39 protein-coding genes, 1 tRNA gene and 2 pseudogenes are annotated in these 44,230 nt (G+C 42.6%); 16 read left to right on the plus strand and 26 right to left on the minus strand.

Translation table 11 applies throughout. The annotated features are described in order from the left end of the window. A partial coding sequence (locus HWQ43_RS13500; protein WP_292734212.1) for a hypothetical protein occupies nucleotides 1–195 on the plus strand: 195 nt, incomplete at its 5' end. A 127-nt stretch (nucleotides 196–322) separates the two neighbouring features. Further along, nucleotides 323–760, plus strand: a complete 438-nt coding sequence (locus HWQ43_RS13505; protein ID WP_292734215.1) for a hypothetical protein — start codon at nucleotides 323–325, stop codon at nucleotides 758–760. Between the two features lie 280 nt (nucleotides 761–1,040). Here the strand turns inward: HWQ43_RS13505 and HWQ43_RS13510 are convergent. Continuing rightward, nucleotides 1,041–1,112 (minus strand) — tRNA-Thr (locus HWQ43_RS13510). A gap of 33 nt (nucleotides 1,113–1,145) precedes the next feature. Between HWQ43_RS13510 and HWQ43_RS13515 the strand changes: the two genes are divergently transcribed. Continuing rightward, the gene (locus HWQ43_RS13515; RefSeq protein ID WP_292734218.1) at nucleotides 1,146–1,439 is read left to right on the plus strand and encodes a DUF3493 domain-containing protein; all 294 of its coding nucleotides are present in this window, start codon (nucleotides 1,146–1,148) and stop codon (nucleotides 1,437–1,439) included. A gap of 353 nt (nucleotides 1,440–1,792) precedes the next feature. Here the strand turns inward: HWQ43_RS13515 and HWQ43_RS13520 are convergent, their stop codons facing one another. Continuing rightward, complete coding sequence (locus tag HWQ43_RS13520) at nucleotides 1,793–3,487, minus strand: DUF1565 domain-containing protein (protein WP_292734221.1); 1,695 nt, start codon at nucleotides 3,485–3,487, stop codon at nucleotides 1,793–1,795. Between the two features lie 385 nt (nucleotides 3,488–3,872). Here HWQ43_RS13520 and HWQ43_RS13525 point away from each other — a divergent pair, with 385 nt between their 5' ends. Together HWQ43_RS13525 and HWQ43_RS33755 are read left to right on the plus strand one after the other, a co-directional pair. Continuing rightward, on the plus strand, nucleotides 3,873–4,316 hold the full coding sequence (locus HWQ43_RS13525) for an alpha/beta hydrolase (protein ID WP_366932821.1): 444 nt from the start codon (nucleotides 3,873–3,875) through the stop codon (nucleotides 4,314–4,316). Further along, nucleotides 4,291–4,422, plus strand: coding sequence for a hypothetical protein (locus HWQ43_RS33755; RefSeq protein WP_366932822.1), 132 nt, complete (start codon nucleotides 4,291–4,293; stop codon nucleotides 4,420–4,422). The genes HWQ43_RS13525 and HWQ43_RS33755 overlap by 26 nt, the downstream gene beginning before the upstream one ends. Here HWQ43_RS33755 and HWQ43_RS13530 read toward each other — a convergent pair. The 7 genes from HWQ43_RS13530 to HWQ43_RS13560 form a co-directional block, all read right to left on the minus strand. Continuing rightward, on the minus strand, nucleotides 4,419–4,616 hold the full coding sequence (locus HWQ43_RS13530) for a hypothetical protein (RefSeq protein WP_292734224.1): 198 nt from the start codon (nucleotides 4,614–4,616) through the stop codon (nucleotides 4,419–4,421). The genes HWQ43_RS33755 and HWQ43_RS13530 overlap by 4 nt on opposite strands. Nucleotides 4,617–4,759: 143 nt before the next feature. Then, the gene (locus tag HWQ43_RS13535; RefSeq protein ID WP_292734227.1) at nucleotides 4,760–5,380 is read right to left on the minus strand and encodes a low-complexity tail membrane protein; all 621 of its coding nucleotides are present in this window, start codon (nucleotides 5,378–5,380) and stop codon (nucleotides 4,760–4,762) included. A gap of 107 nt (nucleotides 5,381–5,487) precedes the next feature. Continuing rightward, nucleotides 5,488–8,649: a translation initiation factor IF-2 gene (infB, locus tag HWQ43_RS13540; protein WP_292734230.1), complete on the minus strand. Its 3,162-nt coding sequence runs from the start codon at nucleotides 8,647–8,649 to the stop codon at nucleotides 5,488–5,490. A 479-nt stretch (nucleotides 8,650–9,128) separates the two neighbouring features. Beyond that, nucleotides 9,129–9,398 carry a YlxR family protein gene (locus tag HWQ43_RS13545; RefSeq protein ID WP_292734233.1) on the minus strand — a complete coding sequence of 90 codons (270 nt, stop codon included), beginning with the start codon at nucleotides 9,396–9,398 and terminating at the stop codon, nucleotides 9,129–9,131. Nucleotides 9,399–9,532: 134 nt separating this feature from the next. After that, nucleotides 9,533–10,819: a transcription termination factor NusA gene (nusA, locus tag HWQ43_RS13550; RefSeq protein WP_292734237.1), complete on the minus strand. Its 1,287-nt coding sequence runs from the start codon at nucleotides 10,817–10,819 to the stop codon at nucleotides 9,533–9,535. A 231-nt stretch (nucleotides 10,820–11,050) separates the two neighbouring features. Further along, a complete protein-coding gene (gene rimP / locus HWQ43_RS13555) occupies nucleotides 11,051–11,512 on the minus strand; it encodes a ribosome maturation factor RimP (protein ID WP_292734239.1) in 462 nt (153 codons plus the stop codon). A gap of 237 nt (nucleotides 11,513–11,749) precedes the next feature. Beyond that, complete coding sequence (locus HWQ43_RS13560) at nucleotides 11,750–13,198, minus strand: hypothetical protein (RefSeq protein WP_292734242.1); 1,449 nt, start codon at nucleotides 13,196–13,198, stop codon at nucleotides 11,750–11,752. A gap of 523 nt (nucleotides 13,199–13,721) precedes the next feature. Between HWQ43_RS13560 and HWQ43_RS13565 the strand changes: the two genes are divergently transcribed. Beyond that, complete coding sequence (locus HWQ43_RS13565) at nucleotides 13,722–14,435, plus strand: peptidoglycan-binding protein (protein ID WP_292734245.1); 714 nt, start codon at nucleotides 13,722–13,724, stop codon at nucleotides 14,433–14,435. A gap of 31 nt (nucleotides 14,436–14,466) precedes the next feature. Here HWQ43_RS13565 and HWQ43_RS13570 read toward each other — a convergent pair whose 3' ends face one another. Next, nucleotides 14,467–15,360, minus strand: coding sequence for a hypothetical protein (locus HWQ43_RS13570; protein WP_292734248.1), 894 nt, complete (start codon nucleotides 15,358–15,360; stop codon nucleotides 14,467–14,469). Between the two features lie 105 nt (nucleotides 15,361–15,465). Next, nucleotides 15,466–17,355 carry a serine/threonine-protein kinase gene (locus HWQ43_RS13575; RefSeq protein WP_292734251.1) on the minus strand — a complete coding sequence of 630 codons (1,890 nt, stop codon included), beginning with the start codon at nucleotides 17,353–17,355 and terminating at the stop codon, nucleotides 15,466–15,468. Between the two features lie 294 nt (nucleotides 17,356–17,649). Between HWQ43_RS13575 and HWQ43_RS13580 the strand changes: the two genes are divergently transcribed. Further along, nucleotides 17,650–18,570 (plus strand): DUF3365 domain-containing protein, encoded by a 921-nt coding sequence (locus HWQ43_RS13580; RefSeq protein WP_292734254.1) that lies wholly within the window; start codon nucleotides 17,650–17,652, stop codon nucleotides 18,568–18,570. A gap of 346 nt (nucleotides 18,571–18,916) precedes the next feature. Here HWQ43_RS13580 and HWQ43_RS13585 read toward each other — a convergent pair whose 3' ends face one another. Continuing rightward, nucleotides 18,917–20,167, minus strand: coding sequence for a serine/threonine-protein kinase (locus tag HWQ43_RS13585; protein ID WP_292734315.1), 1,251 nt, complete (start codon nucleotides 20,165–20,167; stop codon nucleotides 18,917–18,919). Between the two features lie 401 nt (nucleotides 20,168–20,568). Here HWQ43_RS13585 and HWQ43_RS13590 point away from each other — a divergent pair, with 401 nt between their 5' ends. After that, on the plus strand, nucleotides 20,569–20,769 hold the full coding sequence (locus HWQ43_RS13590; RefSeq protein WP_292734257.1) for a hypothetical protein: 201 nt from the start codon (nucleotides 20,569–20,571) through the stop codon (nucleotides 20,767–20,769). On the opposite strand, the pseudogene HWQ43_RS13595 reads toward HWQ43_RS13590, so the two are convergent. Continuing rightward, nucleotides 20,752–21,219 (minus strand): annotated as a pseudogene (locus HWQ43_RS13595) (Uma2 family endonuclease); the annotation flags it as partial. The gene HWQ43_RS13590 and the pseudogene HWQ43_RS13595 overlap by 18 nt on opposite strands. Between HWQ43_RS13595 and HWQ43_RS13600 the strand changes: the two are divergent. Then, a complete protein-coding gene (locus HWQ43_RS13600; protein WP_292734260.1) occupies nucleotides 21,170–21,334 on the plus strand; it encodes a hypothetical protein in 165 nt (54 codons plus the stop codon). The pseudogene HWQ43_RS13595 and the gene HWQ43_RS13600 sit on opposite strands and share 50 nt — an antisense overlap. A gap of 63 nt (nucleotides 21,335–21,397) precedes the next feature. Here HWQ43_RS13600 and HWQ43_RS13605 read toward each other — a convergent pair whose 3' ends face one another. The 3 genes and pseudogenes from HWQ43_RS13605 to radA all read right to left on the minus strand — a co-directional run bounded on the left by HWQ43_RS13605 (nucleotide 21,398) and on the right by radA (nucleotide 24,363). Continuing rightward, nucleotides 21,398–21,673, minus strand: coding sequence for a hypothetical protein (locus HWQ43_RS13605; RefSeq protein WP_292734262.1), 276 nt, complete (start codon nucleotides 21,671–21,673; stop codon nucleotides 21,398–21,400). Between the two features lie 326 nt (nucleotides 21,674–21,999). Further along, nucleotides 22,000–22,708, minus strand: a pseudogene (locus tag HWQ43_RS13610) (Uma2 family endonuclease). Nucleotides 22,709–22,836: 128 nt separating this feature from the next. Continuing rightward, nucleotides 22,837–24,363, minus strand: coding sequence for a DNA repair protein RadA (gene radA / locus HWQ43_RS13615; protein WP_292734265.1), 1,527 nt, complete (start codon nucleotides 24,361–24,363; stop codon nucleotides 22,837–22,839). A gap of 170 nt (nucleotides 24,364–24,533) precedes the next feature. Between radA and rpaB the strand changes: the two genes are divergently transcribed. Further along, the gene (gene rpaB / locus HWQ43_RS13620; RefSeq protein WP_012412029.1) at nucleotides 24,534–25,262 is read left to right on the plus strand and encodes a response regulator transcription factor RpaB; all 729 of its coding nucleotides are present in this window, start codon (nucleotides 24,534–24,536) and stop codon (nucleotides 25,260–25,262) included. 125 nt (nucleotides 25,263–25,387) lie between these two features. Next, nucleotides 25,388–26,026, plus strand: coding sequence for a cofactor assembly of complex C subunit B (locus tag HWQ43_RS13625; protein WP_292734269.1), 639 nt, complete (start codon nucleotides 25,388–25,390; stop codon nucleotides 26,024–26,026). A 163-nt stretch (nucleotides 26,027–26,189) separates the two neighbouring features. Here the strand turns inward: HWQ43_RS13625 and HWQ43_RS13630 are convergent, their stop codons facing one another. Continuing rightward, a complete protein-coding gene (locus HWQ43_RS13630; RefSeq protein WP_292734272.1) occupies nucleotides 26,190–27,104 on the minus strand; it encodes a M48 family metallopeptidase in 915 nt (304 codons plus the stop codon). Between the two features lie 154 nt (nucleotides 27,105–27,258). On the opposite strand from HWQ43_RS13630, the gene HWQ43_RS13635 reads away from it, so the two are divergent. Both HWQ43_RS13635 and HWQ43_RS13640 read left to right on the plus strand, forming a co-directional pair. After that, complete coding sequence (locus HWQ43_RS13635) at nucleotides 27,259–27,777, plus strand: DUF456 domain-containing protein (protein ID WP_194042414.1); 519 nt, start codon at nucleotides 27,259–27,261, stop codon at nucleotides 27,775–27,777. A gap of 552 nt (nucleotides 27,778–28,329) precedes the next feature. Beyond that, nucleotides 28,330–28,995 (plus strand): PEP-CTERM sorting domain-containing protein, encoded by a 666-nt coding sequence (locus tag HWQ43_RS13640; RefSeq protein WP_292734281.1) that lies wholly within the window; start codon nucleotides 28,330–28,332, stop codon nucleotides 28,993–28,995. A gap of 159 nt (nucleotides 28,996–29,154) precedes the next feature. Here HWQ43_RS13640 and nblB read toward each other — a convergent pair whose 3' ends face one another. The 7 genes from nblB to HWQ43_RS13675 all read right to left on the minus strand — a co-directional run bounded on the left by nblB (nucleotide 29,155) and on the right by HWQ43_RS13675 (nucleotide 38,181). Next, the gene (gene nblB, locus HWQ43_RS13645) at nucleotides 29,155–29,820 is read right to left on the minus strand and encodes a phycobilisome degradation protein NblB (RefSeq protein ID WP_292734284.1); all 666 of its coding nucleotides are present in this window, start codon (nucleotides 29,818–29,820) and stop codon (nucleotides 29,155–29,157) included. Nucleotides 29,821–29,912: 92 nt separating this feature from the next. Beyond that, nucleotides 29,913–30,377: a CBS domain-containing protein gene (locus HWQ43_RS13650; RefSeq protein ID WP_190938738.1), complete on the minus strand. Its 465-nt coding sequence runs from the start codon at nucleotides 30,375–30,377 to the stop codon at nucleotides 29,913–29,915. A gap of 160 nt (nucleotides 30,378–30,537) precedes the next feature. Continuing rightward, nucleotides 30,538–30,954 carry an 8-oxo-dGTP diphosphatase MutT gene (mutT, locus tag HWQ43_RS13655; RefSeq protein WP_292734292.1) on the minus strand — a complete coding sequence of 139 codons (417 nt, stop codon included), beginning with the start codon at nucleotides 30,952–30,954 and terminating at the stop codon, nucleotides 30,538–30,540. 547 nt (nucleotides 30,955–31,501) lie between these two features. Further along, nucleotides 31,502–31,846 carry a DUF760 domain-containing protein gene (locus tag HWQ43_RS13660; RefSeq protein ID WP_099102117.1) on the minus strand — a complete coding sequence of 115 codons (345 nt, stop codon included), beginning with the start codon at nucleotides 31,844–31,846 and terminating at the stop codon, nucleotides 31,502–31,504. A 222-nt stretch (nucleotides 31,847–32,068) separates the two neighbouring features. Continuing rightward, complete coding sequence (locus HWQ43_RS13665; RefSeq protein WP_292734295.1) at nucleotides 32,069–33,025, minus strand: RNA polymerase sigma factor, RpoD/SigA family; 957 nt, start codon at nucleotides 33,023–33,025, stop codon at nucleotides 32,069–32,071. A gap of 766 nt (nucleotides 33,026–33,791) precedes the next feature. After that, entirely contained in the window at nucleotides 33,792–37,058 is a 3,267-nt protein-coding gene (gene carB, locus HWQ43_RS13670) for a carbamoyl-phosphate synthase large subunit (RefSeq protein WP_292734298.1), read from the minus strand. Nucleotides 37,059–37,626: 568 nt separating this feature from the next. Then, nucleotides 37,627–38,181, minus strand: coding sequence for a Dps family protein (locus HWQ43_RS13675; protein WP_194044835.1), 555 nt, complete (start codon nucleotides 38,179–38,181; stop codon nucleotides 37,627–37,629). Between the two features lie 455 nt (nucleotides 38,182–38,636). Between HWQ43_RS13675 and HWQ43_RS13680 the strand changes: the two genes are divergently transcribed. After that, nucleotides 38,637–38,894, plus strand: a complete 258-nt coding sequence (locus HWQ43_RS13680) for an Asr1405/Asl0597 family protein (RefSeq protein WP_292734303.1) — start codon at nucleotides 38,637–38,639, stop codon at nucleotides 38,892–38,894. Between the two features lie 64 nt (nucleotides 38,895–38,958). Next, nucleotides 38,959–39,606: a (2Fe-2S) ferredoxin domain-containing protein gene (locus HWQ43_RS13685; RefSeq protein ID WP_292734305.1), complete on the plus strand. Its 648-nt coding sequence runs from the start codon at nucleotides 38,959–38,961 to the stop codon at nucleotides 39,604–39,606. Between the two features lie 47 nt (nucleotides 39,607–39,653). On the opposite strand, the gene HWQ43_RS13690 is transcribed toward HWQ43_RS13685, so the two are convergent. Then, entirely contained in the window at nucleotides 39,654–39,878 is a 225-nt protein-coding gene (locus HWQ43_RS13690; RefSeq protein ID WP_292734307.1) for a hypothetical protein, read from the minus strand. Between the two features lie 99 nt (nucleotides 39,879–39,977). Here HWQ43_RS13690 and HWQ43_RS13695 point away from each other — a divergent pair, with 99 nt between their 5' ends. After that, nucleotides 39,978–40,139, plus strand: coding sequence for a hypothetical protein (locus HWQ43_RS13695; RefSeq protein WP_292734309.1), 162 nt, complete (start codon nucleotides 39,978–39,980; stop codon nucleotides 40,137–40,139). A gap of 435 nt (nucleotides 40,140–40,574) precedes the next feature. Here HWQ43_RS13695 and HWQ43_RS13700 read toward each other — a convergent pair whose 3' ends face one another. Next, nucleotides 40,575–43,961 (minus strand): ATP-binding protein, encoded by a 3,387-nt coding sequence (locus HWQ43_RS13700; protein WP_292734312.1) that lies wholly within the window; start codon nucleotides 43,959–43,961, stop codon nucleotides 40,575–40,577. Between the last annotated feature and the right edge of the window lie 269 nt (nucleotides 43,962–44,230).

A 44,230-nucleotide genomic window follows, 5' to 3' on the forward strand; every position in this document is an offset into this window, starting at 1 on the left:
ATTGCTATTTCGGAGTACGCAATTGCTATTTCGGGGTATGCAATTGCTATTTCGGGGTATGCAATTGCTATTTCGGAGTACGCAATTGCTATTTCGGGGTATGCAATTGCTATTTCGAGGTTCGCATTTATTGATTTTGTGATTACTGTTGCTGATTGTACTTATTCTAAAACAACAAATCGATATGAAAAATGAGTAAAAACACAGGCAAACTCGTAATTATTTCCTTTAACTTTTAAGGAAATAAATCCACAAAACTACCCATCTCAGGCAAAAGGATACTCCACTATGTTGAAAAAGGAATTATTAAAAAGGATGTGCTATGTCTTTAAAAACTCGTGGATCTGCTGCTATTGACAAAGCCCAACTTCGTCTCGCCTTGCTTAAATCTATTGATGAAAATCTGGATTTAGGACATGGGTTGACCATTGAAGCCTACAACCACCTAATCAACACTACCCGTGCTGTGCTAGAAGCTAATAATACGCTGGTTTCCAATCTGGAAGAATCGCGTAAAACAGTAACCCAGATGGATAAAGCTCTCTCCGAAATGTCTGAACGAATGCTAAGTGGAGTTGCAACTGTCTACGGCAGAAACAGTATAGAGTATTCCAAGGCTGGCGGCTCTAATCGAAAACGAAGTAAACAATCTAGTTCAAAAGTTACTCCACTTGTAGCGGTTCTTACTACTCAACCTACTCAAGCTGCAATTGCCAATGCCTCAACTAACGGTAATGGCACAACTCCTTTGCTGCAATAATCCACACCTACTTAAACAAGAAATCAGATCCCCGACTTTTCTAAAAAGTCGGGGATCTTTTTGTCGCCAACATTTTGTTATATCGAGGATGCGATTGCTCCCGAATTAGTAGTAAATACCTGAATTCCTGGCACTGTCGCATAATCACCATCATTAAGTAATAATCTAGGTTTAATGACAATAATTTGTCACAACGACATCAATGTGTCACCGTTCGCAGATAATTAGTCACTGTACATGATTTGTGTCAAACTTGACTATTGAGCAATACTTTGACTAAAGCCGATGATGGGATTTGAACCCACGGCCTGCTGATTACGAATCAGCTGCTCTACCACTGAGCCACATCGGCGTACACAATCTAAGAGTATAACATGATTTAATCATGATGGATCAAAATCGCAAAAATCGTCTTAACCCCGAACAATACGCCAGCCTCAAAGCAGAAATAGCTGCTCCTTATCGCGGCTTACGACAATTTTTCTACATCGCTTTCGGTGCTTCTGGCTCACTCGGTGCATTCGTTTTTTTCTTCCAAGTGCTTGCCGGACGCAATGTTGAGAGTGCTTTGCCTAGTTTAGCTCTCCAAGTAGGAATAGTTGCTTTAATGGTTTTCCTCTGGCGCTGGGAACAGGGTCGGGCACAACGCTCGAATTCGGGTAAAAATCCTAATTTCTGAAGGGAGAAATTTTAGCTAGTTAATTTTTGACTACTTTCTTTTGATATATCTTTATATTCTTCAAATTTATTAATGCTTTGATGAATATTAAAATATCAAGAAAGAAAAAATAAAAAAATTATTAGGAAATCCTAAAAAGCAAAAATTTCTGAGAAAATAGAAATCATTGAAACGGGGTCAGCCAATATAAAGATCCTGACCATAAACCCAATCACATTCAAATGGGGTCAGCTATATTTAAAGACCCCAAATTTTATGTTTAAAAACTCCCAAATTTAACAAAACTCACATTAATTGGAAGCACCAGACTAATAATTTGTTAGTCTGGTGCTTCCAATTTGCTAACTAGGCATTTACTGGGCTGTTACCAAATAGGATGAAGGAATTGGTTGGGCACGTCCAGCATTGACAAGTGCCTGGTAAACAAAGGCAGCAACCTCGGCTCTAGTTGCCTGACGATTAGGATTGAGTTGCTTCACTGTGGGATAATTGATTACTAGTTGCCGTGCAGTTGCCGCAGCAACAGGAGCGATCGCATAATTAGGAATCTGGGCCGCATCGGTGTAAAAAGAAAGGATATTTTGATTACTTGCAGTTAAGCCCAAACCATTAGCTAAAGCGACTAACGCTTGCACTCTGGGAATTTGCTGCTGTGGCTTAAAAGTGCCATCGGGATAACCAGAAACAAATTGACTCTGGTAAGCAGATTGAATGGCAGCGTAAGCCCAGAAATTGCTTGCTACATCCTTAAACTGAATGCCTGGGCGTTTGGCTGCTGGCGTTAAAGCTTTAGTAACAATAGTGGCGAATTGAGCGCGGGTTACAGGTTCATTGGGTTTAAAGCTGCCATCAGGAAAGCCCGCAATAATATTTTGGGAGGCTAAAGCTTCGATGTAGGTTTTTGCCCAGTAATTTGCTGGCACATCTTTAAAGGCAACAGGCCCTCCGGGGGGTACGTCAACACTTGCGGCAACAAAATCTACTGAGCCAAAAATCTTTTTCTGATCGATATCGTTGCCAACGGCGACAATCTTACCTGTTTTGGTGGCGTTGTTCACATCATAACGAGTGTTGTTGCGAATAAGATTGCCACCAGGATTTTCGTTAGTGCCAAGGTCGGGTAAAGCACTAACAGTTGCTACAACTCCATCCCGCTTATTATTTTGAATGACATTCTTACGCAATACGGGCTTCGCTGACTCTGAGATAAAAAGACCGTCTTGGTTTTCGATAATTTGGTTTTCTACAATTAGAGGTGTGGAAGTGCCACCGATCGCAAGACCAAAACCAGTATCCTGAAATAAGTTACTCCGAATTTCTCCTTGGGCAGTTTTAGCAATTGAAATCCCATTGCCTTTGTTTTGCACAAAGAGGTTACTTTCAATTTTGGGATTGCCTGTACCCGTGACAAAAACACCTTCTCTGACACTGTTAGTAAAAGTACTGTTTTTGATAATCGGATTAGTTGACTCTACCCACACACCCGTACCCCGGCTATTTGGGTTGGTAACGGTGACACCTGCGATCGTGGTATCTTGCTCGGCCAGGATGGTAATGTCCTGTCTGGCAAAGGTGCGACTAGTATAGAAGCCTCCACCTGCAATCAATATCGCCTGACCTTTTGTAGCTTCATCACCCCGCAGTGTCACCCCTGGTTTAAGTAAAAGCGGGAAGGTTTCACCACTTTCCTGGTTATAGTTACCAGGTGCTAATTGAATCACTGCACCTGCTTGGACTTGACTGAGAGCGAAACTTATGCTTTTGTAGGGTGCAGCTGAGGTGGCACCAGCACCAGCCCTATCTGCACCAGTTGCTGGATTAACATAAATCGCTGCGGCAGTTGCAGGAGCTTGCGCTGTGCGAGTTGGGGCGATACTTTCTGGGTAAGTCGCACCAGCGTTAACCTCACTAGGTAGTAGTATTGACCCACTAGAAACAACAAGTATTGCCGTTAGTCCGGCTCCTAGGCGCAAAGTGTATCTGAGATGACTGCTAGAAAGAAGGCGAAAATTTTTCACCAGAGAAATGTGAGAACCCCGATATTTCATTTTTTCTGTCTGTGATGTGCTGAATTAAGGTATGTCGAACAAGGTTAAAGATAACAGCGTTGTAGCTGCTCTAAAACCCATGCAAAACTATACTGGATGATTAGCACTGATTCAGCTAAATTCCCTAGATAGGTCACAGAACTTATACATTAGTTATATTTAGGACTTACACCCAGGTCATGGAAAATCAAACCACAGAGGACGCAGAGGAATAAGGGTTAAAGAGGTTTTTTGCGCCAGTCCTAATATTGTGTTACCCAGAAAATTTTATTATGGGCACTATGGGGATGAGGCAATTTTTAGTATTTTTTAAAGCTAGATGCCGCAACTAATTCTGCGGGAAGTACGATCGCAGGAAAAGCAAACCTATTAGAAATCGGGAGAAATGCGTTTTAATTTTTTGGGGCTGCGTGGCGTCTTAGTTTTAGCGGGTAGTATCTGTCTTCTATTTGTGTCTACTCCTGCCTTTGCTGCGGAAAGAGTAGTGCTGAAGTATGGTATCTTCCGCGAATCACTTTCTGTAGAGGAACTATCCACCTTTTCCCAAACAGGTGAACTCTCACGTTCACTAAGAGTAAATTTAGCTTTGGCGCGACAAGACCCCAAAGCCATTCGTCAGTATTTAACAAAGCCAGTGAAGGTAAACCCTGTATTTTTAGATAGAGTGCTAAATAGCCAGATTGGTAATATTATTTTGGATCAAATTAGTCAAGTTACTTATACACCGTCTCGGAGAGCAGATCGGCAGGCTTTACGAGCCGCTTTGGTACTTTCTGCGAGTCAAGACAGGCAAGTATCGCTGATTGAAATTATTAAGAATTATCCCTGAAGTGGAAGTTGATGGCGTAGTTTACCGCCGTAGGCATCGCTTGGAGAGTGCATACCGTCAACTCCGCCGCTTGCAAACAAACCTACAAGATTTATTTGGTGTTTAGTAAGCTAAAGTTTCTAAAGTTTCTCGTAAATACCGCTGTACCTGCTGTTCCAAGCGAATTCCATCCAATTGAGCATCACGTTCTAGTTGCCAACGTTGAAAACCTGAACTAGTGGAGATCGCACATTTGAGGCTATACCAAATTTCAGTATGGGCAGAAAATTGGCGATCGCTAGAAGCTGGAATTTGAGCCATAGTTCCTTATTCCTTTATTTTAAATTTCAACGGTAACTGGGCATTGGGCATTGGTTATTTATTCTCCTTTGCTCCTCTGCCCCCTGCCTCCCCTGCTCTTATCTCTAGCCCTTTTAAAGTGAAATAATATACTTTAGGGGCTACTACGAATCTGTATTTATCCTAAACAATGATTGCAATAATCGGGGCACAATCTGATTAACCCGCACTCCTAAAATGGTGAAATCTTGCTTAATCTTTTCTAAAGATAATGGCTCAATGCCAGCGAATTCTGTCTCATTAATCACCAAAACTCGCATTACACTCACAGGTATTTGTAAAAATAGATTGCTGCCCAAAAAGGCTAATCCTGCAAGTACTAGTGCAAGGCTGCGCCATTGGGGGAGGAATTTAGCTGAATTTGCTACTAATGGGGCAATTTGGTAAAGATTCCACAGTATCCAAACTGACAATGCTGCTGCCACTAATGCCAGGATACGATTTAACTTTGTATTAATTAAACAGAGAATTTTCCGCTGCCGTTCAGTTAGATTTTCTGGCTTTAGGGCTATTCCTAAAAGAGCAAATATATAAAAGGGGCGACGCAACTGCATCCATAGCAGGGGGAGAACACCAATGGCGGCAACTAAGAATAGCTCCATCCAGACTGGCAAAAATGGCTCGCCTACAGACAAAAAGAATAAGCAGAGTACTAAAAAAACAGGCAACGTCGCCAATCCAGCGACGTGAATCCACAAAATAGGTTCAGAGCGAAATGAATGCATAATAAAAAGTTATGAGTTAAGAGTTAGGAGTTAAGAATTAGTAGCCTTTAACTCCTAACTTCTAATGTATCACTCCTAACTCCTAAGCATTTTACCCTCAACACTATCTATCTCGTTAAGGTGAGAGTGCGGCGCTTCGTAACCATCTGATAGGATTCGATGATGTCACCTTCAACCCAATCATTGAATTTATCTATGCCGACACCGCATTCATAACCGGCGTTGACCTCACGAGCATCTTCTTTCATCCGTTTTAGGGAGTCAAGGACACCTTCAAAGATCACCTTACCGCCACGTCGCACCCTGACTTTGCAGTTGCGAACTAGCTTGCCAGATTGAACGTAGCAACCAGCAACCGCGCCACGACCGACTGGGAAGACGGCACGGACTTCGGTTTGACCCAAGGGTTCTTCCACCAACTCTGGTTCCAAAAGACCTTCTAAGGCATCTTGGATATCTTCTAGGAGTTTGTAGATTACGTTATATTCCCGGACATCGACACCTGCTTCATCGGCGGCTTGTCTAGCACCACTGGCAAAGGTGGTGTTGAAGCCGATAATTACAGCGTTACTGGCAGCAGCTAAATCGATATCTGTCTCGGTGATTTCCCCAGCAGTAGCCAACAGCATCCGAATTTGGACTTCGTTTTGCGGGATTTGCTTGAGCGCTCCCACAATAGCTTCTACGGAACCTTGTACGTCTCCTTTCAAGATCAAGTTGAGTTCTTTCAACTCGCCTTCTTGTGCTTGAGCCGACAGGGTTGTGAGGGTAACACGTCCTTGTAATAGGCGGGATAGGCGTTGTCTGTCTGCGCGATCGCTAGCAAGTGCTCTGGCTTCTTTTTCGTTCTGGAAGACCTCGAACTCGTCGCCGGCTGCTGGCACATCACTTAAACCTAGTACCTCGACAGCAAAGGAAGGAGAAGCAATGTCTACTCTCTTACTTCTGTCATCCACCATCGCCCGGACTTTACCAAAGGCCGAGCCAGCTACCAAGATATCTCCCACATGCAGGGTGCCATTCTGAATTAGCAGGGTAGCAACTGCTCCCTTAGCTTTATCCAGATGTGCTTCAATGACAGTTCCTTTGGCGGTACGATCTGGGTTAGCAGATAGTTCTGCAACTTCTGCTACCAGGAGAATCATCTCTAAGAGCGTATCCAGATTTTCACCTCTGATGGCGCTCACGGGAACCATGATTGTCTCACCACCCCAGTCTTCTGCGGTCAGACCATACTGGGTCAACTCTTGTTTCACCCGCTCTGGTTGTGCCCCTTCTTTGTCAATTTTGTTGATTGCAACAACAATTGGCACTCCCGCAGCTTGGGCGTGACTAATGGCTTCAATGGTTTGGGGACGGACACCATCATCAGCAGCCACTACTAACACGGCAATGTCTGTTACCCGCGCTCCTCGTGCCCGCATCGCCGTAAAAGCTTCGTGACCAGGAGTATCCAGGAAGACTATCTGCTGTGCTTTGCCCTCATGTACTATATCTACATGGTATGCACCAATGTGCTGAGTGATACCGCCAGCTTCGCCAGCAGCCACTTTGGTTTTGCGGATTGAGTCCAGCAGGGTTGTTTTACCGTGGTCTACGTGACCCATAATTGTCACGACAGGCGGACGGCGATGAAGATATTCTTGGTCTTCTGCGCCGACCATTTCCGTGATTTTCCGAGCTTCTGCTTCTCGTTCGACGGTTTCAACTTCTATTTCTAGTTCTTTTCCTACCAGGGTAATTGTGGGAATATCTAGATTTTGAGTGATACTCACCGCCATACCTTTAAGGAACAGGATTTTGACAATCTCTGTATCGGCAACGCCTAATACGTCAGACAGTTCTTGCACAGTCAACGGCCCTGTGATCGTCACTTTTTCGGGGCGATCGCGCTTTGTCTCGGCTTCTTGGCGACGGTTTTGGTGATGGTCGCGGCTCGAAGACTTGGAACCAGACCTAGAACCAGATTTTCTCCCTCTTGCAGTTGGGGCGCTAGCAAGGGTTGCACCTGGCATCTGTACAGGTCGAGTCGCTTTCGGTTTGGGAGGACGAGCAATAGAAAGGCTGACTTGGACTGTGGCTGGTGAATCTATATCGTCATCATCGAGCAAATCTTCTTCAAACTCATCATCGAGTATGGGTTTGATCCGCTTGCCTTTGACGCCAGCTTTTGCCTTCTCTTTAACTTCGTCAATTATTTCCTCTTCTACCCATTTTTTGCCGCCTTTGGTCGGTCGAGGCGGACTTGGGCGTTTCAAGTCGAGGAGATCCGGTGTGACTGGTTCATCACCCAATCCTTGAGATTTGCCCGCTATGCCTGACATCTGTCTAGGTGGAGTAGCGATCGGCATTGCGGCTGCTACTGCTTCACCTGGACGTGCCGGTCTGGGTCTTTGTCCCTCTCCTAGTTGTGATGGTGCAGATGGTCTATTGCCTCTCGGCTCTGGTCTGCTGGGTGCAGGGGTAGGACGACTTGTCCTTTGTGGCGCACCTGGTGCGGACTGGTCTGTTGGCAGTTTAGCGACTCTCGGCTTAATTTGTTCGCGATCGCCTTCCGCAGGACGTAGCCGTTGGTCGCGTTTGAGGATCGGTTTATCTGCCTGAGATACTGGCGCCTCATCTATCACCTGGGCAACTTCTGCCTCAGGTCTGGCTGGAGGAGCAACTAGTTGTGGTTTGATCGGTTTTTCCGATTTCGGTCTCGGTGGAACTGTTTTTTCCGGTTTTTGGGATGCTATTTTTTCCGGCGCCGGATTCGGATTAGGCGTTTGTTCCAAGTCAGCGATCGGAGGTTGCTCTTGAGTCTCAGATTGAGTCCGGGGCACAGGTCGAGTTGGTGCTGCCGGTTTCAGGGGTGAGACTGGTGTAGCGAAAGGCCGTGGAGGAGAGGGAGGATTAGCTTCAGACAAGGCAGCTTGGGTATTGTTAGCAAGTGACGCCTCTAGGGCGTTGGGAGTAGTATTTCTCAATATTTTGGGTTTGCGTATTTCCAAAATTTGCTGTTTGTGGGGTGCAGCAGGTCGGTTACGTCCGCCGTTGGGTGGTGAATTTGGCTTATGGCTGGTTGTACCTAGTTCCTTTTTGGCTGACACATTCGTAGCTGCAAGCTTTTCTGCTGCCGCCCGGATGTTTTCTGCCTCGGATTCTGAAATCGTGCTGCTATGGCTTTTGACCGCAATATCGAGCTGGTCGCAAATTGCTAGTAGCTCTTTGTTATCCAAATTCAATTCCTTTGATAATTCATAAATTCTAACTTTGCCGTTGTTCATCCACTCTTCCCCTTTAATTTACAGTTTTAGCGGATGGTTGCCTGGTTTGCGACATCTCCATCCTTGGATTACTGTTTTTAGACTGCCGTTCAGTTTTTGCCGGTGCCTCCAATCAGGAAAGAGAGATGTTTCGGTTTAATAATGGCATCCCCACCAGGAATGATGGTTGAGGGATACCCATAAAAATTTCTTAAATAAAAGATTTTTATAGGAACCCTTGAGGCCGAACTGCGCCTGAGCGCTACCAGGTTGCCATTTTGTAGTTTCTTGTTTTGTTGATTCTGAGTCTTCCACAACACAATCGATTACATTTTGTTCTGGGAATGTTGCCTCGCCCCTCGTTATGGGAGAGCCGAATGCCTTTTACACCCATTTACTATTTTGGCACTAACCTTAACGATCAACAGGGAGTGTGATGAAAGCGCGACTTCGGCTTTCGACACAATTCCTCTAATGATTACGTCACAAAGTTGTTCCAACTAAATTTGGTTTTGGGTATTACTGCGGGCTAGACGTTGCGACAAGCTTTGGTACAGTGCTTCTGGCACTGATGCATGTAGCGATCGCCCTAGTCGATTTTTTTTTTGAGCCGCTTGTAAGCAACTCGTTTCTGGACAAATATAGGCGGAACGCCCCATGCCCTGATCTAATTGTACCTTTCCATCGGGAAAGACGCGGACAATCCGCCAAAACTGATCTTTTGAGCCTACTTTACGGCAGCTAATACAGCGCCGATAATTTGGTTTCATCGGTTCTTTGCGATCTCAGTCCAGGATAATGGAAGTAAAAATAAGTTTATTATTACTATTTTTTACTTATACCAAGTAGCTTTTGAGACTGAGACTACAATCTTACAGTATCAAAACTTTACAAAATTAATCAATTATTCATCATCGTTATTGTCAAAACTATCTTCGTCTTCTAATTCGTTCTGATTTTCATCCTCGAATTCTTCTTCATATTCAAGATCCTCTTCCTCTGATTCCTCTGATTGATATTTTGTTCTGACGGCTGCAAATTTAGTATCCTCTGCTGCATAGTCATACTTAGCTTTGTCTTTAATGTCTATTTTCCAACCAGTCAGACGAGCTGCCAAACGGACGTTTTGTCCTTCTTTCCCAATAGCCAAACTCAATTGATCTTCAGCTACAAGTACATGAGTTTGCCGCGATTCTGGGTCCATCAGGCGTACTTCATCTACCCGTGCTGGACTTAAGGCATTAGCAATGTATGTTGCTGGGTCTGGCGACCAGCGAATTACATCTATTTTTTCACCGCGTAATTCGTTGACTACCACTTGAATTCGCGATCCCCTAGCTCCAATACAAGCGCCTACTGGGTCTACATCACGATCAAGAGTATCTACTGCTATTTTAGTCCGGGGGCCGACATAACGGGAAGGGGGGTTTGCCTCCCTAGCTACGGCAACAATCCGTACCACTTCATCTTCAATTTCTGGGACTTCGTTGGCGAAAAGATAAACTACCAAACCAGCATCAGCACGAGACACAAGCAACTGTGGTCCTCGTTGCTGACCTTGGGAGACTTTTTTCAGATATACCTTAAAGGTGGCATTTGCCCGATAATTATCATTGGGCAACTGTTCCCGCTTGGGTAATTCGGCTTCTACTTCTGGCTGACCAAAGCCGCTGCTAACTGCTAGAACCACTGATTGCCGCTCAAACCGCAGGACTCTTGCTTGGAGAACAGTTCCTTCTAAATCTTGGAATTCTTCTTGCACCATCTGGCGCTGTTGATCCCGTAATTTTTGCGCCAATACTTGCTTCGTTTGCATCGCCGCCATCCGACCAAATTCTCCTTGATCGGGGGTAACATCCAGCACCACAGAGTCCCCTAACTGCGCTTCGGGAGCGACTTGTTGAACTTCGTCTAGGGAAATTTGGTGATCTGTGTTATCTACTTCTTCAACAATGGTTTTGGTGGAAAGAACGCGAAATCCTTCTCCTTCAATATCGAGTTCTACTTCAAAATTTTCAAAATAATCTTCGTCAAACTGTTTGCGCTCTAAATTTTGGGCGCGGCGATAGCGTTCATAGCCTTTGAGTAGTGCTTCTCTAATAGCTGATTGAACTGCAAGCCGGGGTAAATTCCGTTCGCGACTTATACTTTCAATTAATTCTTTTAATCCAGATAAAGTAACCATTGACATAAGCAATCTCCTTTAAAAATTAGGGAGTGGGGAGAGACACGATTAATCGCGTCTCTACTGAGTGGGGACTGGAGACTAGGGACTGAAAACTACGCACTAGAGCCAGGGATTAGAGAATAGCTTTAAACTAATCTCTAACCTCTAGCCCCTAACCTTTAGCCCTTAGTTCCTAAATCTTTAGCCTTGAGCTAAGGTGCTCTAGTCTCTAACTCTTGAGCCATAGCCCTTTGTTTATCCGCGCTCCTCTAACTGCACCTTAGTAATTAGGGAGCGAGGAATTTCGACTACACGACCTTTTTGGTTTAAGTAAAGTGCTGTCTCATCCCGACGGATCAACTGACCAATCCACTCTTGTTGTCCGTCGTAGGGTTGCGAAGTGGAGATAATGACAGGAAATCCTTTAAAGGAAATAAACTCCCTGTCTGTTACCAGTTGCCGCGAAATACCAGGACTAGACACTTCCAAGACGTATGTATCTGGAACGATTTCCGCAGCATCTAAGGAGGCTTCTAAAGCACGGCTCATCCTCTCACAATCGTTCAAACCAGTGTCTTGCTCAGGATTGCGAATGTCTACCCGCAACACTGGTGGACTCTGGTTGGTGTGAAAAACCACACCAACCACTTCCAATCCCAGTTCTTCTGCCACTGGTGTCGCCAAATCAATAATTTGTGGAACTAAAGGATGAGCCATGAGAGAATTCAATAAAAAAAGTGGGCATCGACCCACTTCCTGCGATAGGTATATCTTCCAAGAAGTCTTGTGACGAACCAAATGATGATTCGCCTAATTCGAGTTTAGCGCATTTCTTTTATAGTCGTGCATTGGGCATGGGGCATTGGGCATTGGGAGAGAGGAGGCAGGAGGTAGAAGTTCTTTAATTTTGAATTTTGAATTTTGAATTTTGAATTGATTTCTCCTCTGCTCTCCCTACCCTTCCCGTATTTTTGGGAGAGTAGCACCTTTATCCACTACCACGGGAACTGATGCTTGTGTTCGTAGCTGCCGAGTTTGCTCGATAATTTGGTCTATGTCTTCTTGGGATAAACGCTGGACGTAGTTGAGTTTGATTTCCTCTAAGAAGTCAAAAAGTAAACTCTGAATTTCTGAGAGTACATGTTTTTCCTTGATTTGAGATCCCAATACCTTGGTGAAGCTTTCTACTAGCTGACTGGTGAGTTTTGCTCCTACAGGGTCTTCAACAGCGCTAACCAAAGTTTTGTAAAGATTAGTTGTGATTTGAGTCGCCAGTTGCTCGCTTAACTGGGTTTGAGCCTGTCCCACGCCAGGGAGATTCTGAAGGTTGCGGTAGACGGGAACTTGATCGAAGACGGTTTCGATGTTGTGGCGCAGAATGGCAACGATCGCAGGTTGGATATCAGGTAGCACTTGGTAGACAATTGTTTTTACCACAAGACCTGCGATCGCTTCCACTTCATTCACATTATTAATATCTATGTAGGGACGTAAATTTTCTTGTTGTGAGAGCCAGGTTGTTAATTCACCCTGCTGAATTGAACCTTGAACCTGATTAATCACCCTCACCACGACAATTTCTGTGAGTTCTTCGGCAAAATTGGCGACAATCCCCTGATTAAGTTGCTTTCGCACTGGATGCAGATTCAATAACTGCGCTTGATCGAGGCGAATTAATACAGGTATGATTCGTAACCCTCGCCAAAATGGCAGTAGTAAAAATAAATCGTACCAACGCCACAATAGTGCTTCTAACCAGCTAAAACCAGGATGTTGGCGTTTGAGTAAGAAGGTGCGCCCCAGCAATTCTACGCCAAATAAAATCACAAAGGGTAAGTCAATAATCCAGAATTTATCAATAAAATCGCCATTTTCCCCGATTTGGCGGTAGTAGTTACTGGCGATCAAAGGGCGGATGCTTTTGTTGAAAAAATTAATTTCTTTATCCCAGCCATTTTGTGATACATGCGGCTGACTCCAAAAAGTAGCAAAGGACTGTTTTGCAGATTCTTTGCGGATATGCGATCGCATCCTTTGTTTGATTTTTTCCAGCGTCCCACTCTTATTCGCTCCCGCAAACGGGTTACTGTCAATCATCTCGCTGCTAAGACGACTTATTTGTATTAGCCTGCTATTTACTTGAGGCGACTCTAACCCTGTTTGCCTAATTTGTTCTTCTAATGCGTCTACTGTTTCTAGATAACTTTTTGTGTCTCTATGACTTTCAATACCTTTGATTGGGTCATAAATCTTAGTAATTTGGGGAACTTTTCGCAAGTAGAAATCTCGCCAAGGTACGTAACTTAAATCGAACAACACTAAACTTAAATTTACGGCGGCAGTAATTGCCATAAATCTTTCAAACCAAAGATTACGCTGCTTAGAAGATTTTATATTTTCCATTTTGTGTAAAATATGATACTTTTTTGGCTATTTAAAACATAAACTCTTTCATTTATTAATTTTCTTTCTGCCCTTTCTAACCACCAATTACAGCAATTTCCAGTCGAGTAGACCCCAGTAGAAGGGCACATCTGTTATGGGTGTCAACTTCAGCCCAAACCAAAACCCTTTTTCCAACCATAGGCTGAAAATACTCCTCATTGAAGCATAGCCACAGGTCAAAACACTGCCTTTAATCTTAAGTTGACATCAATGCACAGATGTGAGTTACATGGCAATTTAGTGTTAAAAAGGTGTATTTGATTCAAATGATCGGATCGCTGCTCTACCTCTGCCAATACAAGCTACTTCTTTTGATAGATGACACAAATCATTTTTTAAGTTTTTAGCTAAATTTAACAAAAAAAAATCACAATTTGTTCAAAATTCATTAAATAATCGTGAAAAAAGTTATTAAACAAACTTAAAATGCAGCTGTTAACGTTTATAATCCTGCTGATTTAACCCAAAGGAGTTTTTAAGTATGTGGTGTGGGTTTGGAAAATCAAGCGCAACCTTTGCTGTTACTTGCCTGATGACTGCTAGTTTAGTAATTGCAGACACAGGTTTTGCAGCCCCTCAAAAAAGTTATACGCCTCAGCAATTCCGTGAGGTATTACGGGGATTAGGCTATAACGTCAAGGTAACAAATACTGCTTTGACAGACGAGGAAACTAAAAAGGCAATTCGAGAATTTCAGACTGGTTACAAGCTAAAACCAGTTGATGGCATAGCAGGGCCAAAAACCCAAGATTTTGCTGCTAACATCGTTCAAATTCTGCACAGAAATTTGAATGCAGTGGTGAAGCCAAATCCTCCTCTGCCGCGCGATCATTTTTATGGTTCCCGCACGGGAGAAGTGGTGAAGGAGTATCAGAAGAAATATCAGTTGCAAGAAACTGGAATTGCTAATTTAGCACTCCGCCAAAAGCTGAATGAAGAAGCAAAAACACTCTTCAGCCAGCCAACAACTAAACCAACAACTAAACCGACAGCTAAACCAACAGCTAAACCAACAGCTAAACCAGCAGCTACACCAACAGCTACACCAACAGCTACACCAACAGCTACACCAACAGCTACACCAGCAGCTACACCAGCAGCTACACCAGCAGCTACACCAGCAGCTACACCGACAGCTACACCAGCAGCTACACCGACAGCTACACCAACAGCTACACCAACAGCTACACCCTAGTTGCCACAAAAAACTCTTACCCCGGAGCCACTCAAGTCATCTGATTTGGTTCTTCTAAGGGTCTGCCCTTGGGTGTAGGCAGAATTGGACGGAGATCGTTGTAAGGCATAGGAATGTACTGCACGCTGGGTCGTCCTCCTTGTGGCTGTGGGTACAGATCCATGAGATCATAAATAGAATGGGGCAGTCCGACGGTTACGGGCAGCCCCATTTCTGTTGCTTCTTCAATAGTGATGGGATAGTCGTGGGTGACGCGCCCAGTTGTCAAGGCTTCGATAATCGGTTCAATATCTTCTGGCAGAACTTTTTGTTTGGGTATACTGTCTTTTAGCAAAGTTCGCACAAACCTCTGTACCTGCTGAATTGCTTTGCGTGAGAGGTCGGCCATAATTAGAGTTTGGTCATCAATCTCACTGATGGGTTTATCTTCAACTACTTTCAGGATACTGGCTGCGGGGTAATTACCCAATTGGGGATCAACTGGCCCCAAGACAGCGTTAGCATCCATAATAATTTCATCAGAGGCGATCGCAAGCATTGTACCGCCACTCATCGCATAGTGGGGTACAAAAACTGTAACTTTTGCTTGGTGGCGAATTAACGCTCTAGCGATTTGTTCGGTAGCTAAAACCAAACCGCCAGGAGTGTGCAAAATTAAGTCAATCGCTACATCTGGCGGTGTTAGGCGAATTGCTCGCAATATTTGTTCTGAGTCTTCAATAGTAATGTAGCGAGATATGGGAATTCCCAAAAAGCTAATGGACTCTTGGCGGTGAATCAGCAAAATCACCCGACTTTTGCGTTCCTGCTGGAATTGTTGTAAAGCACGCAAGCGCCGATATTCTATTTGACGTTTTTGCCAAAGGGGTTGCAAAGAAGTCAGAAGGAGGAAAATCCAGAATAAATCACCAATACCAAAGCCCATATAATTTATTTTTGTTCAAAAATAACGGTTGCCGTCATTATTGTCACAAATTTGGGGCGATCGCAGTTCTATCTATAGATTCATAGAAAAATTACGAATTATTTACTACCCCCTTCGCCAAATTTTAATAGTGTCGTCATCACTACCGCTAACTAGGGTTTGGCCATCGGGACTGAAGGCGACGCATCTAACATAGTTGGAATGCCCTGTAAGTGTGCTGATTTCTCTGCCACTGTGTATGTGCCACAGTTTGATAGTGTTGTCCCAACTGCCAGTAGCGAGAAATTGTCCATCCTGGCTAAAGGCGACTGACCAAACTGAATCAGAATGACCAATGAGAGTACGAATTTCTCTGCCTGTATTTACATGCCAGAGTTTAATTGTGCTGTCACCACTACCACTGGCGATAATTTCCCCATTTTTGCTGAAGGCGATACAGTTGACAAAGAAGGAATGGCCTGTAAGTGTGTAAATGTTTCTGCCTGTGTATATTTGCCACAGTTTAATCGTGTAATCATTGCTGCCACTAGCCACCAACTGTCTATCCTGGCTATTGGTTGCAGGGGTTCTTGGAGAGTAAGCAACTGACGAAACTGGGTCGGAATGACCTGTGAAAGTTTGGATTTCTATGCCTGTGTGTACCTGCCACAGTTTGATTGTGCAGTCAGCACTGCCACTAGCCAGAAACTTACCATCTGGACTAAAAGCAACGGAATTCACCCAATTAGTATGACCAGTGAGAGTACGAATTTCTTTACCTGTGTTGACATCCCACAATTTGATTGTATTATCCCAACTCCCGCTAGCTAAAATTCCTCGGTTCAGGTCTGCAACTCCCGCAGATTTGCCGGACTCGCCTTGATAAGAAAGGTTTGAAGAGATTGGGCTAAAGGCGACGGAATTAACCATACTGGAATGACTAGAAGACCAACGACCCAGTTGACGCACTAATTTGCCAGTGCTTACTTGCCAAAGCTTGATGGTGTTGTCATTACTGCCACTAGCAAGAAATTGCCCATCTGGACTAATGGCGATCGCATGAACCATACTAGAATGACCTTTGAGGGTCTGTACACATTGCCAGTTCTGCCGATCTAATACAACAGGTACAGGTAGTTTCACTCTAGGCGTTATCACTAAAGTAGATGATATTTTGGTTACATCTTCCCCAGTTTCAGGACCTAATAAATCCAACCACTCCTGCACAGACTGGGGACGATACGTTGACTCCAGATCCATGCCGCACATAATAGCCTGATTTACCCTGTTGCTGATGTTGGGATTAAAATATTGTGGTGGTTCTAAATTAATATTGTGACGTCTATCATCTGCACTAGTTGGTACAACTGCGGTAAGCAAGTTATACAAAGTAGCAGCTAGGGCGTAAATATCAATGTATTCTCCTCGCGGCGCTTCTGATTCATACTGTTCAGGTGGGGCAAAACCAGGAGTACGATACACTGTATGCCTTTGGATCATATTAGGAACAAATTCTCTAGCGATGCCAAAGTCTATCAGCACTGCTTCTAATTTATCAATGCGGATCATGATGTTGCGTGGTTTAAGATCCCGATGCAACAGTCCTTTAGAATGGATTAGGGTCAAAGCATCGCCAATTTGCCGGATGTACAGTAGTGCTTCTGCCTCTGATAGCACACCTATTCGCCTCAAGCGCTGTGCTAAGTCTTCCCCTTCGATGTAATCCATCACCATGCAGGGCAAATTCCCCTCATCAAAGATGGTTTCTATTTGTACTATATGAGGATGGTGGCACACAGCCAGCCGAACTGCTTCATCACGAAAGTCTTGCCGTAACTTGTTTCGGTGGAGTATCCAGGCGGGGTGATTCAGGATTTCTTCTTTGAGGGTTTTAATCACTCGCTGTTGATTTCGTTGATTTCTGGCAAGATAAGTAATGCCAATTCCGCCTTCACCTAGTTGGCTTTCAATAATGTAGCGTCCCCCGAATAAAGACTTTCCTGCATTCCACACCATTAGTAATATTTGACAATTGCTGGTATTTATTTTGGCACGGTATCAGAACAGCCAACACGAATTTTTGGGAATTCCATTTGAATTGCTGTTGTAGCTTTTTGGAACTTAGTTACTTAGATAACATTTTGATGAACCTCAATAATTACTAATAGTATAAAGTTGGATATACCCTCATCGTTTTGCCTAAACTATGCGTTTATACGAAAATATGAAAGTTGATTGCTCATGGTAGAGTAAACAGTAACTTTAGACATATTTGTTCATAATAATTTGACTTGTAGATAATCTAAAATTATGCTAAAGAATCTCAATTTGAAACAAAAATTTACAATTCTGCTACTGGTAATTTTGACATTTGGTCTGAGCTTGAGTGGATTTACTCTTTCTTCTCTACTGAGGGAGAATGCTAAACAAGATATTAGCTCCACTGGTCTCATGCTCATCCAAACAATGAGTTCTGTTCGTAAATACACCAGTACTCAAGTGAATCCAGAGCTAGTTGATAAATTGGCTACTGAATTTTTGCCGCAAACCGTTCCTGGATATTCAGCACGAGAAGTGTTTGAAATTTTACGGAAAACAACAGACTACCGTGATTTCTTTTATAAAGAAGCAACTCTCAATCCCACAAATCTTCGGGATAAGGCTGACGGTTTTGAGACAGAAATTGTAGAACAGTTCAGAAATAAATCAGACCTTAAAGAAGTTAGTGGATTTCGCTCAATTCCTGGTGGGGATATCTTTTATATTGCTCGTCCCTTAGCAGTTTCTGAACAAAGCTGTCTGGTCTGTCATAGTGTACCTGAAGCTGCACCTCAAAGTATGATTAGTCTTTATGGTGCTGCTAATGGATTTGGGTGGAAGCTTAATGAAATTGTTGGCGCTCAGATTATATCAGTACCTGCCAAGAATGTCATCAGCAAAGCGAATCAGTCTTCTTTACTAATTATTTTGATTGTATCAGCTATATTTATAGCGACTATCCTGTTAGTGAACTTGTTCTTGAATCGACAAGTTGTGATTCCTCTCAAACGTATGACTCGCATAGCCGAAGAAGTTAGTACGGGACATATGGAAGTTGAATTTGAGCAGATGTCTAATGATGAAATCGGTAATTTAGCTAAAGCCTTTAAACGGATGCAGTTAAGTTTAGAAATGGCGATGAGAAGAATCAAACGTACTCAAGGAGGTACAAGCGATTACAATAATTCGTAATGAAGCTCTTTACAAGACGCTGCATATAGCTTGCTTTCCCATCAGAAGTATATAGACTCGCTTTGGATAAAGCTAATGTAATTGATTTCTGTAAGGGGTATTTAGATCCTGTCAAAAAATCTCGTTACTTTATATTAGCTTTCTTGACTTAAACCCAATACGCTTGGGTTAAGCATGTCTTTCTTCTTTTTGCGTCCTTCTCTAACGAGACGCTGCGCGAATGCGTCTACGTTAAAAAAATTGACTTTGGCAAAGAGTTTTAGCCTTAACTGAACTGTATTGGACTTAAACCCACAGAATTAGTTAAGAGATTAAAATTATTCCTCAATTCATAAGGACTAAATCTCTATGAAAATAAGCTTTTTTTGAATTCAAAAGCTGCTTGAAAATTAGGAATTTCCTTAGTTACAAGTTCAATAAATTGGTCAGCTGAAATATAAGGATTATGAGCTAGTATTTCTTCTATGATCAGATTTGCCATTGGGCCGATGTGGTAGGCTAATTCTTGCTGACAATGTTTGATAAATGCTGGCTGGAGTGAAGATTGTTGTTGTTCTTGTTCAATTCGTCGCCCAGTTTGTGGACTAGTAGGTGAAGTAAAAGTTGTTTCTTCAGGTTGTTTATATGACTGTGATATAAACGACATAGCCTGAAATTCCGGGTTAAATACCGTGGCTGGCAAATCATCAACCATGATTGCAGAAGACATTGCTACTTCTGGTTCTCCAATATAGCCTAAATCTCTAAGAACTTCGCTGGCTGTTTGGTATCGCTTATTAGGTCTATCTTCCAACATACAATCAAGTACTTGAGCAAACCCATCAGTAACATAGGTATAATCACGCCAGTTCCATTCAAGTGAGTATTGATCCATTAGTAAAGATGGATCTCTACCCGTGAGTAATACAATAGCAGTTACACCTAAAGCATAAAGGTCACTAGAGGGTGAACATAAACCCAAACTAATCTGTTCGCGGGGAGCATATCCCACTTTGCCTACAAGGGACATTTTGCCAACAAACGTTACCTGTTGGTTGGAACTTCTCACCTCGTTTATGTCAGCAATTTGCTTGCCTACCCCGAAATCAATCAGCACGGGCAGATCCTTGCCATCGGGTAACATGATGTTGTCTGGAGAAATATCTCGATGGATGATGTTGTGCTGATGAACATATTCCAAAACAGGCAGCAGATTTTTTAGCCACTGTATAACTTCGTCTTCAGAAAAATTTCTTCCTTGACGTTGAAGTTCTCCTAGCAGTCTTGAATATGTTTTACCGTCAACATACTCTTGTACTAGGAATAGCCGACCATCTCCTTCAAAGCAAGCCAAAAACTTAGGAATTTGAGGATGTTGCAATTGATGAAGAATTTTAGCCTCTCTTTTAAATAAGTTACGATATTGTTCCAGTCCACTTTCGCCTGTGCCAATGGGTGCAAATTCTTTGAGAACACAGGCTTCATTAAACCGACGAGTGTCAAATGCTAAGTAAGTTCGTCCCAATCCTCCCTGTCCTAGAAGTTTTTGGATAATATAGCGGTTATCGATTAGAGTTCCAGCAGCTATTTCTGGTCTTGTCATAGGGGACTGTGACATCATCATCGCACTCCTAGCGATTTTGTTATTGATAAATTATCTAATTTGCTGAAAGTCAGAAACTCTAGCAGATAAAGGCTGATAACATCCTTTAAATTGAGGTTAGCACCACTATCGAGACAAGGAAATACACTTTTCTACAATTTTCTGATGGTCTTGTGTTACCAAATAGACAATTTTAACCTGAGTAGTTTAATCCTACTACTCATACTTAAGTATTTTAGCCGCCGCAACATAATCAGTGTCTGCGGTAATATCTGCAAATGTTCAGGGCATCGCCTTTGAGATTTGCTGCTGAACCTTATTTTCCCTATAGTTACCCAATTGAAACTGGGTTGAGGAACAGTAAGGATATAGCGTGACATCATGGTTTTTCATAAAAACTGAGGTTTGCTATAGACTTGCTGAAAGGAATATTATATGTATTTCAACTGCTAAATATGCGATCGCTCTCAAAAATTAATCTTTCTGGGAGTCAATATCGTTATGAAATGGCTGCTTCGGCATCGGCTATCAAGGTTTTTAGTGCAGGTGATTCCTCAAAAACAGAAAATTATACTGCGTATAAGAAAAGACTTGTAAAGCTACAAGAATTCATCTAGTTCATCAGGATTCATATTTAACTGACGCAAACGTTCTGTTAATTGTTCTACTTTTCGTTTGGCTTGAGCAGCTTCTTGTTCAGCAATCATAGCTCGTTCAGTTGCAGCTGCCGCTTCCTCTGTGGGTGCGGGAATTAATTCTCCTGTCAAAGTGAACCACCTTAACCACAACCTTTCAATATCTCGAAATGAACCTTGCCATAAGCCTAAACTTAAATCTATCTCTGGTATTAGTAGGTATCCATTAGTCAAGTTCATCGGTTCATAGTGACCACCGACTAACTGAAAAGCCCGAAGTTCATTAGTGTAGCGACTAAATACAACATAGTAGGGAATCCGCAGAATTCGCTCATAAACTTCCCATTTGCTAGGAGGTTTATCTGCTGCATTTTCTCTTCTTGTGCCTAAATCTTCGTCTTCTGTACCTGGAGATAATAACTCAACAACTAATAGATTAGATTTGAATGATCAACGCCGTAGCGATCGCTTCATTCAAAAATCCCGGCAACTTTGGATAAAAGGAGGTTTTCATCCTCCCTCTGAAGATCCACGACAGGAAAAATAGAAACCTTGCGCTGTTCAGATCCCCGACTTTTTTGAAAAGTCGGGGATCTAAGTTAGATAGTGGTTATTGCGTTAAAATTTGACGGCTTAAAATACTCATTACTTCACCTGGGTTGGCGGTTGGTAGCAGTGGACTCCAATCTCCTACACTGGCATAGCCAATTACCTGCAAGTAGTGAATTGTACTGCTAACGGCTTTGGGAGAACCAATCAGTAGATGCTTAATCGGTTCTCTGTTGGGAAATGGCTGTGCAGTTGATTCGTTGCGGGTGGGTGTATCTAATTCACCCAGGTATTGCTTTAACTGTGATTGGGCAGACTTTTGTAATTGTGCCATCATTGTATTTGTCTCCTGATAAAGGGGTTACATAAAGGCGATCGCATTCTTCTTCGCGGGATTAGGCGATCGCCTTTATCATGCCTTTATGTTAAAGTATAAAATTATACCTGTTCGCTACAAAGGTGAAAATTATTAATAATAATTTTCAAGTTTTAACGGGAATAAATTAGCCTTAGCTTTGGTAGTATTAGCAACCCCTAATTAACAAAAATACTCTCAACTTTTAGCTTTAATTGGTATTATTTAAAATTTCATCTTTCTAAAAAAAATGCTAGATTTAGCAAATTTTTCGCTAATCTAGCAAACATAAATTATTTACAGGAAGTCTAATCTTCTGGCTCAATTCCCGCCGCCCGCAATTGTGCTGCTAGTCGTTCAGCACGTTGGCGTTCTTGTTCGGCTAATTCTGTTCCCCAAGGTAGAAGGTTTCCTTGTTCATCCCACCACCGTAACCACTTTCCTGTGCGGTTTTCACGAGTACCTTGGGACACTCCAAGGTAAAGATTCATTTCTGCTATCCAATAGCGTTGATTTTCATCAGGCTCTTGCAAAATGTACTGTTCGTTTTGTAAGCGATACATCTCGAAACTACCGCAATCTGGCTCAAAGATAATGTAGTTTGGCACTTTTAAAATGCGCTCGTAGAAAAACCATTTTCCTGGGGGATATGTCGCTTTGATAGAATACTCTGTCTCCTGTGTATCGGAAACAAATTCCATCACAATTACTGGCATTTCTCCTTGTAGTTGAGGAGTGTAACTGCGTTTTACCTCTTCGCGTTCAACACGAATGTTAGGTATGTATGCCCAATCAGGAGCTTTGATGACCATTCATTCTGCCATTCAAAGTGGCGCAAATGCCGTAATTGGTTGGAGTTAGAGCGTTAGCTGAAATTTTTCCAGCTAATTGTAGGCTTTCCGTGAGTGCAGCAGCTAAAGCTGGTTGATTGAGGTTATCCCCTGGATAATTCGGGAGTTTGTAATCATCGAGTAGTTTTTCCCAAGTGATTTGGTAGCCTTGGGTGAGGGCTGTCATGGTGGCTTGTCCTTTGGTGTGTAGAAGAAAAGGGACTGGGGATTGGGGACTCGGTTTTCACTCGTAAAAATTATGAAATTTGCTTTGACTCTTCCCAAATTTTGGAACAATTTCCCAGTCCCCAGTAGTTACTCTTCTTCATCGGATTCTAAATCGTCGGCTGTCAATTCCTGATGCGGGATGGCGGCGATAATCGCATCTATTACTTTAGAGACTTGTAATATCTCAATATTCAAGTCAGGAAATTTTGTCCCTTTGGGCACGATCGCTCGTTTAAATCCCAACTTAGCAGCTTCTTTTAACCGCAGTTCCATTTGGGAAACCGATCGCACTTGTCCGCCTAAGCCAACTTCACCGATTAATACTGTACCTGGATCGACGATGCGATCGCGGAAACTAGCTACAATTGCGATCGCTATTCCTAAATCTACTGCTGGTTCTTCCACATTCAACCCACCCGCAGAAGCAACGTAAGAATCTAACTTGGACATGGGAATTCCCACCCGTTTTTCTAAGACGGCGAGAATTTGCACCAAGCGGTTGTAGTCTACGCCAGTTCCAGCACGCCGAGGGGAAGGGTAACTGGTGGGACTTACTAAAGCTTGCAATTCCACAACGATGGGGCGAGTGCCTTCGCAAGCAACCACAATTGCCGTACCTGGCGCTGGATCGTCACGGTTGCCTAAAAATAGCTCTGAGGGATTGGAGACTTCTCGCAATCCATCTGTCACCATTTCAAAGATACCGATTTCGTGAGTTGCGCCGAAGCGGTTTTTGACTGTGCGTAATAACCGATGGGAGGCAAAGCGATCGCCTTCAAAATACAACACTGTATCGACTAAATGTTCTAAAACTTTTGGCCCAGCGATCGCTCCTTCTTTGGTGACGTGTCCCACAATCAGCATGGTGACATCTTCGTGCTTCGCCACCTTCATCAGTGCTGCGGTACATTCCCGTACCTGAGCTACTGAACCTGGTGCAGAAGTCAGCGCCGGAAAAAACACCGTTTGGATACTATCAATCACCGCCACATTTGGTTTGAGAGAATCTATTTCCCGTAAAATTTCTTCTAAATCTGTTTCTGGCAGTACATATAAATCTGCACCAATACTGTCAGGGTCTATGGGTAATGTAGGATCTACTACTACTGTTACCTTTTCCTCATTAACCATACTTAGAGTTTTTGATACTCCCAAACGGGAAGCTCGTAATTTTACCTGCTGTCCCGATTCTTCGCCAGTTACGTAAAGGATGCGGTATTTCTGTGCTAATTGATTAGATACTTGCAACAATAAAGTCGATTTACCAATACCTGGATCGCCACCAATCAGCACCATAGAGCCAGGGACGACCCCACCTCCAAGCACTCGATCTAATTCTCCATAACCAGACTCCCAGCGAGCAATTTGGCGATCGGTAATTTGATCAAATGTTAAGGAAGCTCGCGCTTTAGCTGGTTTATTGTGAGATTTGCCATTGCCTTGAGCTGATTGCCAACTACTCACTCCCCCCCGGCTGGGTACATCTACTGAGGATTGAATAGAAATTTGTTCTTCTAGAGAGTTGTAAGTGCCGCAAGCTGGACACTTACCAAACCACTGGGGCGATTCTGCTCCACATTCATTACAAGTGAAAAAGGTTTTTGGCTTTGCCATTCTTAAATCTTATTAAATAATCTTAATATTTACTTAATTCTTGAAAAAAACTAAAAACTAATAATAGTGGTATTTAGAGCTTTTTCCAAATCAATTCATGGAATGATATCTTAATATTATGGTATTAAAAATTAATCATGTAAATTTTTAGTCAAGGAGCCTAGAGAAACTTGGAAAGCCATAAAGAAAAAATCTTGGTGGTAGACGACGAAGCCAGCATTCGCCGGATTTTGGAAACACGCCTTTCCATGATTGGCTACGATGTAGTGACAGCTGGCGACGGGGAAGAAGCTTTGGAAACTTTTCGCAAAACTGAGCCTGACCTGGTAGTTTTAGATGTAATGATGCCAAAGCTAGACGGCTATGGTGTATGTCAAGAATTACGAAAAGAATCAGATGTCCCCATTATTATGCTAACAGCCTTGGGTGATGTAGCTGATCGCATCACCGGGTTAGAATTGGGTGCTGATGACTATGTAGTTAAACCATTTTCCCCCAAAGAGCTAGAAGCCCGGATTCGCTCGGTGCTGCGGCGAGTAGATAAAAACGGTGCTTCTGGAATTCCCAGTTCTGGGGTAATCCATGTCGCTAATATTAAAATCGATACGAATAAGCGACAAGTCTACAAAGGCGATGAGCGCATTCGATTGACAGGTATGGAGTTCAGCTTGTTAGAGTTGTTAGTCAGTCGCTCTGGAGAAGCTTTTTCTCGTTCGGAAATTTTGCAGGAAGTATGGGGTTATACACCAGAACGTCATGTGGATACCCGTGTAGTAGATGTGCATATATCACGTTTGCGGGCAAAATTAGAAGATGATCCTAGCAACCCAGAATTGATTCTCACCGCACGGGGTACTGGTTATCTTTTCCAGCGGATTATTGAACCAGGGGAGGAGTGAGGAGATGAGGCAGGGGAAGCAGGGGGCAGGGAGCAGGGGGAGCAGGGGAAGTAGGAGAGGCAGGGGGAGAAGAACTTTAATTATTGTCCAATGCCCAATGCTCAATGCTCAATTCCCAATTTCTAATGACTAAACCTGATCCTAATCGAGTTTTGCGGCGTCTACCCATTGTCGTAGGTGGGTTAGGCGCTGTACTTTTATTGATTAACCGTTTATTAACACCGGAATTAACTCAGTCTCAATCGCGTGGTGATGTGGTGGGCGTGATTTTGAGCGCGGTGTTAATTTTGACGGGTTTAATTTGGCAGCAAGTTCAGCCGCGATCGCCTGATACTGTAGAGCTAATTGGAGAAGAAGGTTTTGTACTCGCACCAGATTTACCTGAAGCCGTAAAAACAGAGCTAGCCTGGGCATCTCATTTATTGTTGACTAATACAGTAACGCGATCGCTTGTAGTTTTTTATGAAGGTAAAGTTTTATTGCGTCGCGGGATTTTGGGTACTAAATCTGAAGTTGTGCCAGGAGTAATCTTAAAACAGGTACTCGAAAAACAAAAGCCGATTTATCTAGTTGCTCTAAAAATATATCCAGGTAGGCTTGAATTTGATTATTTACCAGAAAATACTCAAGGTGTAATTTGTCAACCTATTGGCAACCAAGGTGCGTTAATTTTGGGAGCGAATGCTCCTCGCAGTTACACCAAACAAGATGAAAACTGGATTGCGGGAATTGCTGATAAATTAGCCGTTACTCTTAGTACTTAGATTGTCAGCTAGTTTAAAAACCAGCCAATTTTAGTGAGACAAGGGGCTTAAGCCCCTTATTTGGGAGCAAGCTCGGAGCTAATCGGTATTAGCAAGTCATTTAGTGTCACAAGCGTATTTTAAATTTAAAAATTAAATCTAAAATCTAAAACTTAAAATTCAATCACCAAGAAGTCAAAAAATTCCAACCTTCCTTTTCTTGCGGTGTCTTTCCTTCTTTTTCTTCTAGTTCTTCCGGTGTCTTTAAATTTGTTTGTTGAATTAAATTATCATAAGCTCCTGAATCAACCCATTTCAATAACTCGCCAGCCCGCATAACTACCCAAGAAAGCCCAGATTCTGTATAGCTTAATATTTTAGTGACTTTATCCACACTATCAAAGTTATTGGATGCAAACTCACGGGCTTGGATGAGAAAATCTTCAATTACAGCAGTAGTCAAGTACTCATCTGGTAAACCTGCGAGTTTCATCAGTGTAGTAGTTGCTACGTCGATATCCTGACAAGCCAGTAAAGCAGCCCGATCGGCAGTGAACCTAGCCATCATCCGCCAATTATACAAACCTAGTTCCATACCACCAGCTACTAAGCCACCGACTCCTAGTGTGGTACTGCTTAACAAATTTTTTAACGTTGGCATAACAATTGCCATTTGGTGATAAATCATGTGCTGACTCTTGATGCGAGCGATTTCGTGTCCGAAAACATAAAGCAACTCATCTACGCCAAGCCACTCCATTGCATCTAAATTAATACCGACAAGGGGTTTTTCTACGCCAACAATATAGGTTTCAATGTGACCTGTGCCTCGAAATAGATATAATTCAGGAAATGGAGCAACATCAAGAATTTGGCAGGTTTCTACAAATGCTTGATGTAATTCGGGAAAATTACGGGGCGAAATTCTGATTTCACTACCAAGGCTTTGCAGTCTAAGTAGGCGATCAATACCGTATTCATTAATTTTTTTGAGTAGCAAGGAGACACCAGGCATATTTTGCAAAGAAGCCAAAGCTTTGCGATCAAAGGGGTGTTCGTAGGCTTCAGAACTTAGTCCAGTTAATATTTTTCTCGTCATTGGTTTTGAGCTTTTAAATAGCAGTTTAGAAGCATTAGCAAACTTGCACCACAGTGTACTAAGCATTTCTCGCTATCTTACCCAGATAGAATATACAGTAGGGGCGCACAGATGTGCGCCCCTATGAGAGAATTTGGAAATTTACAATTAATCTATGCAAATTATTTATTGGCTATTAATTGCCGTAATGGTTGTGGGTATTATCGGTGCTGTAGTTCCAGCTATTCCTGGTAGCAGCTTAATTTTAATTGCAATTATTATCTGGGGAATCGTTAGTAGTTCCTTTGCAGCTATCAAGATTCCACTAATTGTGACAATTATAGTTTTACTACTCAGTGTCGGAGTGGATTTTTTAGCTAGCTATGTGGGAGCAAAACAAGCTGGAGCTAGCAAGTGGGGGCAAATTGGCGCAATTGTCGGCTTAGTAGTAGGATTTTTGGGATTATTGCCAACTTTACCTTTTGGGGGGCCACTGTTAGGAATTTTACTAGGCCCGCTTTTAGGAGCAATTATTGGTGAGTATCTGTACCGACGTGAATTTGGGTTAGCAGTTAAAGCAGGTATAGGAATTGTAGTCGGATCTTTGGTTGGAAATTTGATTCAAGGGTTGTTAGCGATCGCCGCAGTTGTAGTTTTTGTTGTGACAACCTGGCCACAGGTATTTGGCTCTTAGCATTTGAAAAATCTGACAGATTTGAGAACAGCGGCAATAGCTAGCAATTAGTCGTTTGTTCCAAAGATTCAATTTGAGCGCAAAGACTATCCATAGTAAACAAATACAGCGGTTCCTCCCATTTATTCTATGAGAGGAACCGTTTCACTAAATATTGGCAACTCAAAAGATTAGATACACTGCATACTCCATTGATCTAAAATCTGGTTTAGTAATATTAAGTATAAATAGTTACCATACTTAACCATTACGCAGATAGTTTTTCTTAAAGCCAGAGCTATTGCCAATAATTTAAACCCTAGAGAGTAAGAGATATACGAAGCGGAGATATGTAAGAAATTAAAATTTTATGAAGACTATTTATTAGTTGAAGATGTGATGAAGACCACTCAGTAAATATTGCAGGTTCTAAGTCTATGTGATTTTATGGAGATAAGAAATACATCACGCAAGTTTCGCTTTCACTGACAGTATTGTAAATAGATTACTGATAGTAAAGGTCAAGCAATCAATTTCTCTGTTCCAGGTTATTATTAGGACTCTCAAACGCTCATGATTAATTTTAAATCTAAATTACTAAACGCGACTCTGGCTGCTAGTTTTGCAATCCCCTTGGCAACTGCTGGGATGCTTACATCTGCTGGTTCAGCTCAAGCTGTAAGCCTGACCGGGAGTATTGGTCTTACTGGTACATCTATCGTTCCTAGTGATGGAATCAATCCAACTGCTACCAGTATTAAATTTGTTGATGTTGATAGTGTTGATACTGATGGTGATTTTGCAGCCTTCTCACCAAGCTTATCAGCCGCAGGTATTACCATTAACACTCTAAATTTAACCAAGATAGCTAATGTATCAGGCACAACAGCTACATATTCTACAGGCGTTTACACTCCGTTCATTAATTTCGGATCGCAAACCTTGGGTAGTACTACTGCGCTTCTCACCTTTGATCTAGATGATTCTGTAGTTACCAGAACTCGGATATCGAAGACTAGTATTAATGACGTAGCACTCAATGGAATTACGGGGAAATTTAATTTCAATGGAAAAACTATTGGGGTTGGCAATTTGGGTGCTTCTCTTAATGGAAAAACAAGCGAGTACCACTTAACTCTCGAAGCAGTTAGCGTTCCTGAGCCAACCACAATGCTAGGTTTAGGTTTAGTTGGTGCTGGCATGATTATGTCTCGCCGTCGTAAAAGTGTCATTCAATAGTCCTATCCTAAATATAAAAAAGTTACTTTTAATTGCTAAAAGTAACTCTAATTGATCTATTCGATCTGGCTGGAATGCAAAATTTACCAACCAGGTCGAATTTTTTATACTGCCAGATAAATCTATATGAATGGTGAATTTTCTTAACCTTAGATAGACTTAAACTGACTGCAAAGAATTTTTAGCTTCGCTTGCGATCGCATCGACTTCATCATTAGCCAGAGTTTCTAATATAGATTTAGCTTCTGGATTACCCAAACGAGCCAAGGCTTGTACAAGTCTGTAACGAATTTGCCAATCTGGATTGGTAGCATAGGGAGCCAACAGCGGAACTGCTTGTACATCTCCCAAGTCACCCAAAGAACTAATAGCAGCAGTTTGGACTAATTCGTTTTCTGATGAGAGTGCCTCTTTGAGTAATTCAAAGGCTCGTGGATCGCCCAACTCTCCTAATGTAGCAATAATACTGAATTGTATTAGCCATTCACCAGTTGTATGATACAGCTGCTGTAAATCTTCAAAAGCTTCACGTAACTTCAGAGCGCCTAAACAGTCTGCTGCTGCTGCTTGTACATCTACTTCGGAGTCATGAAGCAAGCGATCGCGCAAGATATCCAAGGATAACTGTAAATCTTGGGTTCCAAGTGTATCCATTTGACTTACAGCTGAGTAACGGACACGGGAATTGCGATCGCCAATAGCACTTTGAATTAATTCAAAGCCAACCGCAGGTTCCAATTCGCGGATTTGATTTACTGCACGTAAGCGATCGCCTAAATCCTCAGAACTGAGCAATTGCTTAACAGACTCCGGAGTAATACTCATTTAGTTATCCTTGATTTTCAAATGTATAAAAAAGAGTCAAAAGTCAACAGTTAAATGTCAAAAACTCTTGACTAATGACTAATTACTAATGACTAATCTTGACTAGCAGCCATAGCCCGAATAATATCACCACGAGTGAGAATACCAATTACTTGACCAGTACTCTCAAGTACTGGTAAGCGGTGAACGCTGCGATCGTGCATGATTGTAGCTGCTTCTCTTAAAGTTTTATCAGGGGAAATAGCGATCGGGTTTTTACTCATCACCTCCCCGACAGTTTGCCCTAAAGCCTTGTGCAAATCACGGTCATACGTAGCAGGATTTTTTAAATAGATAACACTATCAAGAAACATAATGTACGCAGGTGGAGTAACACCAGTTTCTTGCCACATCAAATCGGTTTCCGAGATAATGCCCACCAATTTACCGAGATCATCCACAACAGGTAGTCCGCTGATATGGCGTTCTGCGAGAATTTGGATAGCTTCCTTGAGTGGAGTTTCCTCCCGGACAACAATAGGATCGCGGCTCATCACATCGGCAACGGTTTTAGGCATTTATTTGCTGACACCTTAAATCAAAGTCCCTGCGCCTATTGTAGAAAATTGCGGGACTCAACCTAATGCAATTAATAGATTGTTACGGGATTGGTCATTTCTCATTGGGCATTGGTTATTAATTATTCTCCTCTGCTCCCCTGCTCCCTCTGCTTCTTTCCTAGCCCCCACTTCCTTTCAATGCAGCAATAATTTGAATATTTGCTTTCGGAAAAGTAAAATGCTCTAGTTCTTCCAAATTTACCCAGCGAATTTCATCGGATTCTAAAGGTTGGGGGATACCTGTAAGATGGCGGCAGTGGTGTACTGTGAGGGTAACGCGCAAGTTTGTATAGCTGTGGTCAATAGTAATTAGATGCTCTCCCACTTCAATTACTATTCCCAATTCTTCGGAAATTTCCCGTTGAATACATTCCTGGATGGTTTCACCAGGCTCTATTTTACCACCAGGAAATTCCCACAAACCACCCATTGCCCCTTCTGGACGACGGCGGTCAATTAAAATTTGCTTTTGGTCATTCCAAATTACTGCAACACCAATGATTTTATGGGGTGGGAAAGAACTGGTTTCACTCATAGTTGAATGGGGAGTAGGGAGTAGGTAAAGAATAAATAATTTCTGAATTTTGACTCTTGACTAATAACAAAACTCGGCAGACTAGTTGTAACTCTGCCGAGTTTAGATTTATTGAAAAGGTTATTTAGCACTGTTCGTTTATCCACAAATGTGCATTAATCATTTATAAACAAGCCTCTAACATTGTGTGCGGTTAAAGACTTATTATTCAGACCGCACAAAAGGTTTGCAGGAGAAGGAATATTTTATGCTTTCTGCATAGATTCGGGAGTTATAACTAACTAGCCTGACATCATATCATTGATTGGATTAATCACCAAATTACAGGAGTTTGCAGAGAAGCGAAATCAAACACCCCGCCTTCCTCTGCGTTTAAACTTCAACCTGAATTCGTCACTATTTTGGATATTTTAAAAAACTTAGGTGATGTATAATCGGGAATTAGCGGCAAAGATTTCCCAGAGATTTATTTTAAATTCGCATCGCCGTAAGTTATGACTAGCTATCAGCCCAACAATATTGATTAAATTTGCCAAATTGCACATCTCTAGTCAATTTCGCTGTTGTCGGTTTCAGATCCTTGTAAGGCCATTTCAAAATTCATTCTCTGTTCAGCATTACGCAAGAAATAACCACTAATCATCGCAGAAGCAAGAAGCCTACCTAGATTTTCCCGATTTGTGGTTACGGTAACACCAAAGTGTTCTGAAGGTAGATTACCTAATAGTCCTGTAATATTCCGTTCCATCACCTGAAAGACTTCGGCAGACGTGGGTTTGGATAGCTGGGTAACTGTCTCTGGACTCAAGGATTTAACGTACTGCCAGAGTAAATCGTTAGTTTCTGATTCGCTATTAAAAAATTCTGAGACACGATTGGATGGGTTACTCATTTTTTAGCTCCTTAACTACCACTATTAGCTGCGGTGCTTGTGATTTAAATATTAAATGTCTGTTTTGGATTTGACTTAGTTATTTTGTCTTCCTGTCAACTAATGTAACAGCCTAGCGTAAGAGTGGAAGTAGGTGTAACCGTACCAAAGTCAGCGTATTTTCTCACCCCAATAAATAGGTGAGGAGTGGGGAGTTAATTACAAACTCATCACTCCTAACTTCTAACTTGCCAAATATTCATCCATGTTGGCTTTAGACTTGCGAAGTTTGCTTAAGGCTTCCCGTTCAATTTGTCGGACTCGTTCTCGACTGATGTTCAATATTTCACCAATTCTAGCCAGAGTCAGAGCTTGCCCATCAGTTAAGCCAAAGCGCAGTGTGATTACTTCCCTCTGTTGTGGCGTTAGATCGCCCATCAAGCGATCTAAGTCATAAGAAAGGGAAGATTGCATAACAAACTCTTCGGGAGAAGCCCCTGGATCTTCCAGCATTTCTCCGAGTTCGGTGTCGTAGTTATCACCCAGCCGCAAATCCAAGGAAAGGGGTAAACGCGCCTTTTCTAAATACTCTCGTACTTGTTTGGGGGTCAATTCTAATTCTTGAGCTAGCTCACCAGCTGTAGGAGCGCGTCCCAACTTTTGAGACAATTGGCGCTGTGCCTTTTTAATCTTATTTAATTTTTCGGTGATATGGATCGGCAGCCGAATGGTACGAGCTTTTTCGGCTATAGCACGAGTAATTGCTTGCCGAATCCACCAATAGGCATAAGTAGAAAATCTGTACCCTTTGGTCGGGTCAAACTTTTCTACACCTCGTTGCATACCAATACTACCCTCTTGGATCAAGTCCAGTAAATCGACGTTGCGCTTGATGTATTTTTTGGCAACGGACACTACCAGTCGCAAATTGGCTTCTACCATCTTGCGTTTGGCAATTTCACCATCTGCGATCGCTTCGTTCAACTCTGCTGGTTCTAGGTTTGTTGCTTTGGCCCACTCTTCTAGAGTCGGTTGACGATCTAGCTGGGTGGCAAGAGATTCCCTGGATTCGTGCAAAGCGCAGGAACGTTGCACCTGTTTACCATAGAAAATCTCTTCCTCGTGGGTTAAGAGTGGCACACGGCCAATCTCACGCAGGTAAGTCCGCACGAGGTCTGTGGCTGTCTGAGCGGTCTTCATGGCGCTACTCTTTGGTAATGATGGGGTTTGCGGTAGGGTCATTAAGGGATAGATGCTTTCTTTATTTATTTGGGTGCTACCCAGTCAGACTGGGAACCCATGCTATGGTTTGCAACTTACGCGCCTGAGAAACTCGGCTGCTCATAATAATCAAATTTAGGCTTCTTAACTGCTAAAACTACAGTTATTTCCTAGTTTTCACAAGTATCTACAGTTAGATAAAAGGTCGCTTTTTAAACATTTTTTATGGAAGTCCTATTAACAATTGTAACATTTATGAGAAGAATTTGGCTAGATAACGATATGAAATTTCCTGGTTTTTCCAGTTAATGTAACGTTGTTCTATATCTTAATGCTGAGCAAAAGTCAATTTAAGAAATCATCTGGTTAAAATAATTTTCCTCATATTTGTTAAAGTATCTCAATGAGAACTATATTCATTCTCTTATAACAATTACTTAATTTTCTTGGGTATTGGGAATTGGGCATGGGGAATTGGGCATGGGGAATTGGGCATGGGGCATGGGGCATGGGGCATGGTTATTCTCCTTATCCCCGTGTCCCTCCCAGTCTTCAATTTTGAATTTTGTTAGCGCAGCGTAAAGGCTTCGGCATGGCTTCTCTACGAGACGCTACCGCGAACGCTTAGAGCGAGTCCGCGTACTCTTACAGAGAAGCAAGCTACGCGCAGCGTCTCGTAGAGAGCGTCATTTTGAATTTTGAATTGATTTCTCCCTGCTCCCCTGCTCCCCTGCTTCCGTACTCTCTACTCCCTAGCGATCGGGCAGTACTCTTGGATAGTTTTTACGTCTAAAGTCGTATTTTGTAAGGAACGGATGGCGGCGACGGTAGCTTTTGCACCGGCGATGGTAGTAATGATGGGAATTTTGTAAGCTAAGGCTGTGCGGCGGATTAACCTAGCATCAGTCTGAGCTTCTTCCCCTGAAGGTGTGTTGATAATAAGTTGGATTTTCTGGTTTTTGATCGCATCAAGGACGTGGGGACGACCTTCATGGAGTTTTAACACTAATTGAATATTTAGCCACTGTTCCAGAAGAACTCGGCGTGTACCAAGGGTAGCCATCACTGTAAAGCCCAAATCGATAAATTCCTTCACCACACCACTTGCAGCAGCTTTATCGCGATCGCTCATTGATACAAATACAGTTCCACTTAGCGGTAAACGCTCCCCGGCACCCATTTCCGCTTTGGCAAAGGCACGGCCAAAGTCGCTGTCAATCCCCATCACCTCACCAGTGGATCTCATTTCTGGACCCAATATTGTATCAGTTCCTGGGAATTTATTAAAGGGTAATACAGCTTCTTTTACAGCAATGTGAGTTGGGATGACTTCTTCGGTGAAATGTAGCTCCTCTAGGGTTTTACCCGACATAATTAAGGATGCTAGTTTCGCTAACTGTACGCCTGTTGCTTTAGATACAAAGGGTACTGTGCGAGAAGCGCGGGGGTTAGCTTCTAAAATGTAAACTTGGGGAGAATAGCTGCTTGCGCCGACAACGGCAAATTGAATATTCATCAATCCCACGACTGACAGCGCTTGCGCTAGCTGTACCGTCCATGTGCGAATTTGATTGAGAACTGCTGGTGATAGAGAAATGGAAGGTAAGGAACAAGCGGAATCTCCTGAGTGAATCCCCGCCTGTTCGATGTGTTCCATGATGCCACCAATCACCACCCGTCCCGTGTGGTCGGCGATCGCATCGACATCGACTTCAATGGCGTTTTCCAAAAACTTATCAATCAAAATCGGATGTTCTGGTTCCACTAGTACCGCAAAGGTCATGTAGCGTTCCAACTCAGCATCGGAATAAACGATTTCCATCGCTCGTCCCCCCAAGACATAGCTGGGACGTACCACCACCGGATAGCCAATGCGTTTAGCAACAATCAGCGCATCTTCGTAACTCCGCGCAATACCATTAGGCGGCTGGGCGATATTCAACTGTTGGAGAATCTTTTCAAACCGCTCCCGGTTTTCTGCCATATCGATGGAATCTGGCGATGTACCCCAGATTCTAGTCAGCAGTCCAGAAGTGTTATTGGTAAGAAACTCTTGTAATGGGATAGCCAACTTTAGCGGTGTTTGTCCGCCAAATTGGATTATCACCCCAACTGGATTTTCAGTCTCGATGATGTTAAGGACATCTTCTTTTGTTAAAGGCTCAAAGTAAAGGCGATCGCTGGTATCGTAATCTGTTGAAACTGTCTCTGGGTTAGAGTTAACCATAATCGTCTCATACCCCGCTTTCTTCAAAGCATAGGCGGCGTGACAACAACAATAGTCAAACTCAATTCCCTGTCCAATGCGGTTGGGACCACCACCCAAAATCAACACTTTTGGCTTGGTTGCGGGCATGACCTCTGTTTCTTCTTCGTAAGTAGAATAGTAGTAAGGGGTAAAGGCTTCAAATTCAGCGGCGCAGGTATCTACGGTTTTATAAACTGGGATAATTCCTAGTGACTTGCGGTAGGCGCGAACTTCATCTTCAGTGGTTTTGGTGGCATAAGCAATCTGGCGATCGCTATATCCGTCACGCTTCACTTCATAAAACTGCTCTTTTGTCAATTGCTGCAAAGGTGTCCGCTTCAGGAATTTCTCGACATCTAGCAGTTGCTGAAATTTATCTAGGAACCACGGGTCAATACCAGTCAGTTCATAGATTTCCTCAGCACTAATGCCTAGTTGCAAGGCATGGCGCACAGAGAAAATGCGATCAGGGTTAGGTGTCCGTAGTTGGGCGCGAATTTGTTCACCACTGGGTAATTTTTCGGCTTTATCGCAACCCCAACCAGCGCGTCCGGTTTCGAGCGATCGCAGTGCCTTTTGGAAGGATTCGTTGAATGTGCGTCCAATTGCCATGGCTTCCCCGACTGATTTCATTTGGGTTGTCAGCACTGGGTCAGAACCGGGGAACTTTTCAAAGGCGAAGCGAGGAATTTTTGTCACCACATAGTCAATTGTCGGCTCAAAAGACGCGGGAGTTTTCTTGGTGATGTCATTTTTAATTTCATCCAAGGTGTAGCCCACAGCTAATTTCGCGGCCATTTTGGCGATGGGGAAACCCGTAGCTTTGGAAGATAAAGCCGAACTGCGTGAAACGCGGGGGTTCATCTCAATTACCACCACATCCCCATTAACTGGATTGACGGCAAACTGGATATTAGAACCGCCAGTTTCCACACCGATTTCGCGGATGATTTTAATTGCCATATCCCGCAGCCTTTGATATTCTTTATCAGTGAGGGTTTGCGCGGGAGCGACGGTAATTGAGTCCCCAGTGTGGATACCCATCGGGTCAAGGTTTTCGATGGAACAGATAATCACCACGTTATCTGCCAAGTCACGCATCACTTCGAGTTCATATTCTTTCCAGCCGAGTAAAGACTGGTCAATGAGAATTTGCGAAACGGGGCTGGCATCTATACCTACCTGTGCCATTTCTTCAAATTCTTCTTGGTTGTAGGCAATACCACCGCCACTTCCACCCATTGTGAAAGCTGGACGAATAATTAGGGGATAAGTACCAATTTGGCGGGCAACAGCTTTGGCTTCTTCTAAAGTTTCGGCTGTGTCGCTGGGACACACAGCTACCCCAATTCTTGCCATTGCTTCACCAAACAGTTTTCGATCTTCGGCTTTTTCGATCGCTGGGAGTTTAGCGCCGATTAACTCAACGCCGTACTTTTCCAAAACGCCGTTTTTGGCTAAAGCAACGGCGAGATTGAGGGCAGTTTGTCCTCCCATTGTTGGTAGTAAAGCATCGGGGCGTTCTTTTTCGATGACTTTTTCGACCAATTCCGGCGTCAGCGGCTCAATGTAAGTGCGATCGGCCGTTTCCGGGTCGGTCATAATCGTTGCAGGGTTGGAGTTGACCAAAACCACTTCATAGCCTTCTTCTCGGAGCGCTTTGCAGGCTTGAGTGCCAGAGTAGTCAAACTCACAGGCTTGTCCGATCACAATTGGACCAGAACCTAACAGTAGAATCTTCTGGAGGTCGTCACGGCGGGGCATAGTCGTTGCCTTGGAATACGAGAATAGAAATCCTGATCATTTTAAGGGTCTTTACCCCCTCTGGTGCTTTTTATTATTAAGTTTTCTAAGTTTGATGACAGGAGGGGAGTGGGGAACGGGGAGCAGGGAGCAGGGGGACAAGGGGGAATTATTGAACAAGTCTCTCCCTTGTCTCCCTCTTCCTTGTCTACCTTGTCTCTTTCTTCATGCCCAATGGCTAATGATTATTTTGTATTTTTAATTTTATTTAATTATGAACCTCAAATTTCTAAAGCTTTTGCGAATCTTTATTATTTAATCTGATAACTCTTGCGATAAATGATGATTTATTTTGGTATCTATCTGTCTGCTTATTTATACACAAATAGATTACTTAGATAAAAATTTATCTTAACTAGCTAATTGCTAAATATTTTCAACGTTAAATATTATATAAATATGTTTACTTAGATTAAAAATGGCAGAGAAATAGGGATACCATTCTCTGCCATTTTTTATAATATTTTAATAGTTGGTGCTGTCAACTTTTTCTTTCAGTCTAGGTAGACAAATCTAGATTATGAGAATTTTAGCTTTGAGCTGCTTGGACAAACCCTAAAGTTAAGCTGTCTTTGGCGAGGAAGTGAGATAAATGATACGCACGTTCCTCAGTTTTCAACAAAATCTTTTCGTACAGATAGCGTGTGCCCCGATCGCCTAAACTCTCTGCCTGAGCGGCTTGGCGACGAATTACGCCAATGATTGCTTGTTCGGCAGCTAGGTCATTTTCCACCATTTGGCGAGAAGAATATACGCCTTCAGATTCTTGCTCAAAACAGGTTAATTCTGCTAATTTGCTGAAGGTAGCTACTGGCACACCACCGAGTCCATCTAAACGTTCTCCAATTTCATGAACGTGGTCTTGTACTTGGTTGTAGCTTTCGTTAAAAAACTCATGCAGAGAGTAAAATTCTGAGCCTTCAACTACAAAATGATGCTTTTGGTACTGCAAGTACAGTGCCTGGAAACTAGCTAATACAACGTTAAATCCTTCTGTAACTGGAGCGGTTACACTGTGATCCAGCAACACAGGATTGTCATATACATGACCAAAATTCCGTAACAGAGTTTGCGTTTCAGACATTGTTCTCCTCGTTATTTAGCAATTATAGATTTTAACTGCTTATTCCTTACATATTAACATTTTCACAATAAGAGCAAGCCAATTTGCCATCACAATATTTTGTATTTTTGTTTACTAAAAATCTTAAGTTTATTGTTCGCTGGATTATGGCACACCCATTGAGTTGTGTATATTTCTCATTACTATTGACATGAACAATTAAGTGTGCATACCTACCGAAGGGAGTGAGGGGAGATGGAGGAGTAAATGCCTCCTTGCCCTAATACTCCTTGTCATCCCCCCGATCTCTCTCATGGGATGATTGCAAGAATTTTATTTTTTTTGCAAAATTAATGAGAATTGTTTGCACTTAAGGTATGCTGGTTTTAAGAGGTTAGACTACTAAGATTTTCAAAAAGCAGGGAGTTAAATGGCGGTAGTTACTGCAAGTTTGTTGCACTTTGAGGGCAATGCTCTTGAAATCATATAGTTCAGAAATAGAAATAAACCACCTTGTAGAGGTGAATTGGGTAGACCGCTGGCAAGTCTATCAACGCTTAGAGGAGTTAGACGTTCCCTGTAGTTGTGCGGCTAACCAGCCATTAAAAGTTGAAATTAGCAATCCGACTGCGGCTGTTCAACTTTGGAGTGTAGTACGGCGATTTACAGCCTCTCGTCAAGACCAGATTTGGACTCTTGAGTGTTGCTGGAAAAGTCGCTATCAACAGTTCTAATGTTTAGCTACTGCTGAGAATATCTCGCTTGACAGCTTGTACTAGTTAAAAGGAGGTTATAAAAATGGGTGCATCTCAGAATATGGAAGTCTCAGAATTTTGCCTTGAGGGCAGATTTATAGATTTTGTGATTAAAGACGGCTATAAGCTGAAAGGTTTACTGCTAGGTACTCATGAGGGTGAATGCTACGTTAAACTTGCTAAACACTTACGGGCTGCTTTTGATTTGCGGCTACCAGCAGGTACTTGGCTACAAGTTGTTGGTTATAAAGAATACGATATAAAAAAAGACAAAGTTACACTGAAAGCTGAACGTGTGATGGCGGCGCGTTCTGAAATAGCAACAATTCAAACGATCGCAGCACCACAAAAACCCCCATCTATTGATAATGTCAAGGTAAAACCAGCTAAGACTAAGGCCACGATTTTGGTGTGTCAAAAGTCTGATTGTATGAAACGCGGTGGTAAAGGAGTTTGTCAGGCGTTGGAGGCGGCTTTAAGCGATCGCGGTTTAGAAGACCAAGTTACAATTAAGGGCACTGGTTGTATGAAGAACTGTAAAGCTGGGCCGAATTTAGTAATGCCAGACAAAACGCGCCATAGCCGAATTCAAGCTGCACAGGTTCCAGCGTTGATGAACAAGCATTTTGGCGACAAAAACTTGTCAGCACAGCCTGAGAATTTAAGAGAAGCGGCAATACCTAAATGGTGAATTTTGCAGAATTAAGTAGTGAAATGTTGACATTTTAATGAGAAAGTTTAATAATATCTTCTCAAGTGTGTTCCGTTAATAACTCGGTCGTAAGCTTTGCTAAAAGTTAGCAATAAAATCAAAAAACTGGCTTTAATTAAGGCCAGTTTTTTGAATGAATGGGGTTTAAATTGAGCAATTTTTAACCGCAATGCTTCGATAATTTGGAACGATTCAAGGGAATGTGATTGATTGGTGAATACGTAGACGTACTGAGGCTTGTTGTTGGACATAGCTTACAGTTGAAGCGTCAATCATCAATGACTTAAAAACAAATGCCACATAACCTTCAGTGGATATACATTGTTTTTTTCCCACTTAGCACGATAGTCATGATTTTTCTAGTCCGTCATGACTGGAATCGCCTCGCTAAACTCTACCGCACCCAAGAAGCGCCGCCTTTAAACTTTTCGCGAATGAATAGTGGTTCTGTGGGTTTGGTGTATTACAAGGGAACTTTAAACGTTGGTACAATTTTCAAGGGATTTATCTGAGTATTTTCCCCTTGTTTAGCTCACGCAACATCCTTGTTTATTTCGTTTCTGATTTCGTTTTGAATTTCATCCCAAGACAGGGCTAAGTAGTAATTGCGATCGCTTAATATTTGTATGCAATTGGGTTGAGCGATGCCTGGGTTGGGCTACGCCGAAGCAAAGCAGTTTGTCATGGGTTGGCTAAAATCGCTTAGCATTTGTATGCAATTAGGTTTAGCCGCAAGTCTCCTGAAGGCAAGTTAACTGGGATTTTATGCTTACCCGTTTGTCCGCCAGAGATTGAAATCTCAGGCTCATAGCGCAAGTCCACTCAAGTGGACTGAAACCCTTTTCTAGTTTTGTTTAGAAGACTTTAGGTGTAAGAGAGGGAATTGATTCCCAGGCGGTTGTTGGGACTTGTGGGTTTTCTGACGGGTAAGTTAGAAATTACATGACCTAAGTTAGAGAAGACTGCAACAACTGTCGTATGGATGTAGCCTGTACATGGTTAGGGAAGATAGTTAAAAAGTCATTTAGGTCTTGGATAGCTGCATGGATACGCTCTAAGGAAGCACCTTGAGATAAAACATAGCGATATAACTGCTCTGCTGGTTGATTATATTGAGCAGCCAAATAGTAAAGGGCTAAGTTAAAGGCATTATTCCAGTCTTTAGCATCTTTTTCGTAATCTTCTTTAGCAAGCTTGATGGCAAGGAGTAAATCAGCCCGTGCTTTATCTGCTTGGTTAAGAGCTAGGTAAGCTAAAGCGCGATTATACAATTTCCAATTACTGTCAGAATCTAAGTCAATAGCGCGGTTGAAATCTGCAAGAGCCTCATTATATAGCTTAAGCATTAGGTAAGTTTGACCGCGAAGTGCGATCGCCCAGTCGAGTTTGGGGTTAAGTTCAATGGCACGGTCAAAATCTTCTAGGGCTTCTGGATAACGCTTTATTGATTGGTAAGTTTCACCGCGACATGCGATCGTCCAGTCGAGTTTGGGGTTAAGTTCAATGGCACGGTCAAAATCTTCTAGGGCTTCTGGATAACGCTTTATTGATTGGTAAGTTTCACCGCGACATGCGATCGTCCAGTCGAGTTTGGGGTTAAGTTCAATGGCACGGTCAAAATCTTCTAGGGCTTCTGGGTAAAGCTCCATTAAGCGGTAAGTTTCACCACGATTTGCGATCGCCTCGTCGAGTTTGGAGTTAAGTTCAATAGCGTGGTTGAAATCTTGTAGGGCTTCTGGGTAACGCTCCATTAAGCGGTAAGTTTCACCACGATTTGCGATCGCCCAGTCATATTTGGGGTTAAGTTCAATGGCACGGTCAAAATCTTGTAGGGCTTCTGGGTAACGCTCCATTAAGCGGTAAGTTTCACCGCGATTTGCGATCGCCCAGTCAGATTTGGGGTTGAGTTCAATAGCGCGGTCAAAATCTTCTAGTGCTTCGGCATATCGCTCCATTAAGCGGTAAGTTTCACCCCGAAATGTGATTGCCAAGTCGAGTTTGGGGTCAAGTTCAATGGCATGGTCAAAATCTTGTGAGGCTTCGGCGTATCGCTCGATTAAACAATAAGTTACACCCCGAAGTATGATTGCCGAGATATTTTTGGGGTCAAATTCAATGGCGCGGTTAAAATCTTGTATAGCTTCCTGATAACACTCCATTAAACGGTAAGTTTCACCGCGGCTTGCTATCGCCCAATTGGATTTGGGATTAAGTTCAATAACGCGGTCAAAATCTTGTATGGCTTCTTGGTAAAGCTTCATGGATTGGTAAGTTTCACCGCGAAGTGTGATTGCCAAGTCAAGTTTGGGGTTAAGTTCAATAGCGTGGTCAAAATCTTGTATAGCTTCTGCGTAACGCTCCATTGAGCAATAAGTTTTACCGCGAAGTGTGATTGCCAAGTCGAGTTTGGGGTTCAGTTCAATAGCACGGTTGAAATCTTGTATAGCTTCTGCGTAATGCTTCATTGAGCAGTAAGTTTCACCGCGAAGTGTGATTGCCGAGATATTTTTGGGGTTCAGTTCAATAGCACGGTTGAAATCTTGTATAGCTTCTGAGCAGCAGCTTTTTTTGTAATTAATTATACCTCTGAAAATTAAATACTCCGCTTCTTCAGGCGCTAACTTTATAGCCTCGGTTAAATCTTCTAAAGCTTTTGAGTATTGATTAGATTGGGAGTAAATATAACTACGTCTGTTTAAAGCTACTGCACGCAACTTTACCTCAAGACTGGCATTACTTAACAACGCTGTTAGCATTTCAGCAGCAACTTTATAGCGTTCTTCCTCATAAGCTTTTAACCCATTCGCTAGTTGCTCACCCCAACGCTGAACTTCAGAGGAATCGACATCTTTACCAGCCTGAAGCATGGTTTCTACATATTTTTGGGCAAATTTGGGTTGATTTTTGAGTGCAGCGAGAAATTCATTGAGAGCTACAGATAAATTCTTTTGCGGTGACTGACATAAGTTGTGGTACAACACGTTTAATGTGTGACTTTGCCAGTTAGGATCGCGCTGTTTTTCTTCTTCCTCTAATTGCAGATCATTCCGCAGCCTGTCATAATATTTTGCCAACTTGCCATGTATGTCAGCCCAACCTTGCGGCGATGAAAGGCGCTTGTGGCGTAACATTTGGGTTTTGACCACATCATGATAAGCCCAGCCGTCGGTACGTTCGTTGACAAAGGATGTTTCTTTTAGCCAAGTAAATAACTCTTCAGCTTCTTCTTCTGTTCTTAATTTGGCTATAACATCTCGATTCAAACACCGAGGAATGGCAGCATCAAGCGCCACTTGTTGTCGTTTGGGGTCATCAACCCATTTTAAAAAGCGTTCTACAGCACTGCTGCTAGGCTCAATTACCTGGTTTGGATCATTGGGATGAGTATCTGCTAGCATTCCCACCAGCAAGGGTAAGTTTCCAGAAAGGTGTAAAATCACTTCAACAACGCGATTGTCCGTAATGCCTTTGCGAGTGAGATATTGTTGGGCTTCTTCTTCTGTAAAGGGTTCTAGAGGGAAACGAACTATTAACCCCTCATAAGGTGCCCAATGATTTTTATCTAATTCATGCCGACCAGCAATAGTTATCAATATATTGAGAGATACTTCACCGTGGCGACCTTCCAGAATTTCCCGTAGCCAGTTATCTAGAAATTCTCCGGTGCGTTCATAAGTATCAAGAAACAGAACAACACCAGTTTTCTCAGCAATTTTAAAAATATCTTGCAAAAATAACGGGGTCAGAACTTCTTCAGGTTCTTGAACTAAACGCACCTCATCTTTATTTGTTATTTTCTTTGCAACATAAGAAGCCCATTCTCCAGCTTGGGTAGCAAAAGCATCCTCATCTACAAAGTCAAATACAGCGCCGCCAACGGGAACTCGACGCGCTAGACGCACACCAGTTTTTGCCATAGTTTTCCCGACAAATGCCGAAAAGCCTTGAGGAGCTTCTGGATCGGTTTCTAATTCTTGGCGCTTTTGACGGTAAACTTTGTAGCGTTCTGTAAACTGCGTTAGTTTATGACCTTGCCGTTCTAAGTCCTCAGCTAGACGACCCATAACTTCTGGTATAGTTTTTTCAGCTTCATCGATATAAGCCGAGATGATTTTTGCTTCGTCAGCAATTTTACGAAACTGTCGCAGCAGGGTACTTTTACCAACTCCACCTTGACCCCAAACGTTATACAGAAAACGACGGCGATCATCTTCTGGGGGTAATGCTAAATTTTGGCGAAATTGGTTTACTTGGTCTTCACGACCCACAAAACCTGATTGTTGACGTTGCTTAAGAATATCTTGTAGACTCTTGGGCTTGTTTTGTGGGTTCATTACAAGATTCAATTTAGAGATGCTAATGCTTACAGAATAACTACTAAATATACAAGGTGTATTTCGGAATTTACTAAACTTTTTTTGGGTAATTAATTTATTATGCGTTGACTTTCTGAGGCTCAACGTTGACCTTTTGAGGCTCAACTTTGACCTTCTGAGGCTCAACTTGTGACCTTCTGAGGCTCAACTTTGACCTTCTGAGGCTCGACGTTGACCTTCTGAGGCTCAACTTTGACCTTCTGAGGCTCAACTTTGACCTTCTGAGG

Origin of the sequence: Nostoc sp. JL31 (genome assembly GCF_017114965.1) — a bacterium.
Taxonomy (GTDB): Bacteria; Cyanobacteriota; Cyanobacteriia; order Cyanobacteriales; family Nostocaceae; genus Nostoc; species Nostoc punctiforme_A.

What these genes read in the sequence shown, in the direction of transcription:
- HWQ43_RS13505 (WP_292734215.1), top strand. Translation starts at nt 323, where the DNA reads ATGTCTTTAAAAACTCGTGGATCTGCTGCTATTGACAAAGCCCAACTT.
- HWQ43_RS13515 (WP_292734218.1), top strand. Translation starts at nt 1,146, where the DNA reads ATGATGGATCAAAATCGCAAAAATCGTCTTAACCCCGAACAATACGCC.
- HWQ43_RS13520 (WP_292734221.1), bottom strand. Translation starts at nt 3,487, where the DNA reads ATGAAATATCGGGGTTCTCACATTTCTCTGGTGAAAAATTTTCGCCTT.
- HWQ43_RS13525 (WP_366932821.1), top strand. Translation starts at nt 3,873, where the DNA reads ATGCGTTTTAATTTTTTGGGGCTGCGTGGCGTCTTAGTTTTAGCGGGT.
- HWQ43_RS13530 (WP_292734224.1), bottom strand. Translation starts at nt 4,616, where the DNA reads ATGGCTCAAATTCCAGCTTCTAGCGATCGCCAATTTTCTGCCCATACT.
- HWQ43_RS13535 (WP_292734227.1), bottom strand. Translation starts at nt 5,380, where the DNA reads ATGCATTCATTTCGCTCTGAACCTATTTTGTGGATTCACGTCGCTGGA.
- infB (WP_292734230.1), bottom strand. Translation starts at nt 8,649, where the DNA reads ATGAACAACGGCAAAGTTAGAATTTATGAATTATCAAAGGAATTGAAT.
- HWQ43_RS13545 (WP_292734233.1), bottom strand. Translation starts at nt 9,398, where the DNA reads ATGAAACCAAATTATCGGCGCTGTATTAGCTGCCGTAAAGTAGGCTCA.
- nusA (WP_292734237.1), bottom strand. Translation starts at nt 10,819, where the DNA reads ATGTCAATGGTTACTTTATCTGGATTAAAAGAATTAATTGAAAGTATA.
- rimP (WP_292734239.1), bottom strand. Translation starts at nt 11,512, where the DNA reads ATGGCTCATCCTTTAGTTCCACAAATTATTGATTTGGCGACACCAGTG.
- HWQ43_RS13560 (WP_292734242.1), bottom strand. Translation starts at nt 13,198, where the DNA reads ATGGAAAATATAAAATCTTCTAAGCAGCGTAATCTTTGGTTTGAAAGA.
- HWQ43_RS13565 (WP_292734245.1), top strand. Translation starts at nt 13,722, where the DNA reads ATGTGGTGTGGGTTTGGAAAATCAAGCGCAACCTTTGCTGTTACTTGC.
- HWQ43_RS13570 (WP_292734248.1), bottom strand. Translation starts at nt 15,360, where the DNA reads ATGGGCTTTGGTATTGGTGATTTATTCTGGATTTTCCTCCTTCTGACT.
- HWQ43_RS13575 (WP_292734251.1), bottom strand. Translation starts at nt 17,355, where the DNA reads ATGGTGTGGAATGCAGGAAAGTCTTTATTCGGGGGACGCTACATTATT.
- HWQ43_RS13580 (WP_292734254.1), top strand. Translation starts at nt 17,650, where the DNA reads ATGCTAAAGAATCTCAATTTGAAACAAAAATTTACAATTCTGCTACTG.
- HWQ43_RS13585 (WP_292734315.1), bottom strand. Translation starts at nt 20,167, where the DNA reads ATGTCACAGTCCCCTATGACAAGACCAGAAATAGCTGCTGGAACTCTA.
- HWQ43_RS13605 (WP_292734262.1), bottom strand. Translation starts at nt 21,673, where the DNA reads ATGATGGCACAATTACAAAAGTCTGCCCAATCACAGTTAAAGCAATAC.
- radA (WP_292734265.1), bottom strand. Translation starts at nt 24,363, where the DNA reads ATGGCAAAGCCAAAAACCTTTTTCACTTGTAATGAATGTGGAGCAGAA.
- HWQ43_RS13625 (WP_292734269.1), top strand. Translation starts at nt 25,388, where the DNA reads ATGACTAAACCTGATCCTAATCGAGTTTTGCGGCGTCTACCCATTGTC.
- HWQ43_RS13630 (WP_292734272.1), bottom strand. Translation starts at nt 27,104, where the DNA reads ATGACGAGAAAAATATTAACTGGACTAAGTTCTGAAGCCTACGAACAC.
- HWQ43_RS13635 (WP_194042414.1), top strand. Translation starts at nt 27,259, where the DNA reads ATGCAAATTATTTATTGGCTATTAATTGCCGTAATGGTTGTGGGTATT.
- HWQ43_RS13640 (WP_292734281.1), top strand. Translation starts at nt 28,330, where the DNA reads ATGATTAATTTTAAATCTAAATTACTAAACGCGACTCTGGCTGCTAGT.
- nblB (WP_292734284.1), bottom strand. Translation starts at nt 29,820, where the DNA reads ATGAGTATTACTCCGGAGTCTGTTAAGCAATTGCTCAGTTCTGAGGAT.
- HWQ43_RS13650 (WP_190938738.1), bottom strand. Translation starts at nt 30,377, where the DNA reads ATGCCTAAAACCGTTGCCGATGTGATGAGCCGCGATCCTATTGTTGTC.
- mutT (WP_292734292.1), bottom strand. Translation starts at nt 30,954, where the DNA reads ATGAGTGAAACCAGTTCTTTCCCACCCCATAAAATCATTGGTGTTGCA.
- HWQ43_RS13660 (WP_099102117.1), bottom strand. Translation starts at nt 31,846, where the DNA reads ATGAGTAACCCATCCAATCGTGTCTCAGAATTTTTTAATAGCGAATCA.
- HWQ43_RS13665 (WP_292734295.1), bottom strand. Translation starts at nt 33,025, where the DNA reads ATGAAGACCGCTCAGACAGCCACAGACCTCGTGCGGACTTACCTGCGT.
- carB (WP_292734298.1), bottom strand. Translation starts at nt 37,058, where the DNA reads ATGCCCCGCCGTGACGACCTCCAGAAGATTCTACTGTTAGGTTCTGGT.
- HWQ43_RS13675 (WP_194044835.1), bottom strand. Translation starts at nt 38,181, where the DNA reads ATGTCTGAAACGCAAACTCTGTTACGGAATTTTGGTCATGTATATGAC.
- HWQ43_RS13685 (WP_292734305.1), top strand. Translation starts at nt 38,959, where the DNA reads ATGGGTGCATCTCAGAATATGGAAGTCTCAGAATTTTGCCTTGAGGGC.
- HWQ43_RS13690 (WP_292734307.1), bottom strand. Translation starts at nt 39,878, where the DNA reads ATGTCCAACAACAAGCCTCAGTACGTCTACGTATTCACCAATCAATCA.
- HWQ43_RS13695 (WP_292734309.1), top strand. Translation starts at nt 39,978, where the DNA reads ATGATTTTTCTAGTCCGTCATGACTGGAATCGCCTCGCTAAACTCTAC.
- HWQ43_RS13700 (WP_292734312.1), bottom strand. Translation starts at nt 43,961, where the DNA reads ATGAACCCACAAAACAAGCCCAAGAGTCTACAAGATATTCTTAAGCAA.